Here is a 57,671-nt window from a genome sequence, read left to right on the forward strand (position 1 = left end):
GTGCGTTTACAGGTGCGTATGCAATTCATCCTTTTTCTGGTGAAAAGGTTCAAATCTGGATTGGAGATTACGTATTAGCAAATTACGGTACAGGAGCGGTTATGGCAGTTCCTTGTGGAGATCAACGTGATTATGATTTTGCAAAACACTTTGGAATTCCGATTCCTAATATTTTTGAAGGTGTAGATATTTCTGAAGCTGCACATGCTGATAAAGACGGAACTGTAATTGCAAATTCAGACTTTTTATCAGGATTAAAATATAAGAAAGCATTAAAATTAGCCATTTTCGAAATGGAAAAACGTGGCTTTGGTTACGGAAAAATAAATTACAGATTAAGAGACGCTGTTTTTAGTAGACAACGTTATTGGGGAGAACCTTTTCCGGTTTATTACAAAGACGGAATGCCTCAGATGATTGATGCAGAACACTTGCCAATCGTGCTACCAGAAGTAGAAAAATACTTGCCAACTGAAGATGGAAAACCTCCTTTAGGAAATGCAACAGAATGGGCTTGGGATTCTCGTGGAAAAAAAGTAGTTTCTAACGAAAAGTTAAAAAACAAAACGGTGTATCCTTTAGAATTAAATACCATGCCAGGGTGGGCAGGTAGTTCTTGGTATTTTAACAGATACATGGATGCGACAAATGCTAACGAGTTTGCAAGCAAAGAAAATTTAGACTACTGGAAAGAAGTAGATTTATATATTGGTGGATCAGAACATGCAACAGGGCATTTATTATACGCTCGTTTTTGGCAAAAATTCTTGTTCGATAAAGGAATTGTTCCTGTAGATGAGTTTGCAAAAAAACTAATTAATCAAGGAATGATTTTAGGAACTTCTGCTTTTGTTTACAAAGCAACCGCTTTTGTAAAGAATGGTTGTGGTTGTTCTGATGAAAAATCTATGGATGATGTTTTAGAGAAAATTCCAACGGTTTTTGTTTCTAAAAATTTATGTACTTCTGATGATGAATTTGAAACGTTAGTTAAAAATTACTTATTAGATAACAAATTCTTAGATCCTAATTTTGCAGATTTAGTAATGATTACTAAAAATGCGATACATTCTGATGTTTCTTTAGTAAATGCTTCTGATGAATTAGATGTTGATGGATTTAAAAACCATGCTTTAAATGCTGATTATAAAAATGCCGAATTTATTTTAGAAGACGGAGTTTATAAAGTAGGACGTGAGGTAGAAAAAATGTCTAAGTCTAAATACAATGTGGTAAACCCAGATGCAATTTGCGAAGAATACGGTGCAGATAGTTTACGTTTATTCGAAATGTTTTTAGGTCCTTTAGAACAAGCAAAACCTTGGAAAACTTCTGGTATTTCTGGAGTTTCATCTTTCTTAAAGAAATTATGGAAATTATATTTTTACGGAGAAACGTTTGAAGTATCTGATGCAGCACCAACAAAAGACGAACTTAAAACATTACATAAAACCATTAAAAAAGTAGAAGATGATATAGAGAATTTCTCTTTTAATACATCGGTTTCTACCTTTATGATTGCTGTAAACGAGTTAACTGCTTTAAAATGTAATAAACGTGCAATATTAGAACCTTTAGCAATTTTGGTTTCTCCGTATGCACCACACATTGCGGAAGAATTATGGAGCTTGTTAGGGAATAATGAATCTATTTCTACTGCAGAATTTCCAGTTTTTGAAGCAAGTCATTTAGTAGAAAGTGCTAAAAATTATCCGATTTCTTTTAACGGGAAAATGCGTTTTACATTAGAACTTCCTTTAGATTTATCAAAAGATGAAATAGAGAAAATAGTAATGGAAAACGAAAAAACAATTGCACAATTAGAAGGTAAAGCTCCTAAGAAAGTAATTGTAGTTCCAGGAAAAATCATAAATATAGTAGGCTAGAACACGTAATGTGTACTTTTGTATTAACTTGTTTAAAGAAGGTTTAATTTTGGTGTTTTTGTCATTCCGAACGAAGCAATGAGGAGGAATCTCACAAAGATAGTAGCTGTTTTATGAGATTTCTCAATCGCAAAAAAGCTCATTTCGAAATGACAAATTATGCAATTCATATATTATAAAATAAAAAGTAGTGATTGATCTACATGAAGTTATTGGTTTAATTGCTGCAGTACTTACAACGGCATCATTTTTACCTCAAGTATTTAAAACATATAAGACAAAAGATACCTCTGGACTTTCTTTAACCATGTATATCGTTTTTTTTATAGGAGTTGTTTTATGTTCAATTTATGGTGTTTATTTACATAGTTTATCAATAATTTTAGCGAATTCTATTACAGCAATTTTAGCTTTATACTTAATTTTTATGAAGATAAAATATAAGTAAGTCAAACATATTTTAGAGATAATTAAAAGCCATTGCAATTTTGTGATGGCTTTTTTTATTTAACTATCTTGTGAGCTGAATGAGTGTAACAAAAGAGCAACTTTTTAAACGTCAAATTACTTTATCTGAGATTGGTAAAGAAGGTCAGGATAAACTACAAAATGCATCTGTTTTAGTGGTTGGTTGTGGCGGATTAGGAAGTCCGATTGCTGTGTATTTAGCCGCAAGCGGAATTGGAAAAATTCATTTGGTAGATTTTGATACTGTTGATGCTTCTAATTTACACAGACAAGTCTTTTATGCTTTAGAAGATGTTGGCAAATCAAAAGCAGCAGTTTTATCAGAATTTATAAAAAAAAGAGCCGCTTTTACAACCGTTAGTTTTACGGATACACCAATTACAAAAGAAAATGTTTTTGAGTTGATTTCTACTTTTGATATTATTGTAGATGGTACAGATTCTCTACCTACAAAATATTTGTTAAATGATGCTTGCGTTATTAAAAATAAGCCTTTAGTATATGGTTCTTTGTATAAGTTTGATGGTTATGTAGCTACTTTTAATGTTTTACAAAAAGACGGAAGTTATTCAGCCAATTTAAGAGATGCTTTTCCCGAAATGGCAACAGATGTTCCTAATTGCTCAGAAGCGGGAACGATGAACGCTATTGTTGGTCTCATTGCTACGCAACAAGTAAATGAAGTTTTAAAATTGATAACAGGTATTGGAAAACCGTTAGCAAATGAATTATTGATTTACAATTCGCTTCAAAATACACAATTAAAAATGAAGTTAAAGCCAATTGTTTTAAAAGAAAAGATTTCAAATTTATTTAAAATACAAACCTATTTTGATGCAGCTTGTGCTATTTTGGATTCAGATTTACAAATATCAGCAACAGCATTAAAAGAAAGATTAGAAGATTCAAGTTTAGAGTTAATAGCAGTTTTACCGAATTTAAAATTACCTTTTAAAGTGCATCAAACAATTCCTATTAATGAGTTTAATGTAGGTACTATAGAAGTAGATTTTGCTAAAACCTACATTATGGTTTGTCAAAGAGGAATTAATAGTTACAGAGCAACAAAAATGTTAAAGAAAAAATATCCAGCATTAAATGTGTTAAGTTTATCTGGAGGAATATCTGGTTATTAAGTTTTGAAGGATAAAAACGTAATTATTCACTTTGGCAAAAGATCTATATTCAGTAGAGCTCTTGCGGCAATTTTCTACTCATTAACGTTGTTTTTAGTGTATAAATATTTTATTATAGAAAGTTCGTTTCCTCTTAATAAGTTAAGGTCAAATGTGTTTTCTATTACAACATTAATTATACTTGGTATTAAGTTTTCGGTTTTGGAAAGTCATCATTTTAATTTTCAAGAAATGAAATATAGAAAATTTTATTCTGTAGGACCTGTTGGCTTTGGAAAATGGAAAAGAATAAGAAAATTAGATAGAGTTTCTACATTTTTAAATGTAAGAGAAGAATGCGAAGTTAATATTTGGGATGTTAAAAATAAAAGATATAGAATTGCCGTTTTTGATGAGATAGAAAATGCTGTTATTTATGGTAGAGATTTAGCCAAAAACTTAGAAATTAAATTTTTAGAAAGAAATTAAAAGAATGAAAACCCCTGTAGATTTTTATAGTCAAGAAAAGTTAACATTAGAAAAAGAAGCAACCATTTTAAAACGTAAATCGGTAAACTTAAGTGTTTTTAGATTTGCTGTTTTTTTAACAACATGCTTTCTAGTGTATCTAACTTTTGGTAGTTATCCAGATGTTTTTATCATCGCCTTTTTAGGGATTTTATTATTTGGTTTTTTGGTAGTAAAACATGTTAGTTTACAGAGGAAACGAGCTATTGTTAAAGCTAAGATTTACATTAATAATACAGAACTAGAGGTTTTAAATAGAAATTTTCATCATTTAGAATCTGGAGAGGAATTTGTAAACCCAACGCATTATTATAGTAATGATATCGATTTGTTTGGTGTTGGTTCGTTTTTTCAATTTGCAAATAGAACGGTAACAGGCGAGGGGAAGAAACTACTTGCAAATACGTTTACAGAAAATAAAACAGACGGAATTGTAGAGAAGCAAAATACTATTAAAGAATTAGCTACAAAAGTAACTTGGAGGCAGCATTTTTCTGCTTTGGCAAGTTTAATAACCACAAAAGATACATCTGGTTTTATTGTAAATTGGATTCAGGATTATACAGCAGTTTTACCTGCTTTTTTAAAGGGAGTACAAATTGGTTTTTCGGTAGTTTCTTTAGTTTTAATTGGTTTAATTTCTTTTGGATTTGTTTCGTTTACTTATTTAATTCTTTGGTTTTTTGTTGGACTATTTATCACAGCAGCATTTGTTAAAAAAACAAGTAATTTATATACGGATACTGATAAAGTAAGAGAAACTTTTAAGCAATATCACGTACTGTTAAATGAAATTGAAAACGAAAAATTTACTTCTAAAGTTTTAGTAGAAAAACAAGCAATTATTAATTCAGAGAGTAAAAAAGCTTCAACAATTTTTAAAGAGTTTTCTAAAATTTTAGATGGATTTGATCAGCGTAATAATATTTTAATTTCTGTGGCTGGTAACGGACTTTTTTTATCTGAAATCTTTAATGCTTGCAGAGTAGAAAAATGGATTACGACCTACAAACACACGGTAGATAAATGGTTTTCTGTGGTTGCTTTTTTTGATGCTCAGAATTCTTTAGCAAACTTTCATTTTAACCATACAAAATTTATTTTTCCAGAAATTACTGCTGAAAAAGGAGTTATAGAATCTACTAATTTAGGACATCCTTTATTAAAGGTTGATAAAAGAATTGACAACGATTTTACTATTGATAAAGAACAATTTTTTATAGTTACTGGTGCAAACATGGCTGGAAAAAGTACTTTTTTAAGAACCATTTCTTTATCTATTGTAATGGCAAATTGTGGTTTGCCCGTGTGTGCAGAAAGTTTTAAATATGCTCCCATAAAATTGATTACAAGTATGCGAACTACAGATTCTTTAACTGAAGATGAGTCGTATTTTTATTCTGAATTAAAGCGTTTAAAGTTTATTGTTGATGAAATTAAAACGACAGATTATTTTATCATTTTAGATGAGATTTTAAAAGGAACCAACAGTAAAGACAAGGCAATTGGTTCTAAAAAGTTTGTTGAAAAGTTAACAAAATCGAAGTCCACCGGAATTATTGCTACTCATGATGTGAGTTTGTGCGAATTAGAAAATGAGTTTTCAGACATTAAAAACTATTATTTTGATGCAGAAATTATAAATGATGAATTGCATTTCGACTACACCTTAAAAAACGGGATTTGTAAAAACATGAATGCTTCTTTCTTATTGCAGAAAATGGAAATTATTTAGAACTCAGTTTTCTTTGTTATTCCTGCGAATGCAGGAATCTATAAGTAAGGTTATTTACAATCCTTTAAAAGGAAAAGGTGAAAGTAGTTAGCGAACAAGCCTAAACTTTGTGTTTTTAATTAGTGTCATTGCGAGGCACGAAGCAATCTCTTGTTTAGTCAGAGATTGCCACAGTTTACAAAAAAGTAAACTTCGCAATGACACAAACATCTCTGTTATAGGTTTTTAATTGTTTAAGCAAACTTATGTATGGTTTCCTGCCTTCGCAGGAATGACAAAGCGCTTGCAAACAAGTTTAGCCCTGATTGAAACGACATCCTTTTGCTTTTTATGCAAAAAGATACAGTGGAAAGCAGGAAATAGCTTCTAAAAAGAAATCTAAACTTTTTGTAAGACTCCCAATGCGGTTTTTACAGTATCAATTCTAATAAAAGTGATTAATAATCGCAATCCGTTTTTAGATTCTTTCTCTTTCATCACACAGCTTTTAGGATTCTGCTGCACGTATTTTAACATGCGTGTAAATGCATCTGTTTGGTAAAATTCGCTTTGTTGATTGGCTACAAAATAGCCCATCATTCTTTTTTGCTTTAGAATCACTTTTTCTAAACCAAGTTCTTTGGCTAACCATTTTATACGAACAGAATCTAATAAATCTTCTACTTGCGTAGGGATTTCTCCAAAACGATCTATAATTTCAGTTTCGAAAACCTGTAATTCTTCTTCAGATTTTAGCTCACCTAATTTATTATACAAAGCCAGTCTTTCTGTAATAGAGTTGATGTAATCATCTGGGAATAAAATCTCGAAATCAGTATCAATTGTAACCTCTTTTACGTATTCTTTTGGTTTGGAATTATTTGTAGGATACAACTCTTTAAACTCGTTCTCCTTTAACTCTTCAATAGCTTCCTGCAATATTTTTTGATAGGTATCAAAACCAATATCGTTTATAAAACCACTTTGTTCGCCACCTAATAAATCTCCAGCTCCACGAATTTCTAAATCTTTCATGGCAATGTTAATTCCGCTTCCTAAATCTGAAAATAATACCAAGGCTTCTATACGTTTTCTGGCATCATCCGTCATCATGTGATACGGAGGCGTTATAAAATAACAGAAGGCTTTTTTGTTAGAACGACCAACTCTACCGCGCATTTGATGTAAATCTGACAATCCGAAATTATTGGCATTGTTAATAAAAATAGTGTTGGCATTTGGTACATCTAAACCACTTTCTATAATGGTTGTAGAAACCAAAACATCAAAATCTCCATTCATAAAACCGAGCATTAATCCCTCTAGTTTTTTACCTTCCATTTGTCCGTGACCAATACCCACTTTTGCATTTGGTACCAAACGCTGAATTAAACCAGCAACTTCTTTAATATTCTCTATTCTATTATGAATAAAGAAAACTTGTCCTCCTCTAGAAATCTCGTAAGCAATAGCATCTCGTACTGTTTCTTCAGAAAAACGAATGACATTACTTTCTATAGGATGCCTGTTTGGTGGCGGCGTTTTTATAACCGATAAATCTCTTGCAGCCATTAAACTAAACTGCAATGTTCTAGGAATTGGAGTTGCGGTTAAGGTTAAAGTATCTACATTTTCCTTTAACGTTTTTAATTTATCTTTTACTGCAACACCAAATTTTTGCTCCTCATCGATAACTAATAAACCTAAATCTTTAAACTGTAAACGTTTATTGGTAAGTTGATGCGTGCCGATAATAATATCTACAGAACCATCATTTACACCATTTATAGCTTCTGTTTTTTGTTTTGCTGTTCTAAAACGATTTAAATAATCGATTCTAACAGGAAAATCTTTTAAACGCTCGGTAAAGGTTTTATAATGTTGAAAAGCAAGTATGGTTGTTGGTACTAAAATTGCAACTTGCTTACCATTATCTACAGCTTTAAAAGCTGCTCTTACGGCAACTTCTGTTTTACCAAAACCAACATCACCACAAACCAAACGGTCCATAGGTTGTTCTTTTTCCATATCTTGTTTTACGGCTTGTGTTGCTGTAAATTGATCTGGCGTATCTTCATACATAAAACTACCTTCTAACTCATGTTGAATGTGAGTATCTGGTCCAAAAGAAAATCCTTTTTGGAGTTTTCTTTTTGCGTATAATTGAATTAAATTAAAGGCAACATGCTTAACTCGGGCTTTTGTTTTTTGTTTTATTTTTTTCCAAGCACCAGAACCTAATTTGTATATTTTAGGTGCTTTACCGTCTTTACCATTAAATTTAGAAATCTTGTGAAGCGAGTGGATACTTACATATAAAATGTCTCTTTCTCCATAGACCAATTTAATGGCTTCTTGTTTTCTACCTTGGACATCAATTTTTTGTAAACCACCAAATTTTCCAATTCCGTGATCCATGTGCGTTACATAATCGCCAATTTCTAGTTTGTTTAAATCTTGAAGCGTTATGGCTTGCTTTTTAGCATATCCGTTTTTTAATCTGAATTTATGATAACGTTCAAAAATTTCATGATCGGTGTAACAAACTAAACGATTATCTACATCTACAAAACCTTGGTATAATGGAAAAACAACGGTTTCGTAATGTACTTCTTGCTCTGCATCATCAAAAATATCATGAAAACGTTTTGCTTGCTGATCGTTGGCACAAAATATATAACTGGTAAATTTTGCCTTATGATACTCTTCTAAATTATCAATTAATAAATTGAATTGCTTATTAAAAGAAGGTTGTGCAATGGTATTAAATTCAATTTCTAACAATTCTTTCGATTGCACTTTCGGAGACATTTCTATCAAAGAAAACTCGTGTAATTGATTTTTTATAAAATTACCATCACAAAATAGTTCACTAGGTTTTGCGTGTTTTATTTCTTTGGATAAACTAAGAAAAGCTTCTTCTGCTTTTTGATAAAACTTATCTAGATTACCAACTAATAAGTCGGTGTTTTTTGCAAAAATGACTGTTTTTGAAGAGATGTATTTTAGAAAACTCTCTCTATTTTCTTCCAATGTTTTGTTTTCTACATTGGGCATTATAGAAATTTTCTTTAGTTTTTCTTTAGAAAGTTGCGTTTCTACATCAAAAGAACGAATACTGTCTATTTCATCACCAAAAAATTCTACTCGATAAGGTTCATCATTAGAAAAAGAAAACACATCTATAATTCCTCCACGTACAGAAAAATCTCCAGGTTCTGTAACAAAATCTACACGTTTAAATTTGTATTCGAATAACACTTCGTTAACAAAATCTAGTGATAAACTCTCGCCAACGGCAACTTTTAAAGTATTCTTTTCTAATTCTTTTTTTGTAACTACTTTTTCAAATAAAGCAGTTGGATATGTTACAATTATAGCAGGTTTTTTACGCGAATTAATTCGGTTTAAAACCTCTGATCGTAATAAAACATTGGCATTATCTGTTTCTTCTATTTGGTAAGGCCTTCTGTATGATCCTGGGTAAAAAAGCACATTTTTTTCACCTAACAATTGTTCTAAATCGTTAAGGTAATAAGCTGCTTCTTCCTTGTCGTTAAAGATTAAAAGATAAGGTTTGTCTGCCTTTTTAAAAGTTTCTGAAATAACAAAAGACAACGAAGACCCGACCAAATTCGATATTTGAAAATGGTTTTTGTCTTGTTGAAGTTGGTTAATTATCTGCGATACATTCGCAGATTTTTGATATTGATTTACAATGTTCTGCTTGCTCAACCCGAAATATTTTAGCAAAGATATTAATTTGAATTTGTTAAATAGAAAATGTTTTAAAACTATTTTATGTGAGCCATAATCTCTTGTAAAAAATATTTAAAAAGATTGTTAAGTGAGATTTATATTTTATTATGTAATTGAATTTTATTATTATAATTACATCTGTAATGTGTAAGTTATAATGTAAGGTATTGAGTTGAAAATTATGAATTTACATTTTATTGGATGCTATTTTTGTTATATTCGAATAAATCAAACTTTAAGTTAAAAAAAAAACACAGCACTTTATTTTCTTTCTTAAATCAATATATTTGCAAAAAAAAATAGTAGAAATTGCAAATTGCTTTTCTATCACTATAAAAAAGATAACACTAATGAAACATATACTTTTTACACTTATTTTTTTATTCACGCTAAATAGTTTTAGTCAGAATGAGGTTAATAAATGGGCTGTAACAATTGGTACTGGTTCTGTTCTTTATTCTGTAGAAAATGGTGCGGATATGGGAGGTAGACTTATTCCTCAGTTTCCAAGACTATCAGTTGCTACATATATATTTAAGAATATAACATTAGCAGGGAGTATTTCTAGTGATTTTAATGATAATCAAGAATATACTACTTATGATGGTGAGGTTAGATATGATTTTGGTACTTCGGAAAATACTATTAATCTTTATGTGTTAATTGGAGGTAGTCTTATACAATCTAAACATTTACTGCCAACGTTAAATTTTGGTATTGGTGGTACACTCTGGATTTCTGATCATTTTGGATTACAAGGGGGGGTAATGCATAAGTATAATGAAGAAAGGTTTCAAAGCCAACGTTCTCATACTTATGGTTCTGTTGGTATTACATATCGTTTTTCTCTAAGTGGTGGTAATAGTAATTCTAGCTCTGGAAGAAAACGTATTTGGGAATCTAAGCATTAATTTCTTCTATTATCTTATGGTAATTTGCCATTATGATTTTTATTTGAGACTATGTAACTTGTTAATATTTTAGTGATTTCTTCTGCTGATAGAAAAGAGTCTATCTGCTCTTCAATAGTATTGTTTGTACTTATAATAATAGTAGAAGGATAGCTAATTGTGTTGTTTTTAGAAGCGAGCACTTCTACTATCTGATGAACTCCTGACTTAATTTTAAATGTTTTATCCTTTATTTTTAACGTGTCTGTACTTTCTGCATCGAAAGTAATAAAGTAAAAATTTTGGTTTAATAAGTCTATAACTTTTTTATCCATAAAAGTACTTTTTTTCATAGCAAAGCAATATTTACACCACTTGGTGTGAAAAAAAACAACAAGTGGCTTCTTTTCTTTTTCCTGTAACTTATAAGCTTCTTCAAAAGAAAAACTCAATAATGTATTAGATTTCTGACTAAATAGCATTCCTGTAGAAAGAATAAAAAAGAAAAGAAGCGTTTTTATCATTATTGTAGTTTATATCTAAGTCCTAAAAACATACGAGTTCCTTGGTTAGAGGCATAAACGTACGCTGGGTCGAAATTTTCACTAAATGGTTCTGAAGCATTCAATATGCTATTGGCAGCAGGTGTAAAATTTAATAGATTTTTTACGCCTCCAAAAATTTCAAATTCGTCATTAAGTTTCTTAGTTGCCTGTATGTTTTGAATACTGTACCATGGAGATGTTGGTGATCTTGGTTCAATATCTTTATTGTCGGATATTAAAGGTAAATCCATCGGTGCATATACATTACCTGTGTAATCTAATTTTAAATCAATAGCTTTTATTTTGTAAGAAATGCTCCAGGTACCACTAAAACTTTCAGTTAATAATTGTTTTTCTGTAATTCCGTTTTCTGTGGTAGATACTTCCATTAATGTTGCACCCGCTATAATAGAAAGTCCATTTCTTAAATTGATATCTGTATTTAAAGAAATTCCTTTAGAAACAGCATAACCATCTAAATTAGAATACATAATCTGTGTTGGTTCTGTTTCGTAATCCGGAATTATTTTATTATCAAAATAAGTATAAAAAGCACTGGCATCTAAATTAATAATGGTGTTACTATTGGTTACTATTTTTTTAACGTAGTTAATGTTAGCATTCCAAGAAGTTTCTGGTAGTAATTCGTCTTCAAAAACAACTTCTCTGTTTCCTGTAAGTGCAGCATGATCTTCTGTAAAAACATTAGCAACCCTAAAACCATTACCGATACTAACTCTAAGTACATCTTCATTGTTTTCTGAATTCCATCTGTAATTTACCCTTGGAGAAAAAACACTTCCATGTATATTATTATGGTCATACCTTGCTCCTAAAAGTATTTTACTTTTTGAGGATAAAGTAATTTCATCTTGAATAAAAGCACCAGGTAAGTGTGTAATTGAAGGAGCGTTATTTGTATCGCTTCCAGTTGCAGTTGTATTATCGTCGTAATTTGTGTAACGATATGCAACTCCCATTAGTACATCATGATTTTTCCCAAAAGTAGTGTCGTAGGTCAATTGACCAAAAGCAATAAATTGGTCTGCTTTGTAGAAAGTATCTCCGTAATAAGAGTTTTGATCATGTCCATTTGCGCTAAATTGTAAATTTATTTTTTTATCTGTAGGTAATTGATACGTTCCAAAAGTTTCCCATCTACTTGTGTAAATACTTTCACCATAAACCTCTGTACCTCCTCTGTATTTTGGCTCCCAATTCATTTCTCCTCCCCATCGATCCTCGTAAACATAACGTCCGGCAACAGTAAAAACACGATTGTTTTTTCTTTCGAAATTAAATTTATTAAAAATAGAAATCCTGTCTTGTAGGGTTAGGTCTGTAAAACCATCCTTATTATTATCAATAGGATTTTTGTAATTAAAATAATTAATCCCTAATAACCCATTTGTTTTTCCTAATTTATATTTTAAACCAATATCTGTATTTATTTCACCCCAAGAACTTGCGTAAGATTCTAAAGTTAATAATGGAGCAGAAGATGGTTTTTTAGTGATAATATTAATAATTCCCCCCAACGGCTTCAGAACCATATAAAGTAGAAGCAGGACCTTTTACAATTTCTACACGTTCTATTAATGCTTGCGGAATCCCTGTTAATCCATAGACGGTAGATAAGCCACTTACAATTGGCATTCCGTCTATTAAAACAAACGTATAAGGGCCTTCTAATCCGTTAATATGAATATCACCAGTGTTGCAAACACTGCAGTTTACTTGTGGTCTAACACCATTTACGTTTTGCAAGGATTCAAATATTGATGGTGCTGGGTTTTTTCTGAAAAAAGTGGGAGAATACACTTCTACAGGTACAGGACTATCTAATTTTTTAACTGGTTTCATGGTTCCAGAGATCACAATTTCATCTAAAGAGTTGTCTTCTGATAAATAGATGTTTTGAGTAATTTTTTGATTTTCATCAATAGTTATTTTAATAAATCTCGATTTATAACCAACACTGCTAGCTATAAGTGTATAGTTTCCTTTAGAAATGTTTTTTAATTCATAGTAACCATTTTCGTTAGAAGCTGTTCCAATTTTGTTGTTTTTTAAATAGACATTTACATAAGGCAATGCATCTGAGTTATTATAAATTTTACCAGAAATAGAATTATTTTGAGAGAAGATGGAGTTTAAGCTGATAAGAGTTGTAAATAAAATAAGTTTTTTTAGTTTCATTTGATAAATAATTTTGACAAATGTAATTTAATTTTTAGACTTGTCTAAAAATATATTTATTAAATTAAAAAAGTCTATCTTTGTGTTATAAAATTAGTAGATGTTTACACTTTCTGAAGAAAATTATTTAAAAGCTATTTATCATTTAGAGTTAGATTCCGATAAAGGAATTAGTACAAATGCTATTGCTAAGAAATTAGAAACTAAAGCTTCTTCTGTTACAGACATGATTAAAAAATTGTCTGAAAAAGAAGTTGTTGTGTATAAGAAGTATAAAGGAGTTAAATTAACTGATTTAGGAAAGAAAATAGCCGCAAATATTGTACGTAAACACAGGTTGTGGGAGGTTTTTTTAGTGGAGAAATTAAATTTTTCTTGGGATGAAGTACATGATGTTGCAGAACAGTTAGAACATATTAAGTCTCCAAAGTTAATAGAGCAATTAGATGCTTTTTTAGGTTTTCCTACGCATGATCCTCATGGAGACCCAATTCCGGATAAAGAAGGGAATTTAAAAACGGTTGAGAAGAGTTTACTCTCAACTTTATTAAAGAATGAAAGTGGAATTTGTATTGGTGTTGATGATTCCTCATCAGAATTTTTAAAATTCTTAGATAAAAAAGGCATCACACTAGGGAAACAAATTACTGTATTAGAAAAAGAAGATTTTGATGATTCAGTTTCTATAAAGGTAGATGATATTAAACTATCAATCTCAAACAAAATTGCTAACAATTTATATATTAAAAAAATATGAATACCTACAACCCAATAGTAGCGCTTTTAGTGTTTTTTGGCGTTATTTTAGTCTTATATTTTATTTTTAACCCTAAAAATGGACTCTTTTTTAAATATTTAAAAGCACGTAAAGAAACGGAGAAAACGGCTATTGAAGATATTTTAAAGCTGCTATATCACGATCCTAAAACATCAATAAATACCATTTTTGATGAACTAGATTTTAGTCATAGTTTATTGTTAGAAAGTATTGATACCATGTTAGAGACCGGATTAATCCAGAAAGAACATGAACTTTTTTCATTAACGAATGACGGAGATGAGTATGCTTTAAGAATTGTGAGAGCACATCGTTTATGGGAAAAATATTTATCAGAAAAAACAGGGTTTCATAAAACAGAATGGCATCGTAGAGCAGAGAAAAAAGAACATGAATTATCAGGTGAAGAAGTAGAGAATTTATCTACGCTTTTAGGAAATCCAAGATATGATCCTCATGGGGATCCAATACCTACTAAGGCTGGTAAAATTCCGAAGAAAAAAGGAATGTTACTTGCCGATTTGCCTATTTTAAACTTCGGAAAAATTATTCATATAGAAGATGAGCCTACAAGTATTTACAAACAAATTTTAGCGCAACATATTCATTTGCATTCTCAGGTTTATATGAAGGAGATTAGTGAGAATCGTATTGTTTTTGAATCTGAGGGCGAGCAATTTGTGTTATCACCAATAGTGGCAAAAAATATTACGGTTATTTCTTTAGATAAAGCAGATGTTATAGAAAAAGATACGATGCGTTTATCTAATTTAGAAAATAACCAGAAAGCAACAATTATTGGTGTTTCTAAAGAGTGTAGAGGAGAAAATAGACGAAGATTATTAGACTTGGGTTTTGTAAAAGGAGCAACGGTTAGTATAGATTTGTTAAATCCGTTAGGTGATCCAAAAGCATTTTTAATTAAAGGAACTGCTATTGCTTTAAGAAAAGATCAGGCAGTTAAAATTTTAATTACCAAAGCATAAAAAAATGAAAACAGCAACAAAATCAGCTTGTGACACTTGTGCACATCATACTTTAGAGGGAGTTAAAAAACTGGGTGTAGATACTGAGAATGTAGACTTTGTAATTGCATTAGCAGGAAACCCAAACACCGGAAAAAGTACTGTTTTTAACGCGTTAACAGGTTTAAGGCAGCATACAGGTAATTGGCCCGGGAAAACAGTAACAAGAGCCGAAGGCGCGTTCGAGTATCAGCAACAAAAATTTAAGTTGATAGATTTACCAGGTACATATTCTTTAATGTCTCGATCGGAAGATGAAGAGGTTGCTAGAAATTTTATTCTTTTTGGTAAGCCAACCTTAACTGTTATTGTTGTTGATGCAAGTAGGTTAGAACGTAATTTAAATTTAGTGTTGCAAATCTTAGAAATTTCTTCAAACGCTATTTTGTGTCTAAATTTAATGGACGAAGCAGAGAAAAATAATATAAACATAGATCATAGAAGTTTATCAAGAGAATTAGGAATTCCTGTTGTACCAACAAGTGCAAGATCTAAAGAAGGGATTCCAGAATTAATAGCAGCAATTAGTGATTTAGCGAACGGAAAAATAGTTTGCAAACCTTATAAAATAAAAAGTATTCCAAAACATGTGGAAGATGCTGTGCAAAAATTGAGTAATGCTATTAAAGAAGAATATCCAAATATTTCAAATAGCAGGTGGTTAGCTTTTAGAGTTTTAGAGGGAGATACACATATTTTAGAAGCCTTAAAAACAGGTGATTTTATTTAATCTTAGCAAATGGGAACAAAAAATATTGATAAAATTATAGAGCTATCAAACGAGTTGCGTTGGCAAATTGGTGATGATTTTCATGATAACTTAACAGAAGCAATTTATGCCGATGCTTCAAAGATTGTTGAAAAAACAGTTGTAAAAGACAATAAAAAAGGTGCTTTTTATTTAAATGCTAAAATAGATAAAATAGTAACTAGTAAAATTTGGGGTTTTCCAATTATGCTATTGTTATTAGGTTTGGTACTTTGGTTAACTATTATTGGTGCAAATTATCCGTCATCAATGTTAGCTAGTTTGTTGTTAGATACCATTCATCCAATATTAAAAGAAGGTGCGTCTTTTGCTGGTTTTCCTTGGTGGTTGTCTGGTTTTTTAATTGATGGTGTTTATTTAGCTGTTGCTTGGGTAATTGCAGTAATGTTGCCACCAATGGCAATCTTTTTTCCGTTGTTTACATTGTTAGAAGATTTTGGGTATTTACCTAGAGTCGCCTTTAATATGGATTCACTTTTTAAAAAATCAGGAGCACATGGTAAACAAGCGCTAACTATGACGATGGGGTTTGGTTGTAATGCGGCCGGAGTTGTAGCAACTAGAATTATTGACAGTCCGAGAGAGCGATTAATTGCAATTATTACAAATAACTTTTCTTTGTGTAATGGTCGTTGGCCAACGCAGATTCTATTAGCAACGATTTTTATTGGAGCTGTTGTGCCTTCTTCATATTCAAGTTTAATTTCTTTGGTTGCCGTAGTTGGAATTGCCGTTTTAGGAATCTTTTTTATGTTTTTTTTTTCTTGGGCATTGTCTAAAACTGTTTTAAAAGGAGAGGTTTCAACATTTAATTTAGAACTTCCGCCTTATAGAACACCACTTTTTTGGAAAACCATTTATACCTCTTTAATAGATAGAACGTTAATTGTTTTATGGAGAGCAATAGTATTTGCAGCACCAGCTGGAGCGGTAATATGGCTTATTTCTAATGTTTTTATAGGTGATGAAAGCATTGCGGTACATTTAATAAATTCTTTAGATGGATTCGGTTTTTTACTAGGTTTAAATGGAGTTATATTATTAGCCTACGTAGTGGCTATTCCTGCAAATGAAATTGTTATTCCTTCTATATTAATGTTAACCGTAATGGTAACAGGTGCCGTTGGTGGCGCCGGAGCTGGTGTAATGTTTGAGTTAGATTCTGTAACAGCCACTGGTGATATTCTAAGAAGTGGTGGATGGACGCTTTTAACAGCTGTAAATGTGATGTTGTTTAGTTTGTTGCACAATCCTTGTAGTACAACGATTTACACCATTTATAAAGAAACAAAAAGCACAAAGTGGGCAGTTGTGGCTACTATTTTACCTGTTATTGCAGGTTTTATAGTTACTTTTTTGGTGGCGCAAATTTGGAGAATTTTAAGTTAATCGAAATAAAATAAAACAGAAAATTTAGTTGAATTTATGTGTTGAATTTGTATTTTGCAGTAAAATAAATTGTGCAAAATACATCATCCTTTCAGGTTTATAACGCTTCTGCGGGAAGTGGAAAAACCTTTACGCTCGTAAAAGAATATATTAAAGTTTTATTAACTTCTGATGATATTTTTTCGTTTCAGAAAATTTTAGCAATCACGTTTACCAACAAAGCAGCTGGTGAAATGAAAGAGCGTGTATTGTCTAGTTTAGAAGATTTTGCAGATGGTGAGGAAAATGATTTATTGAATATTATTGTTGATGAAATTACGATTGATAAAGCAATTATTCAGGAAAGGAGTAAAAAGATTTTAGATGCAATTTTAAAAAATTACTCTGCTTTTTCTATTACTACAATTGATAGTTTTACGCATAAAATAATTAAAAATTTCGCTTTCGATTTAGGTTTGTCTCTTAATTTTGAAGTAGAAATGGATGCTGTTTCTTTATTAAATGAAGCAGTAGATGTTTTAATTTCTAAGATTGGTACAGATAAAAAATTGACCAATCTTTTAATAGATTATTCGTTAGATAAAACAGATGATGATAAATCTTGGGATATTTCTAGAGATTTAAGCGAGTTTGCAAGAATCTTGTTAAATGAAGATGATGTACAGCATTTTAGAAGTCTTGCAGATAAAAAATTAGAAGATTTTACCAATTTAAAAACAAAGCTTTATCATCAGCAAAAGGAATTAAAAGATTCCATCAAAAAAGTTGGAGAAGAATGTCTTCAATTAATTGAAAATAATGATTTAGAGCATAAAAATTTTATGCGAGGAACGATTCCTAAGTTCTTTGCTGATTTAAGTGTGAAGTCTGTAGGTATCGATTTCATCAAACGAAGTGAAACGATTAAGAAGGCGATAGATAATAATCAATATTATTCAAAGTCAACTGTTGATGCTATTGCAGCCTCGATAGATCAAATTGTTCCAGATATTGTTCGTTTATTTAAGGATGCTGAGGTAATTTATCAGCAATTTTCTATGAATAAGTTGGCCTTAAAAAGCATCATTCCTTTAGCAGTTTTAAATAATATCAATTCAGAGTTAGAGCAGATAAAAGAAGACAATAATATTCGATTGAATGCAGAATTTAATCAGCTAATTTCTGATAATATAAAAGATCAGCCGGCTCCTTTTATTTACGAAAGAATAGGACAACGTTTTCAGCATTATTTTATAGATGAAATGCAGGATACTTCTGTGTTGCAATGGCAAAATTTAGTTCCTTTAATAGACAATACCTTAGCGCAAGAAAATAGTAATTTATTGTTGGTTGGCGATGGTAAGCAAGCTATTTATAGATGGCGTGGCGGAAAAGCAGAACAGTTTATAGAACTGGGTTCAGATAGAGTGAATCCTTTTCATGTTTCTAAAGAAATTAAAAATTTAGAAACTAATTTTAGGAGTTATTCAGAGGTTATCAATTTTAATAATTCGTTTTTTCAACATACGGCAAATTTTATTCAAAATGAATCGTATAAAAATATTTTTATAGAAGGCAATAAGCAAATAGAAAATGCTAAAAAAGGTGGTTTAGTATCGCTGACTTTCCTTGAGAAAAATGAAGATAAAGAACTTGAAAAAGTAAAATATCCGCAGAAAGTTTTAGAGAAAATACTTCAATTAAAAGAACAGTATTCTTTGAGTGAAATTTGCGTATTAACACGTACCCGAAAAGATGGGGTTGCGGTGGCAAATTATTTATCAGAAAAGGGAATTGATATTGTTTCATCAGAAACCTTACTGCTTAAAAACAGTGCAAAAGTAACTTTTATTGTTGATGTTTTAAAAGTTTTACAAAACCCTAGTGATGAGGAAACACGTTTTGAAATGCTGTATTTTTTACATCAACATTTACAAATAGAAAAACCTAAACATGTCTTTTTTAATGAATTTGCAAAAGCGGATAATCAGACTATTTTAGAATCTTTAAAAAAACTTGATGTATCGTTTAATATTTCGGCATTTCATCAATTGCCATTTTATGAGAAAATAGAAGAAATTATTAGAGGTTTTAATTTAATAAATTCTTCGGATGCATATATTCAATTTTTTCTAGATGTTGTTTTAGAGCAGCAAAGAAACGGAACTGATATTGGTGAGTTTTTAGAGTTTTGGGAACTTAAAAAAGAACGCTTAAGTATTGTTGCTCCAGAAAGTGCCGGTGCGGTTCAGATTATGACCATTCATAAATCAAAAGGATTAGAATTCCCTGTGGTTATTTTTCCTTGTGATGTTGATATATATAGACAGATAAAACCAAAATCTTGGTTAAATCAATTGCCAGAATCCTATGATGGTTTTGATGAGTTGCTAGTAGATTACAGCAAGAGTTTAAGTATTGTTAGTGAAAGAGGTTTAGATATTTATAATAAACAACGAGAAGAATTAGAGTTAGATAATTTTAATCTATTGTATGTTACTTTAACAAGGGCTGTAGAACAATTACACGTTATTACAGATAAAAAAATATCCTCTAAAGGAGAAGAAAATACCAATTTTTATTCAGGTGTTTTTATCAATTACTTAAAACAACAAAACCTTTGGAATGACAACCTCTCTGAGTATTCTTTTGGTGATGAAAACCGAGTTAGTGTAAAAAAAGAAGAAGGCTCGGTTGCAGAAATTCATGAGAAATTTATTTCAACTCCTTGGCAAGAACATAATATTGTTTTGTTAGCAAATTCTTCTAAGTTATGGAATACAGAGCAAGGAAAAGCGATTGATTTCGGGAATTTATTTCATGAAATTTTATCCAAAATCATTACATCAAAAGATGTTGAAAAAGTAATTTCCATTTATTATCAACAAGGTGTAATAAATAATGAGCAACAATCATTTATTTCAAAAAGTATTTTCAATATTGTAAATCATCCTAAATTAGAACTTTATTTTTCAGAAAAAGTTAGAGTTTTTAATGAAAGAGAAATTGTTGACATAGACAATCAGATTATTATTTTAGATAGATTGATTTTTGTAGAAGATAAAAAAGTAGTTATCATAGATTATAAGACAGGTAATCCTTTATCAGAACATCATCAACAATTATTAAGATATGAAAGAACTTTAAAATCTATGAATTTTACAGTAGATAAAAAATTACTGATATATATAAATGATAGAATTGATGTTGTTGAAGTGTAGTAGAAAAAAGAATTTTGTGGTTTTAAAATAAGACTTCTGGTTGTTGGTTTTCTCTTCTTTTTAAAACTAAAAACCATAATTTCTAACTCTATAGTTTGCGCTATAAGAGTCTTAAAAAAAAGTTATTAAAGCTTTTATTGAGATAGCTGTTGTATTGTAGGTTATTTAGAGTTGATAAAATGTATTGTTTTAATAATATTTTGTAGATTTGTCTTTGTAGATACCTTTTAAGGGTTTACTTTTGCATATTATAAAAACGAACTTTTAATTTAAAAATTTGATAATGAAACGATTAAGAATAGCTGTGATAGCTTTGTTTACGTTGGTAACAGTTGGTAACGTAAACGCACAAGATGAAAACAACCCGTGGGCTGTAGGTTTTGGTGTAAACGTAGTAGATTTTTACAATGGAGATGACTTTAGTGATCAACTAAAAGATTTAGTAGGAAATGGAGATTGGAACATTTTACCATCTATTTCTAGAATTACTGGAGAAAAATATTTAGACAAAGGTTTTTCTTTACAGTTAGCTGGGTCTTTAAATAAAATTGAAAAATATAGAAACAGTGATGATGTAGTTGATTTCCTTTATTGGGGGGTAGATGCAGTTGTAAAGTATGACTTAAATAACTTAGTTGGTCAAACAGGTTGGTTTGATCCTTATGTATATTTAGGTGGAGGTTATACTTCTGTAGATTCTAGTGGAGAAGGGATGATTAATGGAGGTGTTGGTTTTAACACTTGGTTTAATGATAACTTAGGATTAAACTTCCAAACAGGAACTAAAAAAGGTTTTTCTGATAAAGTAAGAGCACATTACCAAACTTCTTTAGGTTTAGTAATTAAATTTGGTGGAACTGATACAGACGGAGACGGAGTATATGATAAAGATGATGCTTGTCCAGAAGAAGCTGGTTTAGCAGAATTTAATGGTTGTCCAGATGCGGATGGTGATGGAGTAAAAGATTCTGATGATGCTTGTCCTAATGTAGCAGGTTTAGCAGCTATGAATGGTTGTCCTGATTCTGACGGTGACGGAGTTGCTGATAAAGATGATATGTGTCCTAATGCTAAAGGAACTAAAGCTAACAAAGGTTGTCCAGATGCAGATGGAGATGGCGTTGCTGATAAAGATGATAAATGTCCTTCAGTTGCAGGACCATCAGCTAATGCAGGATGTCCTTGGCCAGATACTGACGGAGACGGAGTTTTAGATAAAGATGATAAATGTCCTGAGTTTGCAGGAGTTGCTTCTAATAATGGTTGTCCAGAAGACGCTATGACAGCAGAGCAAATTGCAGCTTTAGCAGGATTTTCAAAAGAAATTTTATTTTCTACAGACAGTGCAAAAATTAATAAAGCATCTGCAGGTAAATTAGACAAAGTTTATGACTTAATTAGTTCTGTAGACAATGTAATCTTTGTAATAGAAGGTTATGCTGATAGTAGAGGAGCAGAAGCTTACAACGTATACTTATCTGAAAGAAGAGCAGAATCTGCTAAAGCATATTTAGTGAAAAAAGGTTTTGACGCTAATAGATTAGAAACAGTTGGTCAAGGAGAGAAAAATCCTGTTGCATCTAACAATACTAGTTTAGGAAGAAGTAAAAATAGAAGAGTAGTTATTCAGTTATCTGATAAATAATTATCAACTACATTTTAATATAAAACTCTGCTCATTTTGAGCAGAGTTTTTTTTGTTTATGCTATTTGTTTCTTTTTCAATTAAAAAAGAAGAAAATCTTTTTTAATTAAAGACAAAAAAATTACCTTTGCAATCTGAAAAAAGAGGCTGAAATCTCTTAAATAAAATAATAACTTTAATTAGATACATAATGTCTACTATAACAGGTAAAGTTTCACAAATTATTGGGCCAGTAATTGATGTTGAATTCAATACGGATAATGAACTTCCTAAAATTTACGATTCGTTAGAAATCAAAAAAGCTGACGGCTCTATTTTAGTATTAGAGGTACAACAGCATATTGGAGAAGATACAGTTAGAACTATCTCAATGGATGCTACTGATGGATTAAGCAGAGGTACTGAAGTTGTAGCTACAGGTAACCCTATTCAAATGCCAATTGGTAACGATATCTATGGTCGTTTGTTTAATGTAACTGGAGATGCAATTGATGGTTTAGGTGATTTGAAAAAAGAAGGTAAAGATGGTTTGCCAATTCACAGATCTGCACCTAAGTTTGAAGACTTATCAGTATCTACAGAAGTTTTATTTACAGGTATAAAAGTAATCGACTTAATTGAACCTTATGCAAAAGGAGGTAAAATTGGATTATTTGGAGGAGCAGGAGTAGGTAAGACTGTATTAATTCAAGAGTTAATTAACAATATTGCAAAAGGACATGGTGGTTTATCAGTTTTTGCAGGTGTTGGTGAAAGAACTCGTGAAGGAAACGATTTACTTCGTGAAATGTTAGAATCTGGAATTATCAAATATGGTGATGACTTTATGCATTCTATGGAAGAAGGCGGATGGGATTTATCTAAAGTAGATAAACCAGGAATGAGAGGTTCTAAAGCAACTTTTGTTTTCGGTCAAATGAATGAGCCACCTGGAGCACGTGCACGTGTTGCTTTATCTGGTTTAACAATTGCAGAATATTTTAGAGATGGAGCAGGAGAATCAGAAGGAAAAGATGTACTTTTCTTTGTAGATAATATTTTCCGTTTTACACAAGCAGGTTCTGAGGTGTCAGCACTTTTAGGACGTATGCCATCAGCGGTAGGTTACCAACCAACATTGGCAACTGAAATGGGGGCAATGCAAGAGCGTATTACATCAACTAAAAAAGGATCTATTACCTCTGTACAAGCAGTTTATGTACCTGCAGATGATTTAACAGATCCAGCGCCAGCAACAACGTTTGCGCATTTAGATGCAACAACTGTATTGTCTCGTAAGATTGCAGAGTTAGGTATTTATCCTGCAGTAGATCCTTTAGATTCTACTTCAAGAATTTTATCTGCAGAAATTTTAGGTGATGAGCATTATAATACTGCAACAGCTGTAAAAGAAATTTTACAACGTTATAAAGAATTACAAGATATTATTGCCATTTTAGGAATGGAAGAATTATCTGAAGAAGATAAATTAGTAGTTCATAGAGCTAGACGTGTACAACGTTTCTTATCTCAACCTTTCCACGTAGCTGAACAATTTACTGGTATACCAGGGGTTTTAGTTGATATTAAAGACACTATTAAAGGTTTTAATATGATTATGGATGGTGAGTTAGATAAATACCCTGAAGCTGCATTTAACTTAAGAGGATCAATTCAAGATGCAATTGATGCTGGAGAGAAAATGTTAGCAGAAGCATAAAATTAGTCAGCACTTTGTAGTCTTCAGTCTTTTATGATTGAATACTGCAAATTGAAGGCTGTAAACTATAAGAGATATGTTTTTAGAAATTGTAACACCAGAAGCTATATTATTTTCAGCAAAAATTGACTCATTGTCAGTTCCTGGAGAGAATGGTGAGTTTCAAATGTTAAATAATCACGCGCCAGTTGTTTCTAACTTAAAGGAAGGAATAGTTAAAATTCATGTTCATAGTAAAGAACACTTAGAATTTGATCAATTTAAAGGACATTATGAAATTCATATAGATGATGATAATATTCTAACTATTGCAATTAAATCTGGAACTTTAGAATTAAAAGATAATAAAGTAATTATTTTAGCAGATTAAATTTCTAAAATAATTATAAAAATTAAAAGTCTCAAAACATATGTTTTGAGACTTTTTTAATTTAAACACTTTCTATAAAATAGTAAGTGTTTGTTTTGCAATTTCCCCCTTTACTTTTTCTTTTATTTCATGCTTCAAAATTCGTGATTAATTTAGAATAATGTATTAGTGTAAACCATTATATTTATACAGGAAAAACACCCTTTGGTGTGATGTTTCTATATGTGGTCGGTTGTTTAAGTGTTTGATATCTAGTTATTAATGTTGTTTTTTGTTTTAACTCTTCTTATATTATAATTTAATTTGTATTTTCATAAATAATAACCCAACTATTCCTATTCTGCTATGAAAACACTTTTTAAATTTTATCAAATATTTTTTTTATCAATATTTATACTAAGTTGTAAATCTGAGGCAACATCTCAGGTTACTGAAGTTGATAGTTCTAGACCTTCTAATGCTATAACTTATAAAGAAATGGCTAGTATGTTTCATCAATATGATGTAGGGCAGAAACCTGTTTTAGATAAATATAGAAAAGAACTTACTGGTGATGCTAATGAAATTGAGAGTATTTCTCATTATTACGAAATCAATCAATTAAAGCAATATATTGCTTATATAGAGAGATTATCAAAAGAAAAAGATATTGAGCTTACGGGTGTTAGAATTTTTACGGCAGCATATCCTAAAGATTATTATGATAAACTTTTAAGAGGTAGACAGACTTTAATTTTTATGCCAACTGCAGATACCAAAGAAAAGAAAAATGTTGCTTATGAACCTCTGTACTCTAATAAAGGAGAGGCAATCCCTTTTACAAAATTTTTAGATCAATTTAGTAGTAAAGAAACGAAGCAGGTAGTTAGAGCTTCTTTTTTACCTTTTATTGGTGCTCAAGAAGATCTTAAAAGTTCTGGAGCTAATAGATTGAAACCAACACCACCAATGTAATATTTTGGATAAATTAATTTACATATTATATTTTTTAGCAATTGTTCTTTACGCTATTTTCTATTTTAAAAGATCTTTTGATGTTGATTTAAAATACTTTTTGGGGTACTTAATTGCTATGTTTGCTTGTGAGATGATTGCAAGCTATGTGAAATATAATTTAGAACTAGACAATTTATGGGTATATAATACCCTTACTTTTGTCGAATTTAATTTCTTATTTTTATTTGCAAAACAAATATTATTTTCAGCAAAAACTCAAAAAACAGTTACGGTTGTTAGAATTCTTTTTAATGTAGTTTATTTCTTAACTACGCTCTATTATTTGTATCAAGGAACTTATTTTGAAGTTTACAATAGTATTGCCTCCATTTCTGGTAGTTTGTTAATTGCTATTGTTTTATTTTTATTTTATAAGGATTTTTTATCTTCTAATGAAATTCTTAACTATAAGCGATCTCTTACTTTTTGGATCGCTTTTGGACTATTGTTCTATTATTTAGGTACCATACCAATTACTTCTATTTTAAATAATATGAAAGGTACTTCTATGGCTGTGATAGACTATTTATATAATATTCAGTTTGTGTTAGTGATATTTATGTATAGTTGTTTTATATTGGGAGCACTATGGAGTCAGAAGCGAGTCAAATAATCTTAATTGTAACCACTATAATAATCATCACTTTTGTTATTTTTATTATTTTATTGTTTACTGTTTTTCAAAAAAGAAAGAATAGCCTTCTAGAACTGCAAGCAGAAAACAAAAAAAGGTTTGAAAGAGAAATTTCAGAAACACAAATAGAAATTAGAGAAGAAACTTTAAGAAATATTAGTTGGGAGTTGCACGACAATATTGGACAGTTATTAACTTTAGCTAAAATTCAACTGCAGAATGCTTCTTCAGAAAATATCCACGAAGTTTCCGAAACGATTACTAAAGGTTTAACAGAGGTAAGAGCATTATCAAAATTAATTAACCCTGAAGCGATAAAGAATATAAAACTAAGAGAAGCCTTACAATTAGAAATGGATCGTTTTAATAGATTAAAATTTATAAATGCGAGCTTGATCATTTCAGGGAATGAACACATAATTAATGAAAAATCTAGCATTATTATTTTCCGAATTTTACAGGAGTTCTTTTCCAATACCATAAAACACTCTAAGGCATCAAATTTAACAGTTGAATTAAAGTTTGGTTCCATAAATTTAGAAATTACTGCCAAAGATGACGGAGTTGGTTTTTCATCATTAGATAATAAACCCAACGGTATAGGGCTAGAAAATATTAAAAATAGAGCAAAATTAATTGGAGCTACTGCTGTTTTTACTTCCGAAGAAAATAAAGGTACTTCCTTAAATATAGTATATAAGTTATGATGAAATATTCAGTTGTTATTGTAGATGATCACACATTGCTTTCACAAGCAATTGCGGCTATGGTAAATACTTTTAGTAAATTTAAAGTCTTGTATACTTGCAAAAATGGACAAGAATTAATTGATAAATTTTCTTCATCACCAGAATTTATTCCGGATGTTGTTTTAATGGATATTAATATGCCGATAATGAATGGAATTGAAACTACAGAATGGATTTCTAAAAACCATAATGATGTACATGTAATGGCACTTTCTGTAGAAGATGAAGATGCTACTATCTTAAAGATGTTAAAAGTTGGTGCTATCGGTTATTTGTTAAAAGATACCGAAAAAGTGGTTTTAGAGAAAGCTTTGGTAGAAATTGCAGAAAACGGATTCTATCACACTAAAAATGTAACCAATTTATTAATGAAATCACTTTCTGGTAATGGAGATGTGGAAATACATTTAAAAGAGCGAGAGTTAACGTTTATGAAACATGCATGCTCGGAATTAACGTATAAAGAAATTGCAGAAATTATGTGTTTAAGCCCGAAAACAATAGATGGTTATAGAGATGTTTTGTTTACTAAATTAAATGTAAAAAATAGAGTAGGTTTAGTAATGTATGCTATCAAAAATAAAATTTACACTCCATAAAAAAAGTGTAAATTTGCAGCATGGAAGAAACGAACAGACAACGTAAAATTGCAGGAGTATTGCAAAAGGATTTGGTAGATGTTTTACAGAAAGCAGCTCAAGATGGTATGAAAGGAATAATTATTTCTGTTTCTAAGGTTCATGTAACTTCAGATTTAGGAGTCGCTAAAGTTTATTTAAGTGTATTTCCTTCTAGCAACAGAGAAGAAATTATTAAAGGAGTGCAATCTAATACTGTTTTAATTCGCCATGAAATGGCTAAAAGAACAAAACATCAATTACGTAGAATGCCAGAATTATTGTTTTTTGGTGACGATACGTTAGATTATATTGAGGAAATTGATAAATCTTTAAAAGGAGAAGATGGTAACCCTATCAAAGATCCTAGCGTTTTACCAAGACGTAAGAGAAGTTAAATATATTTTATCATTTGAACTTTCCCTTATACATAGCTAAAAGATATCTTTTTACAAAAACAGGTAATAATGCCATAAATATTATTACAATTATTGCTTCTTTTGGGGTGATTGTAGGCTCATTAGCCTTGTTTATTATTCTTTCTGGTTTTTCTGGTTTGCGTACATTTAGTTATAGTTTGTTAGATGTTTCAGATCCAGATATTAAAATTACTTCTAATAAAGGAAAAACCTTTTTATATACGGATGATGTTCATCAAGCGTTAATAAAGAATACATCTATTAAAGCAACCTCTAAAATTATAGAAGAACGTGTTTTTTTAGAGTATAATGATAAGAATGAAATTGCTTATATTAAGGGAGTTGAAGAAAGTTATACTTCTATTACACACATAGATTCTGTTATTAGTCTAGGGAGTTGGTTAGATAATGAGATGCCAAATACCGCAGTGGTTGGTAATGGAATTTCGAGAAAATTATCATTAGGAATTTTAAATTTTGGAGCTCCTTTATCAATTATGGTTCCTAAGCCTGGGGTTGGTTTTATCAATCCTAATAACGCTTTTTATAAAACAGATGTGCAAATTGTTGGTTTGTATTCTGGTACGGAAGAGTTTGAAAGTAAATTTGTTTTTGTTTCTATAAAGGATGCAAAGAATCTATTGAATTTTAAAGAGAAACAAATAACAGGTGTAGAAATTAAATTAAAAGATAATTTAAATGCTGATTTGTTCTCGGAACAATTACAAGAACAATTAGGAACTCAATTTAAAGTACAAACCAAACAACAACTTAATGAAGTTTTCTATAAGGTAATAAACACAGAGAATTTTGTGTCTTATCTTATCTTTACATTAATTGTAATTATAGCATTGTTTAATGTTATTGGTGCCATTATAATGATGATTATTGATAAAAAATCGAATCTAAAAACCCTTTTTAGTTTAGGGGCTTCTATAAAAGATATTAAAAGAATATTTATTTTACAAGGTTTTCTATTAACCTTCCTAGGGATGATTGTTGGATTATCATTGGGGATTATAATCGTTTTTATTCAGAAAGAATTTGGCGTATTTATGATTACTCAAAACTTTGCATATCCTGTAGAATTTAGATTTTCTAATCTTTTTATTGTGATAGCAACTATTACGGTGCTAGGTTTTATAGCTTCTAAAATAGCTAGCAGTAGAATTTCTAAAGAGTTTGTTGAAAAATAATAAGCTATGAAAAAAAACATCCGGTTTTTAGTAATGTTTTCTTTATTACTGATGTTTTCTTGTAAATCTACAAAACAAGAAAGACACCCATATTTACAAAATAGCAACAAATTTTACACAATAATAACAAAAGAGCAAGCAGATAAAAGTCATAAATATTTTAAATTAACCGCTCCTAAAGAATGGAATATTTATTACGATGCACATAATTGGATATTGTATTCGCCTTTGGGAGCAGAAAAAATGAAAAGAATTGAATTAAGTAAGTTGAAAGACACTAGTTTAAAAAAAGAGAAAGCTAGAGCAATTTATGAGTTTAATCAGCAAAATCAAAATAAGAAAGGCAATTACTGGAGTAACAATTTGACAGCTCATAGTAAGAACAAAGATTCCATAAAAGTCTATAATTATGAAGATGCTATTAATTTGTATTTAAAAAATAAAAAGCTACAGTTTAAAACAGATTTTAACTATAAGATTGTAAGAGAGAAGGATAAAAGATTTGGTGAAATCATTTACATTAAATATAACATAGATTACACCTGGAATAATGAAACACACATAGATGCAATTATGATTGGAGATAAAAGAGTGTATTATGTTTTTTTTCAGTCTGAAGAAGCTTATTATCCTTTCTATTTTAATGATGCAATAGAAATCATTAAATCACTCGAAATTAAAGAGTAATTTATTATAAGAAACATCTAATTTGTTTTTTGTTTAGTTATAGTCTTTTCTTGTAGTTCATGAAATACAAGAAAAAAACTGTAAAAAAATCCAATTATAGAGTTGGGTGTCATTCAGAAACCTCTATAAATTATCAATTCGTAAATAGATTCTAAAACTGAGGAATAATTGTATTCCCAAACTTAGCCTGTACTTCATCAAACGTAGCAAAAACATCTTTTGCATCATCCGAAGTTACCATTTTCATTCTATATTCTTTAAAATGTGGAATCCCTTTAAAGTAATTGGTGTAATGTCTTCTGGTTTCAAAAACGCCTAAAACAGGACCTTTCCAATCAATAGCCATTTGTAAATGTCTTCTAGCCATTTCTACACGTTGTGCAACCGTAGGTTTTGCTAAATGTTCACCTGTTTTAAAAAAGTGTTTTACCTCATTAAAAAACCAAGGATAGCCAATAGCTGCTCTACCAATCATACAGCCGTCTAAACCGTATGAATCTCTCATTTCCATCGCTTTTTCAGGAGAAGTTACATCTCCATTTCCAAAAACAGGAATGTGCATTCTTTGGTTATTTTTAACATCGGCAATAGGTTTCCAATCCGCTTCTCCTTTATACATTTGAGCACGAGTTCTTCCATGAATAGAAATTGCTTTGCAACCAACATCTTGTAAACGTTCTGCAACTTCTACAATTCTAATAGAATCATGATCCCAACCCAAACGAGTTTTTACGGTGATCGGTAAGTTGGTGTGTTTTACCATGGCTTCTGTAAGAGAAACCATTAAATCGATGTCTTTTAGAATTCCTGCTCCGGCTCCTTTAGAAACTACTTTTTTTACAGGGCAACCAAAGTTAATATCAATAATATCTGGATTCGATTTTTCTACAATTTCTACCGTTTTTAACATAGATTCTAAATTGGCTCCAAAAATCTGAATTCCAACTGGACGTTCTTTCTCGTAGATATCTAATTTCATGATGCTTTTTGCTGCATCACGAATCAAGCCTTCAGAAGAAATAAACTCTGTATATACCACATCTGCACCTTGTTCTTTACACAAGGCTCTAAATGGTGGATCAGAAACGTCTTCCATTGGTGCTAATAAAAGAGGAAAGTCTGGTAATTCTATGTTGCCAATTTTAATCAAAACGATTTAATTTTTTGCAAATTTAGTGTTTTTTTCAACCTTTAAGTAGAAAAATATTTTCTTCTATTTTTGAAATAGAAATAGCTTTTATTTTCATCGTGTTAATTATCTCTTTGAAATATGAAAAGCATTGTAGTTTAAAAATAAAAATTATATATTACAGTATAATAGAATCATTACAATTATGGGAGCAAAAGAAGATATATTAAAAAAAATCAGTTTTTTAATTACTAGTAAATTTCAAAATCCGGCAGAAGCTTTTCTTTTTTTTGATAAAGATAAAGACGGTAAATTAAACAAAGATGAAGTAAAAGACCTATTAAAAGACGCAGATATTAGTAGCTTTTTTAGAGGTATTGTAGCTGGTGAATTGATAAAAGGGTACGATAAGTCTGGAGATGAATGCATCAATTTAGATGAGTTTAAGGTAGCAATTGCAGAATTAGAAAGAGATTTGTAAATCTCTTTCTAGTTTTTTTAATTATTTGTGAAAGAAATGAACACTCTTAATAAGGTTTATCAAATACTTTTCTTGTAAGTGGCAACAAGTAGATGGTAATTGCAGCAATTAGATACTTTTAGTTATTTAATTCACAAACTTATTTACCTATCTTTGTCAGTTGAACGCAGTTAGAAAACGAAGTATGAAAAACATTAGAAACTTTTGCATTATCGCACATATAGATCATGGAAAAAGTACGTTAGCAGATAGATTATTAGAATATACAGGCTCTGTAACAGATCGAGAAAAGAAAGATCAGTTATTAGATAATATGGATTTAGAACGCGAGCGCGGAATTACCATAAAATCGCATGCCATTCAAATGGATTTTGTTCACAAAGGAGAACAATATGTTTTAAATTTAATTGATACTCCAGGTCACGTAGATTTTTCTTACGAAGTTTCTCGTTCTATTGCTGCTTGTGAGGGCGCTTTGTTAATTGTAGATGCAGCACAAAGCATACAAGCACAAACAATTTCTAACTTATACCTGGCTTTAGAGAATGATTTAGAAATTATTCCGGTTTTAAATAAAGTAGATTTACCTTCTGCAAACCCAGAAGAAGTAACAGATGATATTGTAGATTTATTAGGTTGTGAGCCAGAAGACGTTATACACGCAAGTGGAAAAACAGGTTTTGGTGTTGATAACATACTAGCTGCAATTATTGATAGAATTCCTGCACCAAAAGGAGATCCTGACGCACCGTTACAAGCTTTAATTTTCGATTCTGTTTACAATTCTTATAGAGGGATTGAAACTTATTTTAGAGTTTTAAACGGAGAAATTAAAAAAGGACAACGTATTAAATTCATGGCAACAGATAATGAATATTTTGCGGATGAAGTAGGTACATTAAAACTAACCCAAGTTGTAAAACAATCTGTAAAAACAGGTGATGTTGGATATTTAATTACAGGAATTAAAACAGCAAAAGAAGTAAAAGTAGGTGATACTATTACAGATGCCGCAAACCCAACAAAAGAAATTATAGATGGTTTCGAAGATGTAAAACCAATGGTTTTTGCAGGAATTTATCCTGTAGATACAGAAGATTACGAAGAGTTGCGTTATTCTATGGAAAAACTGCAATTAAATGATGCTTCTTTGGTTTTTGTACCAGAAAGTTCTGCTGCTTTAGGTTTTGGTTTCCGTTGTGGATTCTTAGGAATGTTACACATGGAAATTATTCAAGAACGTTTAGAGCGTGAGTTTAATATGACTGTTATTACAACGGTTCCCAACGTTTCTTATCATGCCTATACAAAGAAGAATCCAAACGAAATATTACTTTTAAATAACCCAACAGATTTACCAGATCCATCGAGATTGGATAGAGTAGAAGAGCCTTTCATTAAAGCTTCTATTATTACAAAATCAGACTTTGTGGGTCAAGTAATGAGTTTGTGTATCGAAAAACGTGGAGAAATTACCAATCAAACTTATTTAACAACAGAAAGAGTTGAGTTAACGTTTGATATGCCTTTGGCAGAAATTGTTTTCGATTTTTATGATAGATTAAAAACAGTTTCTAAAGGATATGCTTCTTTCGATTATTCTCCGATAGGAATGAGAGAATCTAAATTAGTACGTGTAGATATTTTATTAAACGGACAACCCGTAGATGCACTTTCTGCGCTTTTACATGCAGATAACGCTTATACAATTGGTAAGAAAATTGTAGAGAAATTAAAAGAATTAATACCAAGACAACAGTTTGATATTCCTATTCAGGCAGCAATTGGAGCAAAAATTATTGCGCGTGAAACTACCAAAGCATTGCGTAAAGATGTTACTGCAAAATGTTATGGTGGAGATATTTCTAGAAAACGTAAGTTACTAGAAAAGCAGAAAAAAGGAAAGAAAAGAATGCGTCAGGTTGGTAATGTAGAAATCCCGCAAGAAGCATTTATGGCGGTTTTAAAACTCAATGATTAGATTCAATTTTTTTTAAGATGAATAATTATGATGTTATAATTGTAGGGGCCGGTACAGCAGGATTAATACTAGCAAGAGAATTAGGTCGTCAAAAACACAAAACACTCCTTTTGGATAGGAAAAAAGATTTACTGGAATTTTCATTTAATACACTAGGTAGTTTTATGAATTTAGAAAATTTTGAACTGTCTAGTAATGTTGTTGCTCAAAAGATTGATAAAGCTGTTGTACATTCTAAATATTTAAAAGAGGAAATAAAAGTTGATGCTTATATTTTAGATAAAAAAAATGTACATGAAGAATTAATTGCATCTATAGATACGAATTTTGTTGATATTCAATTAGGGATTTATGTTAAAGATATTACAACCAATTTAGAAAATAATTTTACAGCAGTTACAGATAAAAATAAGAATAAATATAAAGCTAAAATCTTTGTAGATGCTTCTGGTACAATTGGTGTTTTGAGTAAAAAAATAGGTTTAATTCCTAAAATAACAGAGCTTGCTACAGGTGTGGAGTATAATGTTAAATATCTAGGGAACGGAAATGAATTACATTTATTACTAGGTAAAGATTACAAAGGTGGTTATGGTTGGATTTTTCCATTAAAAAACAAAAGAGCAATTATAGGTTTTGGTACTTTTGATAAAAGCATGATTAAAGATTTAAAAGAGAATTTACATGCTATTTTAAAATTACCTAACATTCATAAAATAGTTAGAAAGGATAATGATAAAGTAGAAGGAGGAAGTATTCCTATAACACCTGTATTAGATAAGTTTGTGAAAAACAATCTTGTTTGTGTTGGCGATTGTGTTTCTCAAGTTAATCCAATAGTGGGTGAAGGATACAAGTTCATTTTTGAATCTGCAATTATGGCAAGTAAAGCTATAAATGAGTCATTAGTCAAAAATGAATTAAAACTACTTTTAAATTACGAATTAGCTTGGAAACAAAGATTTTTATCTAATTATAAACGTTCTAAAATAGCACAAGAAAGAATCTTTTCGCTTTCTAAAAATGATTTTTTAACAGATATAGGGATGGTTTTATTAAAGTTAAGAGCAAATAAAAAGAATATACAAACACTTTCTGGTGAATATTCTTAAAATTACTGCTTAAACTATTTCCTTAAGTCAAAGGTGACAGAATACTTTCTCGTTACCTTGTTTTGTACAAATAAGTAATAGGTTTTTTATTTTTTTTAAATAAAATTTACCCTTGTATTTTACATTTTATTAATGTTATTACTTTTCTGTCAAAGATTATATTGTTCTAGCAGGGATATGAATTTAGGTTGGCATATCAGAAAGATAAAAATTATCTGCAATACTTAATCTCTTCCTCCTAAAATTTGAAGTCCCCAATATAATAATGAAGCTAGAGAACCTAAAGCTGCTACTAAATACGTTCTAGCAGCCCATTTTAGAGCGTCTGTTGCACCAGCTAATTCTTCTTGACTAACCATATTCTTATTTTCTAACCAAGCCAATGCTCTGTTACTAGCGTCATATTCTACAGGTAAAGTTATAAAGCTAAAAAGCGTTGCAAAACCCATAAAAACCAAACCAGTAATGGCAATATAAAAACCAATTCCGGTAGATCCAGAGGCTGCTCCCATAATTAAACCACCAATTACCAACCATTGAGAGAATTTAGAAGTTAGACTTACAATTGGCACTAATTGAGATCGCATGGTTAAATAACTATATGCTTGTGCGTGTTGCACTGCGTGTCCGCATTCGTGTGCAGCAACTGCAGCTGCAGCTGCGTTTCTTTGGTTGTAAACAGATTCACTTAAATTTACTGTTTTATCTGCAGGATTGTAATGGTCTGTTAATCTACCAGGTGTAGAAATAACTTTTACATCAAAAATACCGTTATCAGCAAGCATTTTTTGTGCAATTTCTGCACCGCTCATCCCATTTCTAAGCTGAATTTTAGAGTATTTTTTAAATTTATTTTTTAAAGTATTACTAACTAACCAACTCGCTAAAGCAATTGCACCAATTAAAATATAGAAACCTATCATAATTTATATTGTTTAAAAATTGTATTTCATTTTTGTTTGATAAATTTACAACATAAAGTATTCCAATTTATTGTTTGGAGAATAAAAATGACAAAATGACAACGAAACCCAACATATTACTCATTTATACTGGAGGAACTATTGGTATGATTAAAGATTATAAAACGAATGCTTTAAAATCATTCGATTTTAGTCAGATTGTAGATAAAATTCCAGAATTACAACAGTTAAACTGTAGTATAAAAAGTATTTCATTTGAAGAGCCAATAGATTCATCAAACATGAATACCGAATATTATATTAGTATTGTAGAGATTATTGAAGAGAATTATAAAAAATTTGATGGTTTTGTTGTTTTATCAGGTTCAGACACTATGGCGTATACTTCTTCTGCAATAAGTTTTATGTTAGAAAATTTGCAAAAACCCATCATTTTCACAGGATCTCAACTTCCTATAGGAGATTTAAGAACAGATGCGAAAGAAAATTTAATTACTTCAATAGAAGTTGCAAGTGCCAACAAAAATGGTGTACCTATTATATCTGAAGTTTGTTTGTATTTCGAATACAAATTATATAGGGCAAATAGAACTACTAAAATTAGTTCAGAACAATTTGAGGCTTTTACTTCTTTAAACTTTCCTCCACTAGCAGAAAGTGGTGTGCATCTTAAATTTAATGAGCATATAGTTCATCAATCTAAGAATAAAGAAAATGATTTAATTGTTAGAAAGAATTTGGTTGATGAAGTAGTAATTTTAAAATTGTTTCCCGGAATATCAAATGTAGTTATAGAAAGTGTTTTAAATATTCCAAATTTAAAAGGAGTTGTATTAGAAACGTTTGGGTCTGGTAATGCTCCAAATTCAGAAAGCTTTATAAGCTTGTTAAAAAAGGCTATAGATAAAGGAATTAAAATTATAAACGTAACCCAATGTAAAAGTGGTAGGGTAATGATGGGGCATTATGATACTAGTTTATTGCTTTTAGAAATGGGAGTTATTAACGGTAGAGATATTACCACCGAGTCTGCAATCGCTAAATTAATGTACTTATTAGATAAAAACCTATCAGATGAAGAGTTTAGACATTTTTTTGAAAAATCATTAAGAGGCGAATTAACTGATAATTATCATTTTTAAAGATATAATTGAGTTAAATGAAGTTTTTAACATCAAATAGATTGATTTTTTTTTTAAATGCTCAATATTTTTTTGTTACTTGGCACTCTCAAAAGTATTAGAGTGGTTATTTTTAATTAAATTATCATTCATATTGTTTTTTTGAGATGAAAATTAATATCTTTAACCCGTTAACTATTAAAAATTAATTATAACAAAGATGAAAAAAGTAGTAAATGTCCTATCCGTAACAGGATTTATGTTTTTTGGAGCTATTCAATCAACTTTCGCACAAGAAGCAGCTGAAGAGTCAAAAACTTTCCACCAAGAATTAAAACAACGTTTTATTGAGGGTGGCCCAGAATTTATGGGAATTGTATTAGTAGCCTTAATTTTAGGTTTAGCAATAGCAATTGAAAGAATTATTTATTTAAACATGGCAACAACAAATACTAAGAAATTAGTAGCAAGTGTAGATGATGCTTTAAGTTCTGGTGGTATAGAAGCTGCTAAAGAAGTTTGTAGAAACTCTAAAGGCCCAGTTGCATCTATCTTTTACCAAGGTTTAGATAGAGTAGATGAAGGAGTAGATGCTGCAGAAAAAGCTGTAGTTTCTTATGGAGGAGTTCAAATGGGACTTTTAGAGAAAAACATTTCTTGGTTATCTTTATTTATTGCTTTAGCACCGATGCTTGGGTTTATGGGTACGGTAATTGGTATGATTCAGGCATTTGATATGATTGCAGTAGCAAATGATATTTCTCCTGGAGTTGTAGCAGTTGGTATTAAAGTAGCCTTATTAACAACAGTATTTGGTTTAATAGTAGCAATTATTTTACAAATTTTTTATAATTATATCGTTTCTAAAATCGATAGTATTGTAAATAACATGGAAGATGCATCTATTCAATTAATAGATTTATTAGTGAAATTTAAAAAATAAGATATATTATGAAAAATAATTTATCAAAAATTTTAAACATATTTATAGCTGTTATAGCTGTAATTGGAGCCTTTCTCTTTGTCAACATCTTTATGACTGATGAGGGAGATACAGCAGCCTTAAGTGGTTCTGTTGGTAGTATAGTTACATTTTCTACTATATTACTTTACTTTGCAGTAGGTGCAACATTGTTGCTTTCTTTATTTAGCCTTTTTACAAATCCAGAAAATTTGAAAAAGACTTTATTAGGAGTTGCTGCTTTAGGTGTAGTATTAGTTTTTGCTTACTTTTTAGCAGATAGTAATGCTGTATTAGATACACAAGGAAAAGTACTTGTTGGTGGTGAAGCTGGAGCTTCTAGTAACCAATGGGTAGGAACTGGAATATGGTATAGCGTTTGTTTAGGCCTTGTAGCTAGTTTGTTCTTTGTATACGATTTAGTAAAAGGATTAATAAAATCATAATAATATGGCAAGAAGAGAGAATCCAGAAATTAATGCAGGTTCTATGGCAGATATTGCCTTCTTGCTGTTAATTTTTTTCTTAGTAACAACAACAATGAATGTGGATTCAGGAGTTTCTAAAAAACTTTCTGAAAAACCACCAGCAGATTATGTACCACCTGTTATTAAAGAAAAAAACATTTTTGAGGTAAACATTAATAGAAATAATGAGCTTTTAGTTGAAGGCGAAAGAATGGATATTAAAGACCTGAAAGAAGCCGCTATCGGTTTTGTAGATAATGGTGGAGGTGAAGGTAAAGTTGAAGATGGTGTTGCTAGTGGACCATGTAGTTATTGTAAAGGTGAAAGAAGTGATTCTTCTTCAGATCACCCTAACAAAGCAATTATTTCGGTACAGAGTGATAGATTAACAGAATATGGGACGTATTTAACTGTTCAAGATGAATTGTTAAAAGCTTATAGTTTTTTAAGAAATAGGTTAAGTGTTGAGAAATACGGTACTCCTTTTGAAGAACTTGAAGAAGCTTATAAGGATGATAGGACTAATGAGAATTTGAAAAAGAAAGTTGAATTTATAAAAACAGCTTATCCTCAAATTATTTCAGATCAAGAACCTACAAATTAATTTTTAAAATTTAACAGTATGTCTAAATTTAGAAAAAAGAAGAAAGGAATGCCAGCAGTTAATACTGCAGCTTTACCAGATATTGTATTTATGTTGTTATTCTTTTTCATGGTAACTACTACTATGAGAGAAACTTCTTTACAAATTGATGCTCCAAGGTTACCTTCGGCAACAGAAGTAAAGAAATTAGAACATAAAAGTTTGGTAACTACTATTTATGTAGGTAAAGCCAAAGATGTTAAATATGGTACAAGTTATAATAGAATTCAATTGAATGATAAAATTGCTACTGCAGATGAAGTTCCAGCATTTATAATAAATGCAAGATCTAAAGTTTCTGAAGCAGAAGTTCCATTTATGACAACTTCTATTAAGGCAGATACGGAATCTAGTGTAGGAACAATTACTGATATTAGATTAAAATTAAGAGATGTAAATGCTCTTAAAATTAGTTATTCTGCTTCAAAAAAGACTGAGTAATCTATATAATATAATTTTTAAAAAAAGGATAATTCATTGAATTATCCTTTTTTTTATGTTTTTTTTCAGAAATTATAATACTCAGAAAATATTCTCGCTTTATAATACGTTAAATTTGTATATGAAAACAGCCTTAACCTTCCTTTTTATCTTTATTAACGTCATTGGTGCTTTTAGCCAAAAAGATTCCTTAAATCTTGGTGATAGGTACGCAGAAGATCAAATTTATGTAGCAGTTTCATACGCTCAGTTTTTAGATCAACCGCAAGAGATCTTTAAGAGTAATTTTTCATATGGACTTTCCATTGGTGTTCTAAAAGATTTAATTCTAAATAAACAAGGTAATGTATCTATAGCAGCTGGTGTAGGTTATGGATTTGATTTCTTTAATCATAAATTAAAAGTCGAGGAAATAAACAATACATCTGTTTTTAGTAGTGATGCTACTATTAGTGCTAATTTGTTTAAATCTCACAACGTAGAGCTTCCATTAGAACTAAGATGGAGAACTTCTACGGCAACAAAATATAGTTTCTGGAGGATATATGCAGGGATAAAATTCCTATATAATTTCTCCAATAAATTTCAGTTCGATGATGTAAATGGTAATACCTTTAAATATAAGGATGTTTCTAATTATAATAAACTTCAGTATGGATTAACTCTTTCTACAGGTTATGATGAATTTAATATTAATCTTTATTACGGTTTAACACCAGTCTTTAAAAATAGTACTATAAACGGAGAGGTTATAAATACTAAAATCTTAAAATTTGGACTAATTTTCTATCTTTTATAAAAAGTAGAAAACAATACTTGGAGCTAAAAAACCCAACACAAAGCCTAAATATACTTCTTTTTGCGTATGTGCTTTTAAATGCAGTCTTGCGCTTGCAAGCATCCCCGAGAGGAGCAAACCACAAACAATTACCGCTATTAAATTTTGTTGATATATAAAACTCAATACGTAAAAGAAACCAACAGTGATTCCTATGGATATTAAATGAATGCTTGTTTTTATTTTAAAAGCGAATAATATGTATATGGATACTAAGCCTAAAGAAGTAGCATAAAAAAGCATTCCTAAGTCTTTTAGATTCTCTATTCCATATAAGGTATTCCCCAGTAAATAGAACAACACAATCATCATAGCAACAGGAACTTTTCTTTCCTTTATACTATCAGCTTTAAAAGATTTTATTAGCTTAAACCTTCTAAAAAGTATCAGTATGAGTAAAGGAACAATGTAAGTTGTAATAAAAATTAAGCCTAATACTGCAAATTTTTGGTTTCTACTAAAGCTATTTTGTATTAAAATAAAATATAAGGTTATTCCAATTGTAGGAATTACAATTGGGTGCAGCATAACAGATATGAATTTATGAAATTTCATTAAATTTCTTTACGTAAACGAGCTACCGGTAAATCTAATTGTTCTCTATATTTTGCTACTGTTCTTCTAGCAATAGGGTAGCCTTTTTCTTTTAAAATTGCTGCTAATTTTTCGTCAGTTAAAGGTTTCTTTTTATCTTCTTCAAAAATGACGGTTTCTAGTATCTTTTTTATTTCTTTGGTAGAAACATCTTCTCCTTGGTCGTTTTTCATAGATTCAGAAAAGAATTCTTTAATCAATTTTGTACCATAAGGAGTAGATACATATTTACTATTTGCAACTCTAGAAACGGTTGAAACATCCATGTTAATTTTGTCTGCAATATCTTTTAAAATCATAGGTTTTAGCTTGCGCTCATCACCAGTTAAAAAATATTCATACTGATAGTGCATAATCGTATTCATTGTTACTAAAAGTGTTTGCTGACGCTGTTTAATTGCATCAATAAACCATTTAGCCGAATCTAATTTTTGTTTGATAAAGAATACTGCATCTTTTTGAGACTTACTTTTTACAGTAGCTTCTTGATACCCTTTAAGCATATTGTTATATTCTCTAGAAATATGCAATTCGGGAGCATTTCTAGAGTTTAAAACTAAATCTAATTCTCCATCAACCAACTTAATAGAAAAATCTGGAACAATTTGTTCTGCTATCTTATTATTACCTGCATAAGAACTACCAGGTTTAGGGTTTAGTTTAGATATTTCTTGATTTACTTCTTTTAATTCTTCTTCAGAAATATTAAATTTTTCTTGTAATTTTTTGTAATGCTTCTTTACAAAATGATCAAAAGCAGTCTCTAGAATCTCAATGGCTAAACTTCTAATTTTATTGCTTTCTTTTCTTTTTAATTGAATAATTAAACACTCTTTTAAATCCCTTGCTCCAACTCCAATAGGGTCTAAAGTGTGTACTACTTTTTTTAGAATCGAGATTACTTTTTCTTCGGTTGTAAAAACATTTTCTGTAAAAGCTAAATCATCTACTAAGTCTATAATATCTCTTCTTATATAGCCACTGTCATCTATACTACCAACCAAAAATTCGGCAATAGACAGTTCTTCATCATTAAATGTATATGTACTTAATTGATTTTTTAAGGATTGGTGAAAACTTGTACCACTAGCATATGGCACGTTTTTCTCTTCATCATCTGCAGAGTAATTATTTGCCTGAGTTTTATAACTTGGTATTTCGTCATCACTCAGATAATCATCTATATTGATGTCTTCTGCTTCTATTTTCTCGGTTCCTGCATCATCATATTCATTTGATAAATCATCATCTATAGAATCAGAATCATCTTTACCAGTGTCTAATGCAGGATTTTCTTCAATTTCTTGTTTAAGACGTTCCTCAAAAGCTTGCGTAGGCAATTGAATTAACTTCATCAACTGTATCTGTTGAGGAGATAATTTCTGTAATAGCTTGTATTGTAAACTTTGTTTTAGCATATAGACAAATATATGAAATAGGTTAAAATAAAAAACGTCATTCTGATAGGAATGACGTTTTTTAGTACTTTAATTTTTGTTTTTTTTAAAAATCTGCATTTTGTGGTGTTCTTGGAAATGGAATTACATCTCTAATATTACTCATTCCTGTAGTAAATTGTACAAGTCTTTCAAAACCTAATCCAAAACCAGAATGTACTGCTGTACCAAACTTTCTTAAGTCTAAATACCACCAAAGCTCTTCTTCGATTCCGTGTGCTTTCATTTTATCAAGTAGAACATCATAGCGCTCTTCTCTCTGTGAACCTCCAACAATTTCTCCAATTCCAGGAAATAAAACATCCATTGCTCTAACTGTTTTTCCATCATCATTTAAACGCATATAAAATGCTTTGATGTCTGCAGGATAATCAAATAAAATAACCGGACATTTGAAATGCTTTTCAACTAAAAAACGTTCGTGTTCAGATTGTAAATCTGCACCCCATTCATTAATTGGGAATTGAAATTTTTTCTTTTTATTTGGTTTAGAATTACGTAAAATATCAATTGCCTCTGTATAAGAAACTCTTTTAAAGTTGTTTTCTACAACAAACTTTAGTTTCTCTAGCAAACTCATTTCACTTCTTTCTGCTTGTGGCTTACTTTTATCTTCTTGTGTTAAACGTTGGTCTAGAAAAGCTAAATCATCTTTACATTTATCTAAAACATAGTTTATTACATATTTAATAAAGTCTTCTGCTAAATCCATATTACCATCAAGGTCCATAAAGGCTACTTCTGGTTCTATCATCCAAAATTCTGCTAAATGACGCGTTGTATTTGAATTTTCAGCTCTAAATGTTGGTCCAAAAGTATAAGCTTTACCTAATGCCATTGCAAAAGTTTCTGCTTCTAATTGACCAGAAACAGTTAGGTTAGTTTCCTTGCCAAAGAAATCTTTAGAATGGTCAATTTTTCCATCTTCTGTTACAGGCGCTTCATTGTCTTTAAAGGTTGTAACCTTAAACATTTCTCCTGCTCCTTCTGCATCAGATCCGGTAACAATTGGTGTATGTACATAATTAAAATCTCTTTCTTGAAAATACTGATGTACTGCAAAAGATAATTTAGAACGTACACGCATTACAGCGCTAAATGTATTAGTTCTAACACGTAAATGAGCATTTTCTCTTAAAAACTCGAAACTGTGTTTTTTAGGTTGAATAGGGTATTCATCTGGATTAGAATCTCCTAAAATATCTATTTCTGAAACTTGAATTTCTACAGATTGTCCTTTTCCTTGACTTGCTGCTAAAGTCCCTTTTATATTAATAGCGGCACCTGTTGTAATTCTTTTTAATGTAGTTTCGTCTGTGTTTTCAAAATCGATAACACATTGTATGTTGTTTATTGTAGAACCATCATTTAAAGCAATAAAACGATTGCTTCTAAATGTTCTAACCCATCCTTTTAGGGTTACTTCTTGTAGTAATAATCCTTCCGATTTTAAAAGTTCGGCTACGTTGCTGTTTATCATATTCTTATAATATTGATATAAATATATGTTATTAATAAGTTATATTTTCCTGCTGTTTTTTCTATATAAAGACGCTATTTAAGAAGAATTTTATTTTCTTAATGGGCTTAAATCTCTCAAAAAAAAGATAATTTTTTTGTTAAGAAAACTGATATAGAATACATAATAAATGTTTTTTAGTAAAGAGTAAAGATACTTTTTTGTAAGAAGATGGCAATGATATTTTAAAGTAGTTTTAGATAGGTTTATCTTAAAAAACTATTAATTTTTATTGTTAAATTCTGCTTTTTTTATTTATACAAAAATCGGATGTTAAATAATAACATCCGATTTTTGTGTAAATTTTCTTGTGATAATAAAACCTTATTCTTTTATTTTGTCCTCATCCGGAGGAATAATTCTTATGGCAGGTTCTTTGAAAACTTTTTTATTTGCTATTTTCTTTTCAAAAGTTAATAATAAAGAAGGTAGCAGTAATAAGTTAGAAACCATTGCTAATAATAGAGTTACAGAAACCAAACCACCTAATGCAATTGTACCTCCAAAACTAGAAAGGGTAAAGGTTAAAAAACCAAAGAATAGTACAATTGATGTATAAAACATACTTACACCAGTTTCCCTTAGTGCTCCGTATACAGAAGGTTTAATTCGCCAATTATTCGTTATTAATTCTTGCCTATATTTTGCTAAAAAGTGAATAGTGTCATCAACAGAAATACCAAAAGCAATACTAAATACAAGAATTGTTGATGGTTTTATAGGGATATTAAAGAAGCCCATTAAACCAGCTGTAATTAGTAACGGTAATATGTTAGGTATTAATGATATAAAAATCATTGGTGGAGATCTAAACATCCAAGCCATAAAAATAGCGATTAAGAAAATGGCTAATGATAAAGAAATTACTAGGTTTTTGATTAAATAATTGGTTCCTTTTATAAAAACCAATGCTTTTCCTGTAACCGAAACTTCATATTTATCTGATGGAAATTCTTTTGCAATAACCTCTTTTAAACGTTCTTGAATTACATTCATCTTTTCAGTACCAATGTCTTTCATAAAAGTAGTTATTCTTGCATAGCGCCCTGTAGAATCTACAAAGTTTTTAAGCATGCTAGCATCGCTATTTGAGTTTTTGGTATATGCAAAGATGTAACTTTGTTCTTGACTTGTTGGTAACTGATAATATTTAGGGTTCCCTTTGTAATAAGCCTGTTTAGAGTATTTTACTACATTGGTAATAGAGATTGGTTTAGAAAGTTCTGGAAATGCTTCTATGGCTTCATTTATTTTTTCCATCTTTTTTAAAGTGGACAAACTCATAACTCCTTTATCCTTTTTAGTATCAACTAAAATTTCTAATGGCATTATACCTCCAAATTCACTTTCAAAAAATTTTATATCTTGATAAAACTCTAAACTTTTAGGCATGTCTTCTATTAAACTTCCAGAAACCTTTATTTTATAGACACCAATAATTGCAGCAATTATAACAATAACCGTGGTAAAATAAATTGTGATTCTTTGATTTTTTACCATTTTCTCCATCCAATTCACTACATTTTCAATCCACTTTGTTTCAAGATGGTTTAAATGCTTCTTCTTTGGAAGTGGCATAAAACTATATAAAATAGGTATAATTAGTAATGCTAATACAAAGATACTAATGATGTTAACTGAAGCTAAAATACCAAACTCTCTTAATAAACTACTTTTCACAAAAACAAAAGTTGCAAAACCAGATGCAGTTGTAATGTTGGTCATTAAAGTAGCATTACCGACTTTAGAAATTACACGTTGTAAAGCTTTTGCTTGTTGACCATGTTTTTTTATCTCTTGTTGATATTTATTAATTAGAAAAACGGCATTTGGTACTCCAATAACAATAATTAATGGAGGTATTAATGCAGATAATACAGTTATTTCATAGCCAAACCATCCTATAAAACCAAAAGCCCAAATTACACCGGTCATTACTACTAATAGTGTAATAAATGTTGCTCTAAAAGATCTAAAGAAAAAGAAGAATATAACAGCTGTTATACCTAATGCACCTAATACAAAGAGTAGAATTTCATCTTGTATATTTTGTGCGTTTAAAGTTCTAATGTAGGGCATTCCGGATACTCGAATGTCTACATTGTGGTCTTTTTCAAATTTATCTATTGCAGGAATTAATGTGTTAAATATAAAATCTCTTCGCTTTGGGGTATTTATGATTTCTTTTTTAATATAAATAGCGGTTTGTAATGTACCCGTTTCTTTATTGAAGAGCAAATTATCGTAGAAGGGGAGTTTCTCAAAAAGTTGTTTTTTTATTTCTTGAACTTCTTCTGTTGTTGTTGGTTCCTTATCGTATAAAGGTTCTAGTACAAACTTTCTTTGTTTTCTATCTGCTTTTAATTTTTGAACATCAGCAATAGAAATTGTAAAATCTATTTCTTCTAAACTATCAAATTTTTGTACTAAATTATTCCAAGCATTAAACTTTTTAGGAGTAAATACTGTTGAGTCTTTAATCCCTAATATAACTAAGTTACCTTCTTCTCCAAAAATTTCTAAAAATCGATTGTAATCTAGATTTGCTATATGATCTTCAGGTAATAGGTTGGCTTCTGTATATGAAAATTTCATATATTTCATTTGTGAAGCTAATAAACCTGTAATTATTGCAATACCTATTAAAACCAAATAACGGTTTCTTAAGATAAGGCCAGCAACTTTTGTCCAGAAATTCATTTATTAAAAATTAGGTAGATGTGGTTAAAACTATATATATTGGTGTAAATAAAAAGAGAGTGCTAAGAAACACTCTCTTTTTAATTGATTAGGTTTTTTCTTAAACCTTCATGATTTCTACTTCTTTAACAGCAAGTTTCTCTTCTATCTGTTTTACAAAAGCATCTGTTAATTTTTGAACATCATCTTCAGAAATCTTCTTAAGATCATCAGAAACATCCGTTTTTTTAATGTCATTATTAGCATCTTTACGTGCATTTCTAATACCCACTTTAGCGTGTTCTGCTTCTGCTTTTGCTTGTTTTGCTAAACCTATTCTTCTTTCTTCTGTTAATGGTGGTACATTAATCATAATAATATCACCATTGTTCATTGGGTTAAATCCAAGATTAGCAATCATAATTGCTTTTTCTATGGGTTGTAACATGTTTTTCTCCCAAGGTTGTACAGATATGGTTCTAGGATCTGGTGTGCTTACATTTGCAATTTGGCTTAATGGAGTTTGAGAACCATAATAATCTACCATTACATTAGCTAACATTGCTGGTGTTGCTTTACCGGCTCTAATAGTTCTTAATTCTTTTACTAAATGCTCTACAGCATTATTCATCGCTTCTTTAGCGCCATCAAGAATAAATTCAATTTCTTCGTTCATTGTCAGTAAATTTATAAAAAAAACTCTAATTATTGAGTATTAACAATAGTACCAATTTTTTCACCAGAAACTAATTTCATTAAGTTTCCATTTGTATTCATGTCGAAAACAATTATTGGTAATTTATTTTCTTCACTTAATGTAAATGCTGTCATATCCATTACTTTAAGACCTTTTTTAATTACATCTTTAAAAGTAATGTTTTCAAATTTTATAGCATTTTTATTTTTTTCAGGATCTACATCATAGATTCCGTCTACACGAGTTCCTTTTAAGATTGCATCTGCATTTACCTCAATAGCTCTTAATACAGCTGCTGTATCCGTTGTAAAATATGGGTTTCCTGTTCCTGCACCAAAAATAACAACTCTACCTTTTTCTAAGTGGCGAATTGCTTTTCTCTTGATATAAGGTTCTGCAACTTCCTTTATTTCTAATGCAGTTTGTAAACGTGTATGAACACCTTGGTCTTCTAGTGCACTTTGTAATGCTAATCCGTTAATACAAGTAGCTAACATACCCATGTGGTCTCCTTGTACTCTATCCATTCCATTTGCTGCACCTGCAACTCCTCTAAAAATATTTCCACCACCAATTACTATGGCAACTTCTATTCCTTTTTCTACTACTTCTTTTATTTCTTTTGCGTACTCAGAAAGTCGTTTAGGATCTATTCCGTATTGTCTTTCTCCCATTAGGGCTTCTCCACTTAATTTTAAAAGAATTCTATTGTATTGCATAAAGCTTTTTATATTTTTTAGATTTGCACTTTTGTGAAAATAAGAATTGTGCAAAATTAAGCTTTTTTTTTGAGTTTCCTTTTTTTGGAATCAAAAAAAACCTCGCAATTCTAAATTTATAGAATGCGAGGTTTTAAATATTTTATTCTTGTTTTTCCAAGAATAACAGATAAATGTTTATCCTAAAGTAACTCTTTTAAAAGTACTTACTTCAACATCACCATATGTTTTAACATATTGTGCAACATTTTTCTTTTCATCTTTAATAAAAGCTTGGTCTAAAAGACATTGCTCTGTATCTAAAGTAGTGTTGTCAGAAACAAATCTTTCCATTTTTCCTGGTAAGATTCTATCCCAGATTTTTTCTGGTTTTCCTTCTGCAGCTAATTCAGCTTTAGCAGCTTCTTCAGCTTTAGCTAAAACTTCTTCAGATAATTGAGACATAGAAATAAATTGAGGAACATTTTTTAATGTTTTCCCTAATCTTCCTAATTCAATATTATCTTTTTCAATCACAGCAATTCTTGCTTCTGTTTCAGCAGCAACAAATGCAGGATCAAAATCTTTGTAAGACAATGTAGATGCTCCCATAGAAGCTACTTGCATTGCTACATCTTTAGCTAAAACATCAGCGTTATCTACAGCAGCAGATAAACCTACTAATGCTGCAATTTTACCAATGTGAGTATAAGCACCAACATAAGCAGCTTCTACTTTTTCAAAAGCTGTTATCTCTAACTTTTCTCCAATAACACCAGTTTGCTCAATTAATTTATCAGCAACAGTCATTCCTCCAAAATCAGCAGCTAAGAAAGATTCTTTATCAGCATAATTTAAAGCAATTTCTGCAAATTGACTTCCTAATTCAACGAAAGCATCATTTTTACCAACAAAATCAGTCTCACATGCTAATACGATTGCTACACCAGCAGTATTATCAGCATTAATTTTTGTTACTGCAACTCCTTCTGTAGATTCTCTATCAGCTCTTTTTGCAGCAATTTTTTGACCTTTTTTACGTAAAATATCAATTGCTTTATCAAAATCACCACCTGACTCAACTAATGCCTTTTTACAGTCCATCATTCCAGCTCCAGTTGCTTCTCTTAATTTTTTAACATCAGCAGCACTAATCTTTACTGTTTCCATGTTATGTATGTTTTTTAGTTAGAATTATTTTTTTTCTTCAGCAGGTGCTTCAGTAACTTCTGCTTTAGGAGCTGCTTTTTCTGCCTTTGGAGCTGCAACTTCTTTAGTTTCTTTTACTTTTTCTTTGTCTGCTTTTCTATCAGATAAACCTTCTGCAATTGCATCAGTAACATAAGATAATACTTTGTCTATAGACTTAGAAGCATCATCATTTGCTGGAATGATAAAATCTACTAATCTAGGATCAGAGTTTGTATCAACCATAGCAAAAATTGGAATGCTTAATTTTTGAGCTTCTGCTACAGCAATGTGCTCTTTTTTAATATCTACTACAAATAATGCTCCAGGTAAACGAGTCATATCAGAAATAGAACCTAAATTCTTTTCTAATTTTTCTCTCTGACGATTGATTTGTAATTTTTCTCTTTTAGATAATGCATCAAAAGATCCATCTAACTTCATTCTATCAATATGAGCCATTTTCTTAACAGCTTTTCTAATAGTAATAAAGTTTGTTAACATACCACCAGGCCATCTTTCTGTGATGTAAGGCATGTTTACTGCTTTTGCTTTTTCTGCAACAATATCTTTTGCTTGCTTTTTAGTAGCTACAAATAAAATTTTACGTCCAGAGTTAGCGATCTTTTTTAAAGCTTCTGAAGTTTCTTCTATTTTTGCTGCTGTTTTATACAAATCGATGATGTGAACACCATTACGTTCTGTATAAATGTATGGAGCCATGTTTGGGTTCCATTTTCTAGTTAAGTGTCCAAAGTGTACACCACTATCTAATAATTCTTGAATGTTTACGTTTGCCATTTTCTTAAATGTGTTTACTTTCTGTTTTGAAATCAATAGTTAGGTAGTCTTTCGAGTCCTAACTATTTAGATGCTAAACTGTTTAATATTAAAATATAATAACAGTTCTCGATATAATATAGTGCAGAATAAATTCTGCGATATATTAACGTTTCGAGAATTGGAATTTTTTACGTGCTTTTTTCTGACCGAATTTCTTACGTTCAACCATTCTTGGGTCACGAGTTAATAAACCTTCTGGTTTCAATACTAATCTGTGCTCTTCGTTGATAGCAACTAAAGCTCTAGTAATAGCTAAACGGATAGCTTCTGCTTGTCCTGTTACACCACCTCCGTAAACATTAACTTTAATATCATAAGATTCTAAGTTTTCTGTTAACATTAAAGGTTGTTGTACTTTATACTGTAATGTACCTGTAGTAAAGTAGTTTTTGTAATCTTTTTTGTTTACGGTAATGTTACCGCTTCCTTCTGAAAGATAAATACGAGCTACAGCTGTTTTTCTTCTACCGATTTTATGTACTATATCCATTATTTAAGATCGTTAAGGTTAATAGCTTTAGGTTCTTGACCTGCTTGTTTGTGCTCTCCACCTGCATATACATACAAGTTTCTGTATAGAGCTGCTCCTAAAATGTTTTTAGGTAACATTCCTTTTACTGCTTTTTCGATTAATCTTGTAGGATCTTTCTCAAACATTTCTGTTGCAGTTAACGATCTTTGTCCTCCTGGATAACCTGTGTGACGAATGTAAGATTTGTCTCTCCATTTGTTACCAGTTAAAACAATTTTTTCTGCGTTGATAATAACCACGTTGTCTCCACAATCTACGTGAGGAGTAAAATTTGGTTTGTATTTACCTCTAATTAGCTTTGCTACTTTAGAAGCTAGACGACCCAACGTTTGCCCGTCTGCATCAACTAAAACCCACTCCTTGTTTACGGTAGCGCTGTTTGCTGATACTGTTTTGTAACTTAATGTGTTCATAATTACACTATTAGTTTTTGTTTATTAATAATTGAATTTTCCTTAAAAAAGGAGTGCAAATGTACTGTATTTTATTTGATTGACAAATAGTGTTTTGTATTTATTTTACACTCAATCTATTAATTACTTATTCATTACCTTTTTAAAATAGAAAGTTATTTTTAAGATCAATAAAAAGTGTTTAATATCCACTCACAATGATGATAATTGAACGTTAGTTAGAATTTTAGTTTTGCCTATAATTGTTAAAGTAAATAATGGTAAATGACTTACTGAGGTGAAAAATTGTATGTAATTCTGTTTTAGAGTGTAAATTAAAAATCCATTTTTTTAGAACTTAAACTTAACTTTCCTGTTAATAACCCTTTTCCTGTAACAGTTAATTCTATATCTCCTTCTTTTTTTGAAGCTTGTACCATTACTACCAATTTACCACTAAAAAGTTTCATTGTTGGTAAGTGAAATAATTCTAATGAAGTTGGGTCTCCATTACAGGCAGCTCTATAACTTGCATTTCCTTTTACTTTAAATTTAAGTTGATTAGTTGCTGTTGGGCATTCAATTCCGTTTTTATCTACTACAGAAACAGTAACATAAGATAAATCTTTTCCATCTGCTTTTATAATTTTTCTGTCTGGGCTCAGAATTATTTTTGAAGGTTTACCAGCAGTATGAATTTCTTTTTCAGAAACAGGGTTTCCTTCTTCATCATAAGCAATAACCTTTAAAGTTCCTGGTTCGTATTTTACATCCATCCACATTAAGCGATATCTATTTTGTGGACTAGAGTGATGTTTCTTTTGAATTCCCATGCTTTTTCCATTTACAAATAGTTCTGCGCTATTGTAGTTTGTGTACACAAAAACGGGTGTTTTTTCACCTTCTCTTCCTTCCCAATTCCAATGAGGTAAAATATGTAAGGTTTCTTCTTTGGTGTTCCATCTACTTCTGTACAAGTAATACCTGTCTTTTGGCAAACCTGCTAAGTCATTAATTCCGAAATAAGAACTTCTAGAAGGCCAGCTTTCATCATATGGAGTTGGTTCTCCTAAATAATCAAAACCTGTCCAAACAAACTCACCAATAACCCAAGGTTTATCATCTTGTAAGATAAAGTCATCTTCTGGTAAGTTAGACCAACTACAATATTCTAAGTCATAAGAAGAACTTTGAAAATCAGTATATTTTTTCATTGCTGCTTTTTCTACAGGAAATTTATAGATGCCTCTAGAGCTAACTGTTGATGCCGTTTCTGAACCTAATAAAAGCCCTTGAGGAAATCTTTTATAAGCTTCATCATATAAATGTACCCTGTAATTTAAACCAGGGATATCCATAATTGCTCCAAAGCCAGAAGCCATAACTGCCTTTACTTGATCCATTCCAACTGTAACAGGTCTTGTTGGGTCTTCTCTGTGGAAAATATCTTGCAACCATTTTGCGCGTTTTACACCTTCTTCTCCCCATTGATCAGGTACTTCATTTCCAGAACTCCACATTACAATTGAAGGATGGTTTCTTGTAGCTCTAACTAAGTTAACAATATCTTTTTCTGCATATTCTTCAAAAAAACGATTGTAGCCATTTTTTATTTTTGGTTTTGCCCATTCATCAAAACTTTCTGCTAGAAAAAGAAAACCCATTTCGTCACAAAGTTGAAGTTGCTCAAAAGAAGGCATATTGTGCGAGCTTCTAATTGCGTTAACTCCCATGTCTTTTAGAATTGTCAACTGTCTTTTTAAAGCTGCGGTATTTACCGCTGTTCCTAAAGGACCTAAATCGTGATGTAGACAAACTCCTTTAAATTTTGTTGTTTTACCGTTTAAGCTAAACCCTTTTTGGGGTTCGTATTTTATTTCTCTAATCCCAAATTTTGTTGAGATTTCATCTTTTAATTGATTTTTTATGTAAAGTTTTGTGACTGCTTTGTATAAATATGGGTTTTCTGGACTCCATAAAATAGGTTTTTAAACTTTTATATTTTGATCGAATTCATTATTAAAATGAATATCAGATTTGAGTTGATTTACCTCATTTCCATTTGCATCAAAAATTGTAGTTATCAATACACCTGATTCATTAGAAACTTTTGTTTTTATATGAACTTTAGCTTCATTTTTACTTACAAAAGGAGTTGTAATAAAAGTTCCCCATTGATTAATACTTTCTTTTTCTTTTATGATTAGACTTACTTTTCTATACAAACCTGCTCCTGGATACCAACGTGATGCGTTCTCTTTGTTGGTTAATTTTACGGCTAAAGTATTTTCTCCTGCAATTAAATCTTTAGAAATATTAAAATAAAAGTAACTATACCCATACGCCCATTCTCCAATTTTTTTTCCATTTAAAAATACTTGGGGCTCACTCATTGCGCCTTCAAACAATAAAATTATTTTTTTGTTGATATCGGTTTCAGAAATATTAAATTTATTTCTGTACCAAGCAGTTCCTACGTGTGGTAAAGAACCAGTTCTACCTGTTTTTTCTGTAGCTTCCTTTTCGCCGTTTTGAGTAATTGCCATAACTTGTTTGTCTATTTCTTTATCAAAGGAACCATAAATTGCCCAATCATGAGGAACTGTTACTTTTTGCCAGTTTTTATCATTAAAATTTACTTTTTCTGCATTTTTATTTTCACCTTTTTTAAAAGTCCAGTTTTCTGAAAGTTCTATAGTTTTTCTAGTTTGACTAATAATATTAGAGGAAATTAATAATATCAGTAAAAATATTTGAGACGTTTTTTTAAAGTTCATTTTAATGTTTTATAATTTTGAGTAGCAAAACGGAAACCTTATTTTTTAATTTCCTTTTGTTTTTTTTCTGTCTTTCTTTCTTGGTAGTTGTGTCGGAGTGGTTAATATAAATAAAAATTACTTTATTTTTAATTGTGAACGTTTCGTTTTTAAGAAGTCTATGGTTTTACTGTGTAAAAGGATGTGAAACTTTTGTTGTTACCGTTTTACTTAATTCTGATTTAAGGACAAAAAAAAGCATCAATATAAATTGATGCTTTTAGTATTGTATGTTTTTTAGTTAAAATTTAGATTAATAGTTTAGTTAACTACTAATTATAATTATTAACTATTTACTTCAGTATTACTCTCCAACCGTAAGGATCTTCAGCTTGGTTTGTTTGAATATCTGTAATCGCTTTCTTTAGAGTTCCTGCAAAAGGCGCTTCTAATTCTGGTAAATCATAATCAGAACCTTGGTATCCAAAACCTGCAATAGGAGAAATCACCGCAGCAGTTCCTGCTCCAAACATTTCTTTTAAACTACCACTTTGTGCGGCAGCAATTACTTCAGAAACAGTAATTTTTCTAACTTCTACATCAATGTTCATGTCCTCTGCAATCTGAATAACACTCCTACGTGTAATTCCATCTAAGATTCTATCGCTTGTAGGGCTAGTAATTAGTGTGTCATTAATTCTGATAAAAATATTCATTGCACCAGCTTCCTCAATATATTCGTGCGTATTATCATCCGTCCAAATTACTTGATTGTAGCCTTTTTCTATTGCTAATTGAGTAGGGTAAAACTGAGCAGCATAATTTCCACCAGCTTTTGCAAAACCAACACCACCATTTGCGGCACGAGCATATTTTTCTTCAATTAAAACTTTTACTTTACCAGAAAAATATGCACCAGAAGGAGCTGTACAGATTATAAATTTATAAGCATTTGCTGGAGAAGCGTGAAATCCAATTCCAGAGGCAAACATAAAAGGTCTAATATATAAAGAGCTTCCTTCGTTTGTAGGAATCCATTTATTATCTACTTCTAATAATTTTTTTAAACCTTCCATAAAAACATCTTCAGGAACAGCAGGAATAACCAAGCGCTCTGCAGATTTATTTAATCGTTTGTGGTTTTCTAAAGGTCTAAATAACATGGTGCTGCCATCTGCATCTTTATAGGCTTTCATACCTTCAAAAATAGATTGTCCGTAGTGGAAAATTTTAGCAGCTGGGTCTAGTGAGATAGGTGCATAAGGTTTAATAACAGGTGTTTGCCACTCGCCATCTATAAAATCACACTCTAACATGTGGTCAGAATATACACTACCAAATGGTAGATTGTTAAAATCTACAGAATCGATCTTCGATTTTTCTATACGTTGAATTTCTATATTAGATTTCATGCTTTTTGATTGAATTATTAAGCAAATGTACATAAAATATTCATCTGACTATATAACTAATCATTGCTTTTACTCATTAAAATATGTACTTTTGTTCGATACTCACTTAATTTAGAAATTATGAAATTTTTGATATCCTTTTGTTTAGTCGTTTTATTCGTTTTTACGGCTTGTAAAGAAGCTAAGAAACCTGCAAATGAAACTCCAGAACCAAAACAAGAAGTAGTTTATGAATCTTTTGGTGAAAAAATTGCGTTAGACAATGCAATTACTTCAGAAGAGCTATTAACTAAGTTTAAAACTATGAAAGCTGGTGATACTATTAATGTAAAATTTGCATCTAGTATTAAGGAAGTTTGTTCTAAAAAAGGATGTTGGATGAAGTTGCCTTTAAACGGAGAAACAGAAACTATGGTTCGTTTTAAAGATTATGGTTTTTTTATGCCTTTAGATTCTAAAGGAAGAGAAGTGGTTTTAAATGGTAAAGCATTTGTACAAGAAACTTCTGTAGAAGAATTACAACATTATGCAGAAGATGCAGGGAAAACTAAGGATGAAATTGCACAAATTACAACTCCTAAAATCGAATATACGTTTGAGGCAGATGGAGTTTTAATGAGAAAATAATGAAAAAAATAACACTGTTATTTTTATTGATTTCTATTTTATCTTGTAAAAAGAAAGAGTCAAAAGAGGTTGTTATTATAGAAAGTAAAAGAGGTAATCAGTCTGAAATGGCTGCTCTAATGCTTAAAATGTATGATAAAAGCCTAGAAAATAAGCAGCTTGTTTTAGAGGGTAAAGAACCTAAGGAATTTCCTCAAGAATTTTTAAACATTCACACAGCTCAATTAACAGATGCTGCTGTTAGAAATAGTCAGTTTAATGCCTTTTCAGACTTTTATTTAGATAGTTTTAAAAAGGTGTTTGAAACATCAAAAGATTCACTTATTGTAAGACACAACAATGCTGTTAATAGTTGTATTACTTGTCATAAAACTACTTGTATTGGGCCAATTCCAAAAATTAAAAAGTTGCTAATAAAATAATTATGAAAAGAGAAATATTAATAACATCAGATGGTTCATCAACCATTCATTTACCAGATTGGGATGAGCAATATCATTCTAAAAATGGATCTATTAATGAAACTTATCATGTTTTTATAAAAAGTGGGTTAAGAGAAGTTACAGAAGATAATGTTGCTATTTTAGAAATTGGTTTTGGTACAGGTCTAAATTGTTTTATTACCTATTTAGAAGCTAAAAAAAACATTCATTATGTAGGTGTTGAAGCGTACCCTGTTACTGCGGAAGAGGTAGAGAAAATGAATTTTATAGCTGTCTTAGAAGCAGAAAAAGAAAGTGAAACATTTAAAAAAATGCACGCTATTTCTTGGGAAGAAAAGCATCTAATTTCTGACACATTTTCGTTAACAAAAAGAAAGCAGTTTTTTGAAGATATCGAAGATAAAAACACATTTAACTTAATTTATTTTGACGCCTTTGGTGCTCGTGTGCAACCTCAATTATGGACAGTAGAAATTTTTCGTAAAATGTTTGAAGCATTAAAAGAAAACGGAATTTTAGTAACTTATTCAGCAAAAGGAAGTGTAAGAAGAGCAATGCAAGAAGTTGGTTTTGTGGTAGAACGTTTGCCTGGGCCTCCAGGAAAAAGAGAAATGCTACGTGCAACCAAAAAAAGCATACAGTAAATTGTAGATAAAGAATAAGAACTCATAAAAAAAGCAATAGTAAAAATGGAATTTAAAAGAAAATTTGGTAGAAAAAAAGAGACAAAACCAACAAAAGGACTTTTTTTAGTATTGCTTTTGGCTTTTGCTTTAATACTTTGGTTTAAGGCTGAAGATATTATGAATGCCTTATTTTAAATAACTAATTTATATTTTTATTAGAAGCTATTTCCTGCTTTACACACTCGCTTTTTTTATCCTGAAAAAGGATAAAAAAGAGCTCAGACAATTGTTTCAATCAGGGCTAAACTTTTTTGCTTGCAATATTTGTTTTCTTAAAATAGAAGCTACTTTTTAAAACGTCTTCCTTTCCAGTTGTATTTAAAAAATAAAGATTTAAAAATAACAAAAAGACTGAAAAAGGGATACAATAAGCTTGCAAAAAGGTACCATTTATAAAACCCTTTTTGCTGCTTAAAAAACTCAATTGTAGGCAAGAATAAAAACAAGTCAATAATTATTTTTAGCATAAAAGGAAAAAGTAACATTTCTAAGTTTCCATTTAATAAATAGTAAACAACAACAAAGTTGGTTAGTAAAACTAACAACCCAATTAATTTTACATTTAAAGAACCAAAATTACCTGTCTTTGCAGCCCATCTTGTTCTTTGATTAATTAAACCTCTCCATGTTTTTACAGGAAAAGTAGTAACAATTACTTCTTTAGATTTTAGATAAAAAACACTCTTTTTATCAGCATTTATAAATTTTTCAAACAGAAAAACATCATCTCCACTGGCAATATTGTTGTTTCCTTCAAAACCATTTAGTTTTAAAAAATTTTCCTTTTTGTACGCAAAGTTTGCACCATTGCATAAAAACGGAAAATCTATACCAAAACCACCAATAGTAGTTCCTTGCATGCTCATAAAATCTAATAATTGAAACTGCTCTAAGAAATTGTTTTCAACGTTGTAATTAACTGGCGCAACTACCATTTTTGCGTTATTATTTTGAATAAAACTATCTAAGGTTTTTAGCCAGTTTTCTGGTAGAATACAATCTGCATCTGTGGTAACTATCCATTTGTTTTTTGCAATAGAAATAGCAGTAGTAATAGCGTCTTTTTTTGGTGAGTTAGAGGTTCTATTGTTTTTTATTATCCAAATGTCAGTTCTAGCGATTATACTTTTTTGAGAACTGGTATTGAGAACTTGTCCTTCTTTCGAAAAGGAAAAATCGTTAATAATATCTACCGAATTATCATCAGAAGCATCATCAACCAAAATAAATTCTACCAAATCATTTGGGTAATTCAACTCAGCGATTGATTTTAATAAAAGAGGTAAGTTTTCAGCTTCATTTCTAAAAGGAATAATTACCGAAAATGAAGTTTTTTGTAGAGTTGCTGTTTCTTTAAATTCTAAAACCCTTTTAAACCCCAGTGCTAAAGAAATAATTAGAATAGCATAAAAAGTAAATGTGAAAATTAGCAACCAAATCATTTTGTAAAATTAGGTTTAAAAGTTAACACAAAATAACAGCCAATAATTGCCGGTAACACAAAATTTAAAATCCACATTAAAGTGGTTGTAGATAGAATAATAAGAGACGGCATATTAAAAAATGAAAATACCCAAATAGCTACAGAACCTTTTAAAATAACATCAAATAATGATAACATTGGTATTGTAGAGGCAATTAAATAAACGGAACTAATTGCCGAAATTGCATTAAAATATAAAATATCAACTTTAAAAATAAGTAATATAAAATAAAACTGATGCGAGAAAATGATAAAGCGTAGCATTGATAAAATAGCAACTTTTATATTTAA

General features: G+C 30.4%; 51 protein-coding genes and 2 pseudogenes (2 of these 53 running past the window's edge). 33 read left to right on the top strand and 20 right to left on the bottom strand.

Annotated elements, in window-relative coordinates; all coding sequences use genetic code 11:
- The 5 genes from WG945_RS12310 to WG945_RS12330 form a co-directional block, all read left to right on the top strand.
- On the top strand, nt 1-1,886 hold the 3' portion of the coding sequence (locus WG945_RS12310; RefSeq protein WP_068449570.1) for a leucine--tRNA ligase. Its footprint begins 1,474 nt before the window's first position; the window shows 1,886 of its 3,360 coding nt (coding positions 1,475-3,360); the start codon falls outside the window, past its left edge; its stop codon occupies nt 1,884-1,886.
- Nucleotides 1,887-2,076: 190 nt separating this feature from the next.
- The gene (locus WG945_RS12315) at nt 2,077-2,334 is read left to right on the top strand and encodes a SemiSWEET family sugar transporter (protein ID WP_197482075.1); all 258 of its coding nucleotides are present in this window, start codon (nt 2,077-2,079) and stop codon (nt 2,332-2,334) included.
- A 79-nt stretch (nt 2,335-2,413) separates the two neighbouring features.
- On the top strand, nt 2,414-3,490 hold the full coding sequence (locus tag WG945_RS12320) for a HesA/MoeB/ThiF family protein (protein WP_068449569.1): 1,077 nt from the start codon (nt 2,414-2,416) through the stop codon (nt 3,488-3,490).
- Nucleotides 3,491-3,721: 231 nt separating this feature from the next.
- The gene (locus WG945_RS12325; protein ID WP_068449568.1) at nt 3,722-3,958 is read left to right on the top strand and encodes a hypothetical protein; all 237 of its coding nucleotides are present in this window, start codon (nt 3,722-3,724) and stop codon (nt 3,956-3,958) included.
- A gap of 4 nt (nt 3,959-3,962) precedes the next feature.
- Nucleotides 3,963-5,732, top strand: coding sequence for a MutS-related protein (locus tag WG945_RS12330; protein ID WP_068449567.1), 1,770 nt, complete (start codon nt 3,963-3,965; stop codon nt 5,730-5,732).
- Nucleotides 5,733-6,110: 378 nt separating this feature from the next.
- Here the strand turns inward: WG945_RS12330 and mfd are convergent, their stop codons facing one another.
- Nucleotides 6,111-9,446 carry a transcription-repair coupling factor gene (gene mfd, locus WG945_RS12335; protein ID WP_068449566.1) on the bottom strand — a complete coding sequence of 1,112 codons (3,336 nt, stop codon included), beginning with the start codon at nt 9,444-9,446 and terminating at the stop codon, nt 6,111-6,113.
- 374 nt (nt 9,447-9,820) lie between these two features.
- Between mfd and WG945_RS12340 the strand changes: the two genes are divergently transcribed.
- Nucleotides 9,821-10,381 (top strand): hypothetical protein, encoded by a 561-nt coding sequence (locus WG945_RS12340; protein WP_157603601.1) that lies wholly within the window; start codon nt 9,821-9,823, stop codon nt 10,379-10,381.
- Nucleotides 10,382-10,395: 14 nt separating this feature from the next.
- Here the strand turns inward: WG945_RS12340 and WG945_RS12345 are convergent, their stop codons facing one another.
- Nucleotides 10,396-10,884 carry a thioredoxin family protein gene (locus WG945_RS12345; RefSeq protein ID WP_068449564.1) on the bottom strand — a complete coding sequence of 163 codons (489 nt, stop codon included), beginning with the start codon at nt 10,882-10,884 and terminating at the stop codon, nt 10,396-10,398.
- A pseudogene (locus tag WG945_RS12350) lies at nt 10,884-13,104 on the bottom strand (TonB-dependent receptor). Before WG945_RS12350 ends, WG945_RS12345 begins: the two are co-directional and overlap by 1 nt.
- A gap of 100 nt (nt 13,105-13,204) precedes the next feature.
- Here WG945_RS12350 and WG945_RS12355 point away from each other — a divergent pair.
- From WG945_RS12355 to WG945_RS12420, 14 genes and pseudogenes are all read left to right on the top strand, one after another.
- Nucleotides 13,205-13,861, top strand: a complete 657-nt coding sequence (locus WG945_RS12355) for a metal-dependent transcriptional regulator (protein WP_068449563.1) — start codon at nt 13,205-13,207, stop codon at nt 13,859-13,861.
- Nucleotides 13,858-14,868 carry a DtxR family transcriptional regulator gene (locus WG945_RS12360; RefSeq protein ID WP_082864222.1) on the top strand — a complete coding sequence of 337 codons (1,011 nt, stop codon included), beginning with the start codon at nt 13,858-13,860 and terminating at the stop codon, nt 14,866-14,868. The genes WG945_RS12355 and WG945_RS12360 overlap by 4 nt, the downstream gene beginning before the upstream one ends.
- 4 nt (nt 14,869-14,872) lie before the next feature.
- Nucleotides 14,873-17,065: pseudogene (feoB, locus tag WG945_RS12365) on the top strand (ferrous iron transport protein B).
- A 71-nt stretch (nt 17,066-17,136) separates the two neighbouring features.
- A complete protein-coding gene (locus tag WG945_RS12370; protein ID WP_068449562.1) occupies nt 17,137-20,265 on the top strand; it encodes a UvrD-helicase domain-containing protein in 3,129 nt (1,042 codons plus the stop codon).
- 283 nt (nt 20,266-20,548) lie between these two features.
- Nucleotides 20,549-21,910, top strand: coding sequence for an OmpA family protein (locus tag WG945_RS12375; protein ID WP_068449561.1), 1,362 nt, complete (start codon nt 20,549-20,551; stop codon nt 21,908-21,910).
- 190 nt (nt 21,911-22,100) lie between these two features.
- Nucleotides 22,101-23,609 carry a F0F1 ATP synthase subunit beta gene (gene atpD, locus WG945_RS12380; RefSeq protein WP_068449560.1) on the top strand — a complete coding sequence of 503 codons (1,509 nt, stop codon included), beginning with the start codon at nt 22,101-22,103 and terminating at the stop codon, nt 23,607-23,609.
- 76 nt (nt 23,610-23,685) lie between these two features.
- On the top strand, nt 23,686-23,979 hold the full coding sequence (locus WG945_RS12385; protein WP_068449559.1) for a FoF1 ATP synthase subunit delta/epsilon: 294 nt from the start codon (nt 23,686-23,688) through the stop codon (nt 23,977-23,979).
- Between the two features lie 345 nt (nt 23,980-24,324).
- On the top strand, nt 24,325-24,933 hold the full coding sequence (locus WG945_RS12390; RefSeq protein WP_068449558.1) for a hypothetical protein: 609 nt from the start codon (nt 24,325-24,327) through the stop codon (nt 24,931-24,933).
- Between the two features lie 4 nt (nt 24,934-24,937).
- Nucleotides 24,938-25,588, top strand: a complete 651-nt coding sequence (locus WG945_RS12395) for a hypothetical protein (RefSeq protein ID WP_068449557.1) — start codon at nt 24,938-24,940, stop codon at nt 25,586-25,588.
- Complete coding sequence (locus WG945_RS12400) at nt 25,564-26,316, top strand: sensor histidine kinase (protein ID WP_068449556.1); 753 nt, start codon at nt 25,564-25,566, stop codon at nt 26,314-26,316. Before WG945_RS12395 ends, WG945_RS12400 begins: the two co-directional genes overlap by 25 nt.
- A complete protein-coding gene (locus WG945_RS12405; RefSeq protein ID WP_068449555.1) occupies nt 26,313-26,957 on the top strand; it encodes a response regulator transcription factor in 645 nt (214 codons plus the stop codon). Before WG945_RS12400 ends, WG945_RS12405 begins: the two co-directional genes overlap by 4 nt.
- Before the next feature lie 20 nt (nt 26,958-26,977).
- Nucleotides 26,978-27,373, top strand: coding sequence for a 30S ribosome-binding factor RbfA (gene rbfA, locus WG945_RS12410; protein WP_068449554.1), 396 nt, complete (start codon nt 26,978-26,980; stop codon nt 27,371-27,373).
- A 14-nt stretch (nt 27,374-27,387) separates the two neighbouring features.
- A complete protein-coding gene (locus WG945_RS12415; RefSeq protein WP_068449553.1) occupies nt 27,388-28,590 on the top strand; it encodes an ABC transporter permease in 1,203 nt (400 codons plus the stop codon).
- Between the two features lie 6 nt (nt 28,591-28,596).
- On the top strand, nt 28,597-29,277 hold the full coding sequence (locus WG945_RS12420) for a hypothetical protein (protein WP_157603599.1): 681 nt from the start codon (nt 28,597-28,599) through the stop codon (nt 29,275-29,277).
- A 151-nt stretch (nt 29,278-29,428) separates the two neighbouring features.
- Here WG945_RS12420 and dusB read toward each other — a convergent pair whose 3' ends face one another.
- Complete coding sequence (gene dusB, locus WG945_RS12425) at nt 29,429-30,427, bottom strand: tRNA dihydrouridine synthase DusB (protein ID WP_068449551.1); 999 nt, start codon at nt 30,425-30,427, stop codon at nt 29,429-29,431.
- A gap of 184 nt (nt 30,428-30,611) precedes the next feature.
- Here dusB and WG945_RS12430 point away from each other — a divergent pair, with 184 nt between their 5' ends.
- The 3 genes from WG945_RS12430 to WG945_RS12440 all read left to right on the top strand — a co-directional run bounded on the left by WG945_RS12430 (nt 30,612) and on the right by WG945_RS12440 (nt 33,980).
- On the top strand, nt 30,612-30,887 hold the full coding sequence (locus WG945_RS12430) for a GTP-binding protein LepA (RefSeq protein WP_068449550.1): 276 nt from the start codon (nt 30,612-30,614) through the stop codon (nt 30,885-30,887).
- Between the two features lie 184 nt (nt 30,888-31,071).
- Nucleotides 31,072-32,868, top strand: a complete 1,797-nt coding sequence (gene lepA, locus WG945_RS12435) for a translation elongation factor 4 (RefSeq protein WP_068449549.1) — start codon at nt 31,072-31,074, stop codon at nt 32,866-32,868.
- Between the two features lie 17 nt (nt 32,869-32,885).
- Complete coding sequence (locus WG945_RS12440; RefSeq protein WP_068449548.1) at nt 32,886-33,980, top strand: FAD-dependent monooxygenase; 1,095 nt, start codon at nt 32,886-32,888, stop codon at nt 33,978-33,980.
- Nucleotides 33,981-34,204: 224 nt separating this feature from the next.
- On the opposite strand, the gene WG945_RS12445 is transcribed toward WG945_RS12440, so the two are convergent.
- Nucleotides 34,205-34,903, bottom strand: coding sequence for a zinc metallopeptidase (locus WG945_RS12445; RefSeq protein ID WP_068449547.1), 699 nt, complete (start codon nt 34,901-34,903; stop codon nt 34,205-34,207).
- Nucleotides 34,904-34,998: 95 nt separating this feature from the next.
- Here WG945_RS12445 and WG945_RS12450 point away from each other — a divergent pair, with 95 nt between their 5' ends.
- From WG945_RS12450 to WG945_RS12475, 6 genes are all read left to right on the top strand, one after another.
- On the top strand, nt 34,999-36,045 hold the full coding sequence (locus WG945_RS12450; RefSeq protein WP_068449546.1) for an asparaginase: 1,047 nt from the start codon (nt 34,999-35,001) through the stop codon (nt 36,043-36,045).
- Between the two features lie 199 nt (nt 36,046-36,244).
- Nucleotides 36,245-36,967, top strand: a complete 723-nt coding sequence (locus WG945_RS12455) for a MotA/TolQ/ExbB proton channel family protein (RefSeq protein WP_068449545.1) — start codon at nt 36,245-36,247, stop codon at nt 36,965-36,967.
- Nucleotides 36,968-36,975: 8 nt separating this feature from the next.
- Entirely contained in the window at nt 36,976-37,431 is a 456-nt protein-coding gene (locus tag WG945_RS12460; RefSeq protein WP_068449544.1) for a hypothetical protein, read from the top strand.
- A gap of 4 nt (nt 37,432-37,435) precedes the next feature.
- Entirely contained in the window at nt 37,436-38,056 is a 621-nt protein-coding gene (locus WG945_RS12465; protein WP_068449543.1) for an ExbD/TolR family protein, read from the top strand.
- Between the two features lie 18 nt (nt 38,057-38,074).
- Nucleotides 38,075-38,536, top strand: coding sequence for an ExbD/TolR family protein (locus WG945_RS12470; protein ID WP_068449542.1), 462 nt, complete (start codon nt 38,075-38,077; stop codon nt 38,534-38,536).
- Between the two features lie 121 nt (nt 38,537-38,657).
- Nucleotides 38,658-39,335: a porin family protein gene (locus tag WG945_RS12475; protein WP_068449541.1), complete on the top strand. Its 678-nt coding sequence runs from the start codon at nt 38,658-38,660 to the stop codon at nt 39,333-39,335.
- On the opposite strand, the gene WG945_RS12480 is transcribed toward WG945_RS12475, so the two are convergent.
- The 13 genes from WG945_RS12480 to WG945_RS12540 all read right to left on the bottom strand — a co-directional run bounded on the left by WG945_RS12480 (nt 39,330) and on the right by WG945_RS12540 (nt 54,141).
- On the bottom strand, nt 39,330-39,929 hold the full coding sequence (locus WG945_RS12480) for a hypothetical protein (protein ID WP_068449540.1): 600 nt from the start codon (nt 39,927-39,929) through the stop codon (nt 39,330-39,332). The two genes, WG945_RS12475 and WG945_RS12480, sit on opposite strands and share 6 nt — an antisense overlap.
- Entirely contained in the window at nt 39,929-41,386 is a 1,458-nt protein-coding gene (rpoN, locus tag WG945_RS12485) for an RNA polymerase factor sigma-54 (protein WP_068449539.1), read from the bottom strand. The genes WG945_RS12480 and rpoN overlap by 1 nt, the downstream gene beginning before the upstream one ends.
- Nucleotides 41,387-41,471: 85 nt before the next feature.
- Nucleotides 41,472-42,905, bottom strand: coding sequence for an asparagine--tRNA ligase (gene asnS / locus WG945_RS12490; protein WP_068449538.1), 1,434 nt, complete (start codon nt 42,903-42,905; stop codon nt 41,472-41,474).
- 363 nt (nt 42,906-43,268) lie between these two features.
- Nucleotides 43,269-45,644, bottom strand: a complete 2,376-nt coding sequence (locus WG945_RS12495; protein ID WP_068449537.1) for an efflux RND transporter permease subunit — start codon at nt 45,642-45,644, stop codon at nt 43,269-43,271.
- Nucleotides 45,645-45,744: 100 nt separating this feature from the next.
- Nucleotides 45,745-46,299, bottom strand: coding sequence for a ribosome recycling factor (frr, locus tag WG945_RS12500; protein ID WP_068449536.1), 555 nt, complete (start codon nt 46,297-46,299; stop codon nt 45,745-45,747).
- Between the two features lie 29 nt (nt 46,300-46,328).
- The gene (gene pyrH / locus WG945_RS12505) at nt 46,329-47,039 is read right to left on the bottom strand and encodes a UMP kinase (protein WP_068449535.1); all 711 of its coding nucleotides are present in this window, start codon (nt 47,037-47,039) and stop codon (nt 46,329-46,331) included.
- A gap of 177 nt (nt 47,040-47,216) precedes the next feature.
- The gene (tsf, locus tag WG945_RS12510; protein ID WP_068449534.1) at nt 47,217-48,188 is read right to left on the bottom strand and encodes a translation elongation factor Ts; all 972 of its coding nucleotides are present in this window, start codon (nt 48,186-48,188) and stop codon (nt 47,217-47,219) included.
- Between the two features lie 24 nt (nt 48,189-48,212).
- The gene (rpsB, locus tag WG945_RS12515; protein ID WP_068449533.1) at nt 48,213-49,007 is read right to left on the bottom strand and encodes a 30S ribosomal protein S2; all 795 of its coding nucleotides are present in this window, start codon (nt 49,005-49,007) and stop codon (nt 48,213-48,215) included.
- Between the two features lie 145 nt (nt 49,008-49,152).
- Entirely contained in the window at nt 49,153-49,539 is a 387-nt protein-coding gene (rpsI, locus tag WG945_RS12520; RefSeq protein ID WP_068449532.1) for a 30S ribosomal protein S9, read from the bottom strand.
- On the bottom strand, nt 49,539-49,994 hold the full coding sequence (gene rplM / locus WG945_RS12525) for a 50S ribosomal protein L13 (RefSeq protein ID WP_068449531.1): 456 nt from the start codon (nt 49,992-49,994) through the stop codon (nt 49,539-49,541). The genes rpsI and rplM overlap by 1 nt, the downstream gene beginning before the upstream one ends.
- Before the next feature lie 314 nt (nt 49,995-50,308).
- Nucleotides 50,309-51,955, bottom strand: coding sequence for a glycoside hydrolase family 2 TIM barrel-domain containing protein (locus WG945_RS12530; protein ID WP_317039180.1), 1,647 nt, complete (start codon nt 51,953-51,955; stop codon nt 50,309-50,311).
- 6 nt (nt 51,956-51,961) lie between these two features.
- A complete protein-coding gene (locus WG945_RS12535; RefSeq protein WP_317039178.1) occupies nt 51,962-52,750 on the bottom strand; it encodes a sugar-binding domain-containing protein in 789 nt (262 codons plus the stop codon).
- A 332-nt stretch (nt 52,751-53,082) separates the two neighbouring features.
- Nucleotides 53,083-54,141: a branched-chain amino acid aminotransferase gene (locus tag WG945_RS12540; protein WP_068449530.1), complete on the bottom strand. Its 1,059-nt coding sequence runs from the start codon at nt 54,139-54,141 to the stop codon at nt 53,083-53,085.
- Between the two features lie 120 nt (nt 54,142-54,261).
- On the opposite strand from WG945_RS12540, the gene WG945_RS12545 reads away from it, so the two are divergent.
- The 4 genes from WG945_RS12545 to WG945_RS12560 are packed head-to-tail and all read left to right on the top strand — an operon-like array spanning nt 54,262 to nt 56,032.
- On the top strand, nt 54,262-54,768 hold the full coding sequence (locus WG945_RS12545) for a DUF4920 domain-containing protein (protein ID WP_068449529.1): 507 nt from the start codon (nt 54,262-54,264) through the stop codon (nt 54,766-54,768).
- Nucleotides 54,768-55,190, top strand: coding sequence for a hypothetical protein (locus WG945_RS12550; protein WP_068449528.1), 423 nt, complete (start codon nt 54,768-54,770; stop codon nt 55,188-55,190). Before WG945_RS12545 ends, WG945_RS12550 begins: the two co-directional genes overlap by 1 nt.
- Nucleotides 55,191-55,192: 2 nt before the next feature.
- The gene (mnmD, locus tag WG945_RS12555; RefSeq protein WP_068449527.1) at nt 55,193-55,855 is read left to right on the top strand and encodes a tRNA (5-methylaminomethyl-2-thiouridine)(34)-methyltransferase MnmD; all 663 of its coding nucleotides are present in this window, start codon (nt 55,193-55,195) and stop codon (nt 55,853-55,855) included.
- 45 nt (nt 55,856-55,900) lie between these two features.
- Complete coding sequence (locus WG945_RS12560; RefSeq protein ID WP_262501941.1) at nt 55,901-56,032, top strand: hypothetical protein; 132 nt, start codon at nt 55,901-55,903, stop codon at nt 56,030-56,032.
- Nucleotides 56,033-56,181: 149 nt separating this feature from the next.
- Here WG945_RS12560 and WG945_RS12565 read toward each other — a convergent pair whose 3' ends face one another.
- Together WG945_RS12565 and WG945_RS12570 are read right to left on the bottom strand one after the other, a co-directional pair.
- Complete coding sequence (locus WG945_RS12565; protein ID WP_068449526.1) at nt 56,182-57,339, bottom strand: glycosyltransferase family 2 protein; 1,158 nt, start codon at nt 57,337-57,339, stop codon at nt 56,182-56,184.
- On the bottom strand, nt 57,336-57,671 hold the final stretch of the coding sequence (locus WG945_RS12570; RefSeq protein WP_231874626.1) for a lysylphosphatidylglycerol synthase domain-containing protein. It continues 582 nt past the right edge of the window; the window shows 336 of its 918 coding nt (coding positions 583-918); the start codon falls outside the window, past its right edge; it ends in the stop codon at nt 57,336-57,338. The genes WG945_RS12565 and WG945_RS12570 overlap by 4 nt, the downstream gene beginning before the upstream one ends.

Source organism: Polaribacter atrinae, from assembly GCF_038023995.1.
Taxonomy (GTDB): Bacteria; Bacteroidota; Bacteroidia; order Flavobacteriales; family Flavobacteriaceae; genus Polaribacter; species Polaribacter atrinae.

Bases quoted from the DNA above. Each gene is read 5' to 3' on its own strand.
- WG945_RS12320 (WP_068449569.1), top strand. From the start codon at position 2,414: ATGAGTGTAACAAAAGAGCAACTTTTTAAACGTCAAATTACTTTATCT.
- WG945_RS12325 (WP_068449568.1), top strand. From the start codon at position 3,722: ATGAAATATAGAAAATTTTATTCTGTAGGACCTGTTGGCTTTGGAAAA.
- WG945_RS12330 (WP_068449567.1), top strand. From the start codon at position 3,963: ATGAAAACCCCTGTAGATTTTTATAGTCAAGAAAAGTTAACATTAGAA.
- WG945_RS12340 (WP_157603601.1), top strand. From the start codon at position 9,821: ATGAAACATATACTTTTTACACTTATTTTTTTATTCACGCTAAATAGT.
- WG945_RS12345 (WP_068449564.1), bottom strand. From the start codon at position 10,884: ATGATAAAAACGCTTCTTTTCTTTTTTATTCTTTCTACAGGAATGCTA.
- WG945_RS12355 (WP_068449563.1), top strand. From the start codon at position 13,205: ATGTTTACACTTTCTGAAGAAAATTATTTAAAAGCTATTTATCATTTA.
- WG945_RS12360 (WP_082864222.1), top strand. From the start codon at position 13,858: ATGAATACCTACAACCCAATAGTAGCGCTTTTAGTGTTTTTTGGCGTT.
- WG945_RS12375 (WP_068449561.1), top strand. From the start codon at position 20,549: ATGAAACGATTAAGAATAGCTGTGATAGCTTTGTTTACGTTGGTAACA.
- atpD (WP_068449560.1), top strand. From the start codon at position 22,101: ATGTCTACTATAACAGGTAAAGTTTCACAAATTATTGGGCCAGTAATT.
- WG945_RS12385 (WP_068449559.1), top strand. From the start codon at position 23,686: ATGTTTTTAGAAATTGTAACACCAGAAGCTATATTATTTTCAGCAAAA.
- WG945_RS12390 (WP_068449558.1), top strand. From the start codon at position 24,325: ATGAAAACACTTTTTAAATTTTATCAAATATTTTTTTTATCAATATTT.
- WG945_RS12400 (WP_068449556.1), top strand. From the start codon at position 25,564: ATGGAGTCAGAAGCGAGTCAAATAATCTTAATTGTAACCACTATAATA.
- WG945_RS12405 (WP_068449555.1), top strand. From the start codon at position 26,313: ATGATGAAATATTCAGTTGTTATTGTAGATGATCACACATTGCTTTCA.
- rbfA (WP_068449554.1), top strand. From the start codon at position 26,978: ATGGAAGAAACGAACAGACAACGTAAAATTGCAGGAGTATTGCAAAAG.
- WG945_RS12420 (WP_157603599.1), top strand. From the start codon at position 28,597: ATGAAAAAAAACATCCGGTTTTTAGTAATGTTTTCTTTATTACTGATG.
- WG945_RS12430 (WP_068449550.1), top strand. From the start codon at position 30,612: ATGGGAGCAAAAGAAGATATATTAAAAAAAATCAGTTTTTTAATTACT.
- lepA (WP_068449549.1), top strand. From the start codon at position 31,072: ATGAAAAACATTAGAAACTTTTGCATTATCGCACATATAGATCATGGA.
- WG945_RS12440 (WP_068449548.1), top strand. From the start codon at position 32,886: ATGAATAATTATGATGTTATAATTGTAGGGGCCGGTACAGCAGGATTA.
- WG945_RS12445 (WP_068449547.1), bottom strand. From the start codon at position 34,903: ATGATAGGTTTCTATATTTTAATTGGTGCAATTGCTTTAGCGAGTTGG.
- WG945_RS12450 (WP_068449546.1), top strand. From the start codon at position 34,999: ATGACAACGAAACCCAACATATTACTCATTTATACTGGAGGAACTATT.
- WG945_RS12455 (WP_068449545.1), top strand. From the start codon at position 36,245: ATGAAAAAAGTAGTAAATGTCCTATCCGTAACAGGATTTATGTTTTTT.
- WG945_RS12460 (WP_068449544.1), top strand. From the start codon at position 36,976: ATGAAAAATAATTTATCAAAAATTTTAAACATATTTATAGCTGTTATA.
- WG945_RS12465 (WP_068449543.1), top strand. From the start codon at position 37,436: ATGGCAAGAAGAGAGAATCCAGAAATTAATGCAGGTTCTATGGCAGAT.
- WG945_RS12470 (WP_068449542.1), top strand. From the start codon at position 38,075: ATGTCTAAATTTAGAAAAAAGAAGAAAGGAATGCCAGCAGTTAATACT.
- WG945_RS12475 (WP_068449541.1), top strand. From the start codon at position 38,658: ATGAAAACAGCCTTAACCTTCCTTTTTATCTTTATTAACGTCATTGGT.
- WG945_RS12480 (WP_068449540.1), bottom strand. From the start codon at position 39,929: ATGAAATTTCATAAATTCATATCTGTTATGCTGCACCCAATTGTAATT.
- rpoN (WP_068449539.1), bottom strand. From the start codon at position 41,386: ATGCTAAAACAAAGTTTACAATACAAGCTATTACAGAAATTATCTCCT.
- asnS (WP_068449538.1), bottom strand. From the start codon at position 42,905: ATGATAAACAGCAACGTAGCCGAACTTTTAAAATCGGAAGGATTATTA.
- WG945_RS12495 (WP_068449537.1), bottom strand. From the start codon at position 45,644: ATGAATTTCTGGACAAAAGTTGCTGGCCTTATCTTAAGAAACCGTTAT.
- frr (WP_068449536.1), bottom strand. From the start codon at position 46,299: ATGAACGAAGAAATTGAATTTATTCTTGATGGCGCTAAAGAAGCGATG.
- pyrH (WP_068449535.1), bottom strand. From the start codon at position 47,039: ATGCAATACAATAGAATTCTTTTAAAATTAAGTGGAGAAGCCCTAATG.
- tsf (WP_068449534.1), bottom strand. From the start codon at position 48,188: ATGGAAACAGTAAAGATTAGTGCTGCTGATGTTAAAAAATTAAGAGAA.
- rpsB (WP_068449533.1), bottom strand. From the start codon at position 49,007: ATGGCAAACGTAAACATTCAAGAATTATTAGATAGTGGTGTACACTTT.
- rpsI (WP_068449532.1), bottom strand. From the start codon at position 49,539: ATGGATATAGTACATAAAATCGGTAGAAGAAAAACAGCTGTAGCTCGT.
- rplM (WP_068449531.1), bottom strand. From the start codon at position 49,994: ATGAACACATTAAGTTACAAAACAGTATCAGCAAACAGCGCTACCGTA.
- WG945_RS12535 (WP_317039178.1), bottom strand. From the start codon at position 52,750: ATGAACTTTAAAAAAACGTCTCAAATATTTTTACTGATATTATTAATT.
- WG945_RS12540 (WP_068449530.1), bottom strand. From the start codon at position 54,141: ATGAAATCTAATATAGAAATTCAACGTATAGAAAAATCGAAGATCGAT.
- WG945_RS12545 (WP_068449529.1), top strand. From the start codon at position 54,262: ATGAAATTTTTGATATCCTTTTGTTTAGTCGTTTTATTCGTTTTTACG.
- WG945_RS12550 (WP_068449528.1), top strand. From the start codon at position 54,768: ATGAAAAAAATAACACTGTTATTTTTATTGATTTCTATTTTATCTTGT.
- mnmD (WP_068449527.1), top strand. From the start codon at position 55,193: ATGAAAAGAGAAATATTAATAACATCAGATGGTTCATCAACCATTCAT.
- WG945_RS12560 (WP_262501941.1), top strand. From the start codon at position 55,901: ATGGAATTTAAAAGAAAATTTGGTAGAAAAAAAGAGACAAAACCAACA.
- WG945_RS12565 (WP_068449526.1), bottom strand. From the start codon at position 57,339: ATGATTTGGTTGCTAATTTTCACATTTACTTTTTATGCTATTCTAATT.